Genomic DNA, 55,694 nt, shown 5'->3' with positions numbered 1-55,694 from the left:
CGCTTTTCTTTAATTGCAACTGTACATCTAGAAATGCAAATTAAATCATCATTTTCATCAATAATGCGCACGTCCCAAACCATCGTTGTTTGTCCTTTGTGGATTGGTATTCCGATTGCTGTGACAATTCCATCACGTTTAGAACGAATATGATTTGCATTGATTTCCAGTCCGAAGCAAATACACTTTTCTTGATCAATTAAGTTATAAGCCCCTACGCTCGCCACTGTTTCTGCTAAAGCAACTGATGCACCTCCATGCAAAAAGCCAAATGGCTGATGTGTGCGTCCATCTACTGGCATCGTAGCCACTACTTTCTCTTCTGTCATTTCTAATAATTCAATCCCCAATGCATCCATTAATGTTTTTGGCATTTCTATTCCTCCTCTATGAAATTCAAAAAAATGTATAATTTTCCCTATTTATTTTCAAACTATCCATAACACTTATATAGGGAGGGTTTATTTTATGAAAAAGATATATTTTATACTAACAATTGCATTCTCCTTGCTCACTATTGTACCAAATTGTACAAATGCAGCAAAAGGCTCTAACATGCCAATTGAAATTAAAACGATTACCCAAAAAGGGAAGAAGCCTTATATAGACTATCAAATAAGCAGACCTTCTTTTCATCACTTTCCAGATTTAACATTTCAAAATCAATTAAATGCATATTATAAAAACGCTACTAACCGCTTTAAAAAAAGAGTAACAAAAGAAGCGAAAAAATATTATGAAGAAACAAAGCATACGGAATCTTCTTTTCAGCCTTATGTTGCAAATGTTGACTATAAAATCACATTAAACAAACTACCTTTACTAAGTTTATATGTAAATTATTATCAATATACAGGCGGTGCACATGGATTATATACATGGAAAGCAAATACATTTGATGTAAATAAAAAGAAACTATTACACTTAGATGATTTATTCAAAAAAAATAGCGCCTATCAAGATATCATTCGTACAGAGATCGTAAGGCAAATCAAACAAAATGAAAGCATCTATTTTCCAGATGCAGCTGAAAAAGTGATTAACACAAAAAAATTCTATTACTTTTTAGATCCAGACTATCTTACCGTTTATTTTCCGTTATATGAAATCGCACCATATTCAAGTGGAATTCCGCAATTTCGTATTTCATACACCTTGCTTCAAAACTCCTTGAAGCCTTATTATCAGATTATTTTACTTGACAAGAAATAAATGCATCGATACGATAATGTTAACTATAAATCGATAGGAGTTAACATTATGAACAAATTACGTCCTTTAGATTTAGTACTATCTGCGATGTTCGTTGCACTTATGGCGATCGGTGCAAATATTGTATCATGGGCACCATTTTTACAGGTAGCTGGTGTCCCATTGACGATGCAACCATTTTTTTCAATTTTGGCAGGACTTCTCCTTGGTAGTAGACTTGGTGCCTTATCTATGACAATTTATATGCTTGTCGGAGTTGCTGGTGCACCGATTTTTGCAAACTTTAAAGCGGGCTTGGGAGCGCTTTTAGATCCTACAGGTGGATTTATTATTGCATTTATTATGGTTGCTTACATATCTGGAAAGCTTGTGGAACAAAGAAACAATCCAAAATTCGGTACATTTGCAATCTCAGCTTTTGTTGGCATTATTTTAACTTATATAATTGGTACAACTTATATGTATGTAATCGTAAACTTGTGGATGGGCGGAAACATGAGCTATAAAGCAGCTTGGATGATTATGATGTGGTTTGCTTTAAAAGATTTTATTCTTACGGTAATCGGCGCCGTTATTGCACCTCGTATATACTACGCAGTTCGTCGTTCTGCTTATCAACATTCTCATTCTACACAATCCTCATAAAAAAGAGCTACTTCATGTAGCCCTTTTTTATGAGGATTGATTTGTTTGTTCTTCAACAATCTTCTTCATAAGTTGTAAAAGATCTTCACGCAGTTCATCATACTGAAGCGCCATTTCAATTGTCGTTTGAACAAATCCTAATTTTTCTCCAACATCGTAACGCTTCCCTTCAAAGTCATAAGCAAATACGCGCTGAATTTCATTTAATTTTTGAATAGCATCCGTTAGTTGAATTTCACCACCAGCACCAATATGTTGTTCTTCTAGAAACATAAAAATTTCTGGTGTTAAAATGTAACGTCCCATAATTGCTAAGTTTGAAGGTGCTGTACCTTTCGCTGGTTTCTCCACAAAATTGCGAACTTGGTAACGACGTCCCTCTTGTTCTAATGGATCAATAATTCCATAACGATGCGTTTCTTCTTCTGGAACCGTTTGTACACCAATAACAGAAGAGAGTGTTTTATCATATTCATCCATTAATTGACGTAAACATGGTGTTTCAGCTTGTACAATATCATCGCCTAATAGCACCGCAAACGGCTCATCACCAATAAATTTCCTTGCACACCAAACAGCATGCCCTAGTCCTTTTGGTTCTTTTTGACGGATATAATGAATGTCTACCATTTTAGAAGAAGCCTGTACTTTCTCAAGCAATTCATATTTTTTCTTTTCCAATAAGTTTTGCTCTAATTCAAATGCATGATCAAAATGATCTTCAATAGAGCGCTTTCCTTTACCTGTAACAATAATAATATCCTCAATTCCAGAGGCTACCGCTTCTTCGATAATATATTGAATCGTTGGTTTATCCACAATTGGAAGCATCTCTTTTGGCATTGCTTTTGTCGCTGGCAAAAAGCGCGTTCCTAACCCTGCTGCTGGGATAATCGCTTTTCTTACTTTTTTCATAACAAATCCCCTCTTTTCTAATCCTTGTACTATATTTCCTTACTTATACACGAAAGTGATTACTCTGACATTCATAATTGCAACGTTACAGACAGTATATCATATCCATTCTGCTTACATATCTCATTTTTATATACAAGAAAAGAGGAGGTCACTCTCCCCTTTGCTCTCCTTTAATAAACATCATGGATCGGTTTCATTATAAACGATTCATAACATCTTCTTTAATAGTAAGTAACTTTTGTTCACTATTTTGTAAAGAATCAGCTTTCACACCAAAATAAAACTTAATCTTTGGCTCTGTGCCGGACGGACGTAAACAGAACCAAGAACCATCTGTTAGTTGATATTTTAGCACATTAGATTTTGGTAATTGAATTTCTTCTTGACTTCCATCTATTAGAGATGTAATCGTACTTGCCTTATAATCTTCTACTGTTTTTACTGTTAAACCAGCCACTTCTTTTGGTGGATTTTCACGGAATGCTGTCATCATTTCTTGAATTTTCTCCGCTCCATCTTTTCCTTTTAACGTTAAAGACACAAGATCTTCGCGGAAGAAACCATACTTTTCAAATATTTCTAGTAATCCATCATACAATGTTTTCCCTTGTGATTTATAGTATGCTGCTACTTCACATGCAAATAATACAGACTGAACTGCATCTTTATCACGACAGAATGGACGAATTAAATATCCATAACTTTCTTCATATCCAAATTGGAACTCATATTGTCCGCTTTCTTCATATTGTTTAATTTTCTCACCAATAAACTTAAATCCAGTTAATGTATCAACTGTATCTAAGCCATATGCTTTTGCAATTGTACGGCCAATTTCAGACGTTACGATTGTTTTTAGTACAACACCGTTCTTTGGAAGGGTACCATTTTGTTCCTTTTGTGATAATAAATACTCAAGCATTAATGCGCCTGTTTGGTTCCCTGTTAATACTTGGAATTCTCCGTTATGATTACGAACCGCTACACCTAGGCGATCCGCGTCTGGATCCGTTGCAATTAATACGTCCGCTCCTACTTTTTCACCATCACGAATTGCCAGTTCAAATGCAGCATGTTCCTCTGGATTTGGTGATTTAACCGTAGAAAAGTTTGGATCTGGTAACTCCTGCTCTTTTACGACTGTTACATCTGTAAATCCAACTGCTTCTAAGCCTTGGCGTACTGGAATATTAGATGTTCCATGCAGTGGTGTAAAGACGATTTTTAAATCTTTCCCAACTTTCTCAACCATTTCTTTATTTATGATAACTGTTTTTAACTGCTCTACATATGCCTCATCTACTTCTGTCCCGATGATATGTAATAATCCATCCGCTTTTAATTGCTCTACATTCGCAACTTCTACCGTTAATTCATCTTCCACTTGATTTACATAACGAATTAACTCATCTGCTTCTTTTGGTGGCAATTGTCCACCATCTTCACCGTATACTTTATATCCATTATATTCGGGTGGATTATGACTTGCTGTAAGAACGATTCCACTTATTGTATGTAAATGACGTACTGCGAAAGAAAGTACTGGTGTTGGACGTAAACTTTCGAATACATATGTTGTAATGCCATGCGCCCCTAATGTTGCAGCTACTTCCATTGCAAATTCGGGCGATTTATGACGAGAATCATACGCAACAACTACGCCGCGTTTCTTCGCTTCTTCACCTAAACTCTCAATAAAGTGTGCAAGTCCTTTTGTCGCTTTTCGAACAGTATATACATTTAAACGATTCGTACCAGCCCCCAGTTCACCGCGCATACCACCGGTACCGAATTCTAAATTTTTATAGAAGCTATCTTCTATTTTCTTCTCATCTTGTTTCATATCTTCTAGCTGCTGTTTTAATTCTGCATCTAAGTTTGCATAAGAAAGCCAGCGGCTATATTCTTTTTTCCACTCCATCCTCTTATCTCCTCTCGCTTGTCATAACTTTATTATATGAAAAAAACAGCAATTATCTCAATACATTTTAAAATCTAACAGGATTTTACTTTTATAATTTGTATACACTAATGGTATATACTTCAAACAAAAAGGTGAGGCATATGAAAGAATGGGGATTATCTGAAGAATTAAAAATAGAAACAAAACAAATGATTGAAATTGTAGAATTAGAATTAGCAAGCATGAAGCAAACCATTGATGAAGATGGTGAGTGCATTTTATGCAAAATGGAAGAAATTCATCATTTACTAAGTAACGTTCAAACAATTGCAGCTTCTTACTATTTAAAAGCTTATTTATCACCATTTACCTCAAGTTATGCTCCTATCACAACAGCCATCCAACATTTAGGTGAGCGAAAACATGGAGCATTAATTGTGGTCGAAAGGAATGATTCTCTTGCTCCCCTTATTCAAACAGGAACGAAACTAAATGCTTTTTTAACTGTTCCACTACTCGAATCCATTTTTTATCCTGGGAACCCGCTTCATGACGGAGCCGTTCTTATTAAAGACGACCATATTATATCAGCAGCTAATATTCTCCCTCTAACAAAAAATTTAGAAATTGACCCTAAGCTTGGAACACGTCACCGAGCAGCAATTGGTCTGTCAGAAAAAAGCGATGCTCTCATATTAGTCGCGTCGGAAGAAACAGGCCGGACATCTTTTGCATTAAACGGCTCTTTGTATACAATTTCTTTATAGTAAGTAAAACTTTAATCAGTGGAGAATGTTTCTTTACCCACCACTAATGATGCTCCTCACCAATCTTGCTTGCCCTAAAATAATAAGATAAAAAAGGGTAGCCATTTCGCCTACCCTTCTAAGCTTCTTATTCTTCTCCAAACCGTTCAACAAGTGTTGCAAGTGTACGAACCATTACACCTGTCGCTCCTGCTGGTCCTAAATCATGTGTACTCGTTGTATCAGAAGTTCCAGCAATATCTAAATGTACCCAGGGTGTGTCTTCCGCAAATTCACCAAGAAATGTGCCGGCCATTACCGCATGTCCATCACGCCCTGGTGAGTTGTTTAAATCTGCAAATTTACTGTTACGAACACGCTCTTTATCACGTTCAAAAATCGGTAATTGCCAAATTGGTTCATCTGTTTCCATTGACGCTTCTAATACTTGTTCAAATAATGTTTCATTATTTGTCATTGCACCTGTTGTATGGTTTCCTAGCGCAACGATAACCCCTCCTGTTAAGGTTGCCACATCAACAAGATAGTTTGCACCAAGCTTCTTCGCATATGTAATTCCATCAGCTAATGCAAGGCGACCTTCTGCATCTGTATTTAATACTTCAATCGTTTTCCCGCTCATAGATGTGATAACATCATCCGGTTTAAATGCAGTTCCACTCACTACATTGTCTGTTGATGGAATAATTGCAATTACATTTTGTTCAGGGCGAAGTTCTCCGATAATTTCCATTGCACCAAGAACTGCTGCCGCACCACCCATATCACCCTTCATACCAACCATGCCATCGCGTGGTTTTAAAGAGTAACCACCTGTATCATATGTAATTCCTTTTCCAATCAACCCAATGACATCTTTCCACTCTTCTTTTCCTTTATAAATGAGGGCAATCATTTTGGGCGGTTCTGTAGAGCCTTGATTAACTGCAAGTAAAGCACCCATACCTAGTTCTTCCATTTCCTCTTTCTCTAATACTTTATAATCCATATCATATTTTTCAGCTAATTCCACTGCATATTCTGCCAGTTTTGTTGCTGTTAGCATGTTCGGAGGCATATTTACAAGCGTACGAGCTGAATTTGTAGCACGTCCATGAACATATCCAACTGTTAACGCTGCTTCAATTTCTTTTGCATCCTCTGCTGTAATAACAACAAGTTTTTCTAATTCTACATGTTCTTTTTTATCTGTTTTATATGTTTGTAATCTGTATGTACCAAGGCAATATACTTCAGCTGCAATATGCGCCACATCAATGGCATCTAACTTCTCTGTGACAAATGAGTCAAGCAAGATCGCAGCGTCTTGTATCTTTTCCGCTTGTAATGTTTTAAATGTTTTACTCAGTGAAGCACGTAATGTTTCGGTTGTATATGCTTCTTTTTTTCCAAGGCCAACAAAGTAGTAACGTTTTACATTTGTTTTCCCTAAGCTATGTACTTTTGAAATAGACTTCTTCTTTGTACTCAGTTCTTTTTCATCTAATAAACCTTGCAATTGTCCCTCAAATGCCTTGTCTAATTCTTGGACAAAACGGCTCGTTTCTTCTTCAAATAAAGCAACAATGACTGCTCCATGGCTTGCTAATTCAGTTTGTACTTGAAACATATTCAGCCCCCCTTGGTTTCTCTATTTTTTATTATAACTTTATTTTTTTGAAAATGCGATAATTCTAACTTTTCTTCCGCTTCATATATACAATAAAGGTAATTCGTATATTCTTTCAGGTATAATACCTCTGCAATTCTGAATATACACTATCACCTTGTCTACATCTAAATCCCAATGAACTGGTCGGATGGCTGTAAATATTGCTCTGCTACTTCCATCATCAAACGTGCTCCTTTTACATTTCCGTAGCTAGAAGGATACTGAGCAACTATTAATTGTAATAATCCTTTAAGAAACAGATTACTGCGCTCTTCCAACCACATTTCTTCTAACCAATCATGACATGTATCATAATCTGCTGCATTATATTTCACAAAAACTTGTAATACGCTAAAGGATACTTCTTCACTTTTCCACCCTGTTTTCTTATATTGTGAAACAGGACAAAGAAAAAAGTCTAGTGTTCATTTCACTAGACTATCTCTGTTTCAAATATTGGCCACGAAATACTTGCATCGTTTCATCTTGATTCAACATCGTTAACTCATCTTCCGTTAATTTACCATTTCCCATTTTTACAACATATACATTTACCTTTTTCTTTCCCCATTGGCTGTATACATCCTGAACAGTTTCATAATATAAATCCAGCCTATTTCCCTTTATAGCGCCACCTTTATCCGCTACAACGCCGTATCCATACCCTGGAATAAATAAAATTGTTCCAATAGGAAATACTCGTAAATCTGCTGCGATTGTAGAATATAAATCCCTTTTCACTTTGACCCCTGAATATGTAATTCCATACTCTGGGTGTTTAGGGCTTTTTCCTGTTGATTCAGCACCTGACGTATATCCAGTTGCCGTTACTTCCATCATACGATATTTAGACCAGTCATTTGCCTGTTCTAAAGCATTTATTACTTCTTTACTTGGAACAACTTGCTCTTTTCTTTCTGCCGCATGCACTTCTTTTACATTGCTTTCTTGATATGTTTTGACAATGTCCATAAAAGAAATTCCTGTGAATGCCTTCCATGTTACACATAACGCTGTCACAAATAAACAAGTCATCATAATGCGAATAGCATATCGTTTTAACATTTTTATATTCCACACTCCTTCATCATTAGTCATTCCCGATACGATAAAGAAATATGCAAAAAAAAAATCTCCAAACAAATTGGAGATCAAAACATTTGATAGCCACTTTTTCGAAGCTTCTTAATTACAATGCCAGCCAAAATTGCTCCTATGAATCCTGTTGATAAAATAAATAGGTCTGCTTGTCCAAGATGAGATACCCTTGTTCCAACTGAAGAAAATGTTTCTGATGGCTTTGAAAAATAGTCCCAAATGCTTGCTTTATTAACGATGAACATGCAAATGATTGGATAAATCATAACCATTATCCACGTAGCACGTAAAATCATGTTAAGTAAAAATCCAATTCCAAAAAACAAAATAAAAAACAACATCATTGAAATAAGGAGTACTGGTATACTCAATTGTTCTCGCCCCCCTTTTCCCCCGCCGTAAATACATGATACGCTGTATATCCGAATTGCTTTCCTGGATTGAGTGTCATATCCATCTCAAGAATTGGTCCTATATTTCCCTCTAATAAATATCGAATTAATATGGAAGTATTTTGGTCATATGCGATATCTTTTGGGTGTAAAAATGCCACTTCCGACAATTCTTCTTCTTGAACCGTAATCTCTTCCCCTTCTGGTTCCAATAGAAAAATAATCATATTATCACTAATTTCATCATGAATAACACCGGAACGAATACCAATTACGCCTTTCACGTGTGCCGTAATACCTGTCTCTTCTAAAACTTCTCGTTTCACAGCTTCATCAATTGTTTCTCCTTCATTAACAAAGCCCGCTGGTAATGACCATTTCCCTTTTAATCCACTATATTTTTTCTTAACAAACAGCCATCTTCCATCATTTGTCACTACTAGTCCACTTACAGCTAACCAAACTTTCCCACGCTTCTCCATGATGTAAAACCCCTTCCGCTTAAACGAGCAGAATATTCATTCTTTTCTATTTATTATACTACATTTTTCAGTGAGAATAATATAAGTCTTCCTTTTCTTATTCAAATTTTCCATATATTTGATTTAATGTTAATATAGAGAAGTCCTTTCCTGAGGAAAGATCTTGAATCCCCTCAAAAATTCTTCCTTGTATACTACAACATACCTATTCATTTGGAAAAGGAGTAAAAAACAAATGAGAAATCGATCAAAAAAATCCAGTATTGTATTTGTTACACTCGTTTCTGCTTTCTTCTTCTGCTCTGTCCTAGTTGTTTCTTCTCTTTCGCCACTTGCTGATTTTGGACCGAATGCAAATCAGTTTAACTCTTTAGGCATGTGGAAATCCATCGGCACGATTTTACTATTTTATAGCGTACCTCTACTTCTTTATATAGCAGGAATACGTGCAATACGATTCATCATGGCTATTCTTTGTGGCATGGGAATATTCATCAATCTTGTAATACTTGCAGTCGTATATATGATCATACATACAAGTGACTATCATGCCTACTCTTTCTTAGGAGTCATCATCGCTTGCATGGCGTTAATCATCACAAATATCATTTGGTTTTTTGTTGCTTTTCGCTCAAAAAGAAATTCTACTTATACGCTAAATGCAAATTGAAATGGCAGTAAAAAAGCAGAAACGGCTAGCCGTTTCTGCTTTTTTACTATATATTAAAAGAACTTCAATTTCCCTTTTTTCAGAACTAATAAAGGTCCACCAAGTAGGAATAAGTAACGGTTATCAATTACTTTCTTCATGAAAGAAGCTTTCCAGCCCGTTAATTTTTTCCCCATCACGACACCCATTGCATCGTCATGTCCTAATGAACATACAGATCCTTTATTATCAAATACGAACTTTTTCATTTCGCCTTTTCCACGAATTAATACAGATAAATTGTGGGCAATATTGTAACCTTGTTGAATTGCAATTTGTGCTGTCGGTGGATATGGACGGTTAATTTCTTCATTGATGATTAATGCTGCGTCACCAACCATGAATACATTTTCTTGACCTGGAGCACGCATAAATTCATCGACCTTTACGCGACCGCGCATCGCTTCAAATCCAGACTCTTCTACAATACCATTACCACGAACACCTGCAGCCCAAACAACAGTTTCAGATTTAATTAATTCTACATCATCACCGTTTGCAACAAGAATACCTTCTTCAGTTGCTTCTTTAATTGCTGTACCGATGCGAAATTCTACGCCTTTTTTCTCTAGCTGTTTTACAGCGTATTCAACTAATTCTGGGTCAAAACCTGGAAGCGCTGTTGGAGCAGCTTCTACACAGATGATACGTACTTTCTCACGTGGAACATCATATTCTTTGCACAGTTCAGGAATTCGATTAGCCAGTTCTCCTACATACTCGATGCCTGTGAATCCTGCGCCACCTACAACGATTGTTACTAATTCATCGCGTTTTTCAGTCGCATATTGCGCGAATTTATATTCCATATGCTCACGAATTTGACGAGTGGTATTAATGTTAGTAATAGAGAATGCATGCTCTTTCAACCCTTTGATACCAAATGTTTCAGACTCGAAGCCTAGACCGATGACTAAGTAATCATACTTTAACTCGCTATTTTTTAAAATTACACGTTTTTCAGCCGCTTTAATTTCTACAACTGTATCTTGCACAAAGTTTACTTTATTTGTATCAATAACGTCTTGAATATCTAGACGGACTTTATCATGATGTAAAGTACCAGCTGCACTTTCATGTAACCAAGTTGTTTGGTAGTGATAGCTGTTGTTATTTACTAGCGTAATTTCAGCTTCACTTGCAGATAATGTTTTTTGTAGGCGAACAGTCGTAATCATCCCACCATAACCTGCGCCTAAAACTACGATTTTTGGAGTTTTCACTGAATCACAACCCTTTTCTTTTATATACTCGCAATAAGCGATAACACCTAATTTGTCAAGAATGTGGAATTTATCACATTCTCATTCATAACAAAACGTATTCAAAAATTCGTACGAAATTTGTCATAAAAAATTAACATAATACTTCCCTATATTATTCGGTTTTATTTCAGAATTCAAGCACCTAGAGAATTATCAATATTTTAAAATAACATAGCGTTTTCAAGGGTTTCTCCCCCTCTTTTTCATGTATTTTCCTATTTGTATATTTTATACATTTCTAATTAATCTATGCAGAAGCTTACAAACAATTCAGTCGCTTTCTTACGTATTAGGAACAAAAATATGCTATCATTTATGTTAACTTACAGTCCTTTGCAGGATTTCCGTATACATATGAACAATATATGGAATCAATATCCAAATTCCATCTATAGGGGGAATAAATAATGACAGAAAATCAAAATGTGTACGATATAACAATTATTGGTGGTGGTCCAACCGGACTATTTACAGCATTTTATGGCGGGATGCGACAGGCAAGTGTAAAAATTATTGAAAGCCTACCGCAACTTGGAGGACAATTGTCCGCACTATACCCTGAAAAATATATTTATGACGTTGCAGGATTCCCAAAAGTACGTGCGCAAGAGTTAGTGGACAATTTAAAAGAACAAATGAAAAAATTTGATCCTACCATTTGCTTAGAAGAAGCAGTGGAAACTCTTGAAAAGCAAGCTGATGGCGTGTTTAAACTCGTAACAAATAAACAAACACACTACTCTAAATCTGTCATTATTACAGCTGGTAATGGTGCTTTCCAACCACGCCGCTTAGAATTAGATGGTGCACAGAAATTTGAAAAGAAAAACTTGCACTATTTCGTTGATGACATGAATAAATTTGCCAGAAAACGCGTTGTTGTATTTGGCGGTGGTGACTCTGCAGTAGACTGGACATTAATGTTAGAACCAATCGCTGAGCAAGTAACCATTATTCATCGTCGTGATAAATTCCGTGCTCATGAACATAGTGTAGAAAACCTAATAAATTCTCGGGCAGATATAAAAACACCTTATGTTCCAGTAGAACTAATCGGTGAAGAGCAGATTGAACAAGTTGTTTTGCAACATGTCAAAACAGAAGAAAAAGTCGTCATTGATGTTGATGATGTCATCGTAAATTATGGTTTCGTCTCTTCCCTTGGTCCCATTAAAAACTGGGGCTTAAACATTCAAAAAAACAGCATCGTTGTAAATTCGAAAATGGAAACAAATATTCCAGGTATTTATGCAGCAGGAGATGTTTGTACATATGAAGGAAAAGTAAAACTAATTGCATGTGGTTTTGGCGAAGCACCAACAGCAGTAAATAATGCAAAAGCTTACTTTGACCCAAGTGCAAAATTACAACCAATGCATAGCTCTAGTATGTTTTAACGTATAAATAAAAAAGAGGTGCAATTTCTCGTGTAGAAATCGCACCTCTTTTTTATTACATGCAGATAAAATCCGAAAAATTCTGTTTTTTTAATAACATATTTTATTTTTAACCTCCAGCGTACATGCATAAGGTATAATTTATATAATCACTCAAATTGGGATGGGAGAGAGATCATATGGAAGTACAAACGGAAATATATTGAGCAGCTACGAAAGGAACGTTAGAACATCATTTTTCAGATATGATTGCCATTCCTCTTGTTTTAGTTGGAGGAATAGTACTTTCTATCCAATTGTGGTAGAAAACCAAATTAAAAGGGATGATAGTAATGGTCATCACTTTTGGGCTTATCACCTTCACATTGATATAATTGTTACCTGCCATATTTTTCCCTCGTATAAGGTTGCAAGGAAAATACATATTACTTTTCAGCATTTTTCACATACTAAAACTATTACAACCACATACATTTACGAGGTGAGATAGATGAATGGAAATAAAATATTAGCTGCGCTTTCGTATTGGAGCGTTTTCTTTGCTCCCATTATATTCCCTATCATTATTTGGATAATTGGTGAAAACGAAACGAAGATTCATGCAAAAAAAGCGCTTTGGACTCATATTATTCCAGGGATTACAGCTTTTTTAGGAATGATTATAATCGGGATGTTAGGAATTACTTCTAATCAACCTGACATAACACTTGGTATCGGTTCAATTATCATTATAGGAATTTGCGGAATCATTAGCATATATTTCTTTATTTGGAATATTGTAAAGGGAATTCAAGTGCTGAAATCTTGAAAAGAGAACCATCAGACACCTCATAATGAGAGTAGATCTGATGGTTCTTCCCCTTCTTATCTTTAAAAATATACTGGGCAAATCTGTTATTATTGTCTACAATGAAAAAGTGTAGTATGGAAATATTCAAAACTACATAAAGGAATATTCCCATAAAGGATTATTTTTTAATCAAAGGATGTTTTCTTCGTTTATTTTACTTTTTAGGTTTATTACCTAAACATAGCGGTTAAAACAAATGTTAATAGAAATTTTATACTGCTTCAAATTTGTGACATAGAAAGGATGCAATATGGAGGAATTACAACGAAACAAGTCTGTTTTAGAAGAAAATGGGAATCCATTATTAAAAAATACAAATTTCCTTTTCCTCTGGGCAGCTACTCTTTTTTCAAGTTTTGCATTAGCCTTTTTTACCTTTTCTCAAACATGGTACATCGCGAAAACATTAAATCTCGAAGCTTCCCTCGGTGTTGTCTTTGTTGCACTTAGCGTCCCAAGACTAATCTTTATGATTGTAGGAGGAGCTGTGGCAGACAAATTTCCGAAAAAAAATATTATGTTTTACTCCAATATCGTTCGTGCTATTATTGTAGCAACCATCTTAACTTGGTTTGTCATCGGTGACGTAACCTTATATACATTTGCTTTCTTCGCTTTATTCTTTGGACTAGCAGATGCTTTTTTCTGGTCCGCAGACGGATCCATTTTACCTGAACTTGTTGAAAAACAGCGCTTAACACAAGCAAACTCACTAACCCAAATGACAAACCAAGCATCTGTTATTTTAGGACCTGTACTCGGTGGCATCCTGATTAAATTTAGTAATTATGAAACGATTTTTACCATTACAATTCTTTTACTTATTATAGCCGCTATACTTGTCCAAAAAATACAATCTACCGTGCAAGAACAATCAGATTCAAATAAAGGGATGTTTACATCTATTAAAGAAGGAATTTTATATGTAAGAAAATCGCCATTTCTGTCCACATTCTTAATTTGTAGCGCCTTTTTAAATTTATTTTTAATCGGCCCTATGCAAGTTGGATTTCCATTGTTTATCAAAAATGTATTGCACGGCGATTCTCTTCAATTTAGTTATTTAGAAGCATCCGTTGGAGGCGGAATGGCAATTGGAGCTATTATCGTTGGCCTGAAAAATATTAGTCGAAGACGGGGCCTATTTTGTATTATCATGATGCTTTTATCTGGCGTATTCTTCTTATCGATTAACTTTAGTACAACACTGTGGCAAGCATTGTTAGCTGGCGCATTTTACGGAATTACGATTGCTATGGCAATTGTTCCTTTAATGGCAATGATTCAATCTACTGTTAAAGAAGAAATGATGGGGCGCGTAATGAGCTTACTCATGCTTTCATCAATGGGATTCATTCCAATTTCTTATGCTCTTACATCCCTTGCACTCGCTGCCGGTATTCCAATCGTTACCATTATGAAAAGCGGCGCGATTGCGGTCATTCTCTTTGTATTATTCGTTGCCATTCGCGTTCCCGTTGTACGAAAATTTGATTGATGAACAAAAGGGTCATGTATAATGCATGACTCTGTTGTTCGTTGTGTCGTACACTAAGCATTTATCCTTTTAAGAACTGAGGTAGAAAAACATGATTGTAATTAGCGCTTGTTTAGCTGGTATCGCTTGCCGTTACGACGGCAATGATAATCTTGTTTCTAAAATAGATGAGTTATTACAAAAAGAAGACACCGTTCTTGTCTGTCCAGAAGTACTAGGCGGATTACCAACTCCGCGCCCACCAGCAGAAATCATTGGTGGCAATGGAGATGACGTGCTAGATGGAAAGGCAAGAGTGCAAGATAAAAACGGAAACGATGTGACAGATGCCTTTATACAAGGCGCTTATAAAGCTTTAGAAACAATAAAAGATTTAAACCCCGCGTACATTATTTTAAAAGAGCGCAGCCCTTCTTGCGGTAGTTCTACAATTTATACAGGAGAATTTAATGGAAAGAAACAAGCTGGATATGGCGTTACAACAGCACTCTTTCGACGACATGGATTTACAGTTATTTCAGAAGAAGAATTTGCACACAAAAAAAGGAGTTGACCGAAAAAGCCAACTCCTTCTTTATTATTTTACACCTAATTTTTCTTTCACTTTTGCAGGAAGCTCATCCTTCTGTACTTCCTCCCAAGCTGTTACCCCTTTTTTATCGGAGTAATAAATGCGAAGAAATGCTTCTTTGCGAAGATTTTTCTGCGCAGTAAATTCCATTGTTTTTTCCTTTCCTTCTTCATCAAATCCTGCTAATTTATATTGATAATCTGTATATCTTGTACCATCATCCGCTTTTCCTTCATATACTTTTCCATCCACTGTAATTTGAACATAGTACGTATCTTTCCCCATACGATTCAAATCACAACCAACTAAAACACTAGCAAATACGATTAAAATACTAAAAAGTGCAATATATCGTTTCACGTGATTCACCTCATTTTTTATTATATCGATATCATAAACTTATATAATAAAAAAAGAAATTCATAAACGTGACATAAATATTACACTTTTGTAAGATATCAAAAAGAACCTTCTCTTTTTTTGGATGAGAAGGTTCTAATTTATTAGCATTCCTCCGGCGTACCAGCATTCGTCGCTGTACGGAAAGAAGACCCGCAGCCGCATGATGCGATTGCGTTTGGATTGTCGATTGTAAATCCGCCGCCAAGCATCGATTGCTTATAATCAATTTTTACTCCTTTTACAATCAGAGCACTTTCTTTATCAATAACAAATTCAACACCATGAAATTCAAGAACTGTGTCGTCTTCATTTGGTTCTCTTTCAAATCCTAAACCGTAAGAAAGACCGCTACATCCTCCGCCATGAACGGCAAAGCGAACATATCTTTCCCCATCTTCAGCATCTTTTAACATATCCTTAATTTGAAATGCTGCTTGTTGTGTTACAGTAATCATAAAATCCACCTTCCTTTCTTATTCTATTATACATCTTTATGCTTCTATCTTGTACTCATACACTCCGTGACAAATCACTTCTGCTGGTCCTTTCATCATTACAGTTCCTTCTTCTGTCCACGTAATCATTAAGTCACCGCCAGCTAAATGAACCGTAATTTCTTTACCGCGTTCCATTTTTCCATTTAAGATTGCTGCTACAACAGATGCACACGCTCCCGTTCCACATGCTTGCGTTACACCTGATCCACGTTCCCATACGCGGAAATTCATCTCTGTTTCATTCAAAATTTCAATGAACTCAACATTTACCCGTTCTGGAAACATTTCATGATTCTCAAGTACAGGTCCCAGTGTTGTAAGAGGTGCCTTTTCTACATCATCAACAAAAATTACAGCATGTGGATTTCCCATAGAAACTGCTGTAAATGCATAACGTTGATTATGAAATAGAAAGTCCTCACGAATAAACGGCGTTTCTCCTTCTCCAAGCATCGGTAACTCCGCACGTGTTAAACGAGGTGCCCCCATATCAATTTTAACGAGTGTAACAATATCATTCTCGACTGTTACCTCAGCTGTTACAATACCAGCTAATGTTTCAATCGTAAAAATCGTTTCTTCTACTAATTTATGCTCATATGCATATTTCGCTACACAGCGAAGCCCATTTCCACAACTCTTTCCCTCTGAGCCATCATTATTAAACATACGCATTTTTACTGGTGCTACTTCAGATGGACAAATTAAAATCATTCCATCAGCCCCAATGCCGGTATTTCTGTTCGAAACTTTTTCTGCTACAAGAGCTAGTTCTTCCTCTGGAATATGTTCTTCAAACATATTTACATATATATAGCTATTTCCAAGACCATGCATTTTTGTAAAAGAAAATTGGCTCATTCTGATTCACTCCAAAAATAATTTATTATTTTAAGTATAAAATGCATGCTTTTGGAACACAATATGAATGTCCCCCGTTTCTCATATTTGACAACGTTTTGGCGACTTCCTTATCGAAGTCGTTCTTACACGAATTGTGTAAGAAAAAGCCCTTCTTAAAAGGGCCTTTTTTATTTCATGCAAACATCCCTGCAATTGCAGCGCTCAATAAATTTGCTAATGTACCAGCTATGATAGACTTCACACCAAATTTAGCAATGTCGCCTCGCCGATTCGGTGCCATCCCACCAAGACCACCAAGTAAAATGGCTACGGAAGAAAGGTTGGCAAATCCGCACAATGCGAATGTAATCATCGCTGTTGTTTTCTCTGAAAGCTTTCCCATTTGCGGAGCAAAGTCCGTAAACGCCACAAACTCATTTAAAATTAATTTTTCCCCAATAAACCCTCCTGCGGTAATTGCTTCTGTCCACGGTACCCCAATAGCAAACGCAAGTGGCGAAAAAATATATCCCAATATAAGTTGTAATGATAAATTAGAATAACCGAACAGACCGCCGATTCCACCTACAATTCCATTTAAAAGAGCAATGACAGCAATAAAAGCAATCAGCATTGCGCCTACATTTAAAGCGAGTGATAATCCATCAGCTGCCCCGCGTGCTGCTGCATCAATTACGTTAGTTGGCTTTTTACGCTCATCTTTTTCATCCTCTTTCGAAATCGTGCACACTTCTTTCTTTTCTGTTTCGGGGAACAATAATTTTGCCATAATAAGCCCAGCTGGCGCTGCCATTACGCTTGCTGCTAATAAAAATTTAAGCGGCACACCTAGTGCAGCATATCCAAATAGAGTTGAGCCTGATACTGACGCTAATCCCCCAACCATTACAGCAAATAGTTCGGACTTCGTTAAATGCGGCATATACGGACGAATGACAAGCGGCGCTTCCGTCTGTCCTAAAAAAATATTTGCCGCTGCAGATAATGATTCTGATTGACTTGTTCCTAATAGCTTTGCTAAAGCTCCTCCAATACTCCGAACCATCCATTGCATAATTCCCAAGTGATATAAAATCGCAATAACTGAAGATAGAAAAATTAAAATTGGGAGTACACGAAACGCAAAAACAAATCCCGCCATTTTCGTTGGATCTCCTAAATTACCAAATAAAAATAATATTCCAGCATTCGCAAAATCCATGATTCTTTGAACAAACTGTGTTACTTTCTCTAATACACTTCGACCAAAGTCCCACTCTAGCACGATAAAACCAAACAATACTTGAATCGCAAGTCCACCAAATACAGTACGCAATGAGATTGCACGTTTGTTATTTGAAAGCAAATATCCAATAAAAAGAATAACGATAATGCCAATTACTCCCCAAATAATATTCATTTTGTCACCTCACAGCTTCAAATTCTTTGTTAGCATTTCCTCCAAATAAATTTTTACTCCTCATGAAATAAGTGACAAAACAAAAGGTGTTACATCGCTGTAACACCTTAAAACATTGGATTTTCTTCCAAATAATCATATATATTTTTCACAAGTTCTTCTACTGTAGTACCCTGTACAACTTCACCATTTACAAGCGCAAATGGTCCCTCAAAGCAAATACCACAATAGCCAAGGCAACCGTATTCCATAACATCTAAGTTTGGATCTTTTTCTAGCTCTTCAAACGCTGCTTGTGAACCACTCGCAAGGTTACCTACGCAAAATTCGATTAATGGTTTAACCAACAAACTCCCCCCTATAACTGTTCAAATCATTCTATCAGAAGAAAATGCTGCCATTTCTTGTTGTATTCATTACACTAACTAAACCATTGATTGGGTATACTGTTTTATTTCAAATCAATTGGTAAATCGCAACAGCTTATCCCACTTTTCTTCTTATTGTACAACAGAGTGCTCATTCATGCATTGTTATTTGTTCACAAATTCGATATAATTTGAGTGAGTAAAGTCAAAATATTTTTTCAATATACAATTTTATGATTAGGGGATATTTCAACAGAAAAGGGGTAATCCATCATGAAACACCTCGTGTTATTGGGTGGTGGCTACGGTGGAATGAGAATTCTACAGCGGCTTCTTCCAAACAATCAGCTTCCAGATGATGTCCAAGTGACATTAATCGACAAGGTACCATACCATTGTTTTAAGACAGAATACTATGCATTAGTGGCGGGGACAATTTCAGAAACTCATATTCGCATTCCGTTTCCAGAGCATCCACGCCTCAACATTCAATATGGAACTGTAACGAATGTTGACCTTGAAAACAAAAGCGTTCATCTCGATGGCGGTGAAGAAATTCAATATGATGATTTAATTATCGGGCTTGGCTGTGAAGACAAATATCACAATGTTCCAGGGGCAAAGGAATATACACACAGTCTACAATCCATTGAACAAACACGTAAAACGTACGAACAATTAAACAGCTTAGAACCAAATGCAACAGTAGCGGTTGTTGGTGCTGGATTAAGCGGTGTTGAAGTAGCAAGTGAACTCCGCGAAAGTCGTCCTGATTTAACAATTTACTTATTCGATCGAAAAGAACGCATTTTATTCCCGTTTCCAGAGAAATTAAGTAGATACGTAGAAAAATGGTTCATAAAACATAAAGTTACCATTATACGGAACTCTAATATTACGAAAGTAGAGCCCAACATTGTGTACAACCATGACGAACCGCTTCCTTGTGACGCAATTGTATGGACAGCTGGCATTCAAGCTAATGAAGTTGTTCGAAACCTTCCCGTCGAACATGATAGTAGCGGACGGGTTATATTAACAAAATATCACAATATTCCGAATAACGAGCATGTATATGTTGTAGGTGATTGTGCATCGCTTCCACATGCCCCTTCTGCACAATTAGCTGAAGGGCAAGGCGAACAGATTGTCCAAATATTGCTGAAACGTTGGAATAATGAGCCACTTCCTGACGAGCTACCTGTTATTAAATTAAAAGGAGTTCTCGGCTCTCTTGGTAAAAAACACGGTTTCGGCTTATTGGCAAATCAACCGCTAATGGGACGCGTGCCAAGACTACTAAAATCCGGTATTCTCTGGATGTATAAATATCATAACGGGTAAAGAGAAAAACAAGAGTTTTTAGCTCTTGTTTTTCTTCTTTCTTCACAATTATATTTTTTTAACAAATTGAGACTTTAATTTCATTGCTCCGAAACCATCAATTTTACAGTCAATATCATGATCACCATCAACAAGACGGATATTCTTTACTTTTGTACCAATTTTAATAACAGATGACGTTCCTTTCACCTTTAAATCTTTAATAACAGATACAGAATCACCATCTTGCAAAACATTTCCATTCGCATCTTTTACAACTTTCACATCTTCTGCTTCCGATTCTAAATTCCACTCATGTGTACATTCTGGGCATACAAAAAGAGCTCCATCTTCATATGTATACTCCGAATTACATTTTGGACAATTTGGTACATTAGACATAATTTTCTTTCCTCCAATTTATCATTCTCAATTCTTGTACAAAAATTCTTTTCCATTTCTTATGGATAACTGCGTGAGAATCGCTACTAAAAATTTGAAATGAATTGTATATAAGAATTTCCTATATTTTTATATACTGCCATAGTCTCCTCGTAATAACAACCCTTCCTTACCTTCTCATTTTTATCCTATTTTAAACAAACCTTGTGAAAATCTCTAAGTATCAATATCCAAATAATGGATAACATAATAGTGAATTATTACAATTGTATATAATGGAGGTCTATGTGATGTATTATGTAAAATTAATTAAAGGGCAATCCTTCTATGCTTTTAATCATCGTTTTTTATTAGATCAAGAGGAAAAAGTAACACAAAGAATTTTTAAATATCTATGTAAAAATGAATGTTTTGAAGTGCGTACAGAGGAAGAAGCTTCTTCTCCTTCCTGAAACAAGGATGACACGATTTTCAGTTATATAATTCGTACAAAAAAACGCTTGAGTTTTGCCAAGCGTTTTTTTGTTTTCATTACTAAAAAAAGATTATCATTCATCTATCGTTTCGATTCTATAATACGACAACGCTTATTCATTAAAAATCATTATTCATTGCGATTACTTTCATAACCTTCTTCCATTTTATATTCTAAAATATCTCCAGGTTGGCATTCTAATGCTTTGCAAATTGCCTCTAAAGTTGAAAACCGAATTGCTTTTGCTTTTCCATTTTTTAATATGGAAAGGTTAGCCATTGTAATCCCAACCTTCTCTGAAAGTTCTGTTACACTCATTTTTCTTTTAGCTAGCATCACATCAATATTGATTATAATTGCCATATTATTCACCTCAAACCGTTAAATCATTTTCTGTCTTTATATCTACAGCATTTTTTAATAGCTTTTGAAGAACAGCAGCAAAAACTGCGATAACCGTTGAAGTAAAAATAATGACCAATCCAATTAATATAATGCCAGGGGCATCATCTCTCTCCGCAATGAGATAGAAGAGTGGCAGACCTATCACATACAAGCTACTAATTGTAATAGCACAGTTCTTTATATTCTTTAAAGCTCTTACAGATAATTCCGAGAACGCTTCATTCCGATCAATATATTGCAAAAGTTTGAAAGCTTGATACAAAGCAAAGTAAAAAGGAATCGCCGCTGCATACAAATCAATTAGAACGAGATATTTCATATAAACAATATCTGGATACAATTCTGCTGCAAAATTCCCTATCTTAGGTACTAAAAATATACATAAAGCAAAAATTGGAATACCGATAAGAATAACAGCTATTTTTAAAAAGAATGTTTCTCGTTTCATAGACAGCACCTCTCTTATTGATTGCAAATTTGATTTTAACACATTTTTATCGTTTTACAATAAATTTTTATTTATTAACATTATTTTTTTATTATTATATAAAAAGAGCATTTCTTTATCATAAGAAATGCTCTTTGACTTTGAATCATTGAACCGGTACGAATTTAATAAAATCAATATCATCTCTCATATTGACAATAGCTGATTTCACTCTATTACTTAGAGTATGCAGAGAAACGAAACTACCTACTATTTGTATACATCTTTTTTCTCTTCCAATTTCTTTTTACATAGTTCAATCGTACTAACCAAATACTGCCGCGTCATCTTTGCTCTTCTCCATATGGAAATCATCCGCCTTTCTCCCGCATTCCTTCTTATACGTCCAACCTCCCAGAATAAGGGCTTCCATTTTTCAGAAGAAGACCTCATCATATATTGCAACCCTTCATCTTTTGAAACAATTCTTTTTTGCTCGAGAGTAACAACTATACGCCCCATTGTCACAATAGCTGATTCTACCCATTCCCCACTAAGAAATAAATAAGGACGCGATATTTTTTCACTCCAATATTTCTCTACATTATATTTCATCGTTCTTTGAACATCGCTCCATGATGGGTGAAAAGGAAGTTCCTTTGCCTCCAGTCCCGTAACAGTAATTCCTTGATTCTTTAACGTCCACCACGTCACTGCATTTATATCCCAGTGTCCTATGTTTATTTTTCCATTTGCGCAGTACATATACTCTTCTATCTCCTCATTTCTTTTTCCTAAATCAGCGACAGAAATATACATACCATCCATTCGTTTTCCAAGCTTATGCTTACTGAGGGTTTTATGCAATTTCTTTATTTGAAATTGCATATCTTCCTCCATCCTTTTGCTTGTTACTGTAATAAAATCAATATCACTTGTCGCATAGCAAAATGCACCTAACGCAACGGAACCGTACACATATACTCCTACCAGTTCTTCATCTAACAATATTTCTTGTAGCCTACTTACATATTGTGCCATTAACTCTTTTACTTCTTCTGGTACTTCTTGCTTCACGATATCTATTTCTCACACCGCCTTCAATATTTTTCCTTTTATAGTTATTAAAAAAACCTTTGCATTCACAAAGGCTTTTCAATTGATAAATATTTCTCAATCTCTTCATATACATCTTTCAAACGAGGATTTCCTTCTCCAACGATTTCTCCGTTGACAACAACAACTGGATAAAATAAATCTTCTTCAATAACGCGCTCTGCAAAAGCTTTCTTCTCTGCATCTTCTTGCTCTTCTTGAATATCGATGTATTCAAATTTAAATTGATCTTCTTTTCCTTCATACTTACGACCAATTGCTGCTTGCAACCACTCAAACGTTTCCGTTGAAGATGGCATTCCAACGCAGCTTGCACAAATCACTTTTGCACCATACACTTGAACATGAATCATTCTTTTTTCCCCCTAACTTCCTGTTCTAACAGTATATTCAGATGCCTTAACTACATAAGCGCATCACTTTACAAGTTCATACTATACCCCTATACTGAAAAAACACATTGTAAACATGATTACACATTTCGACAATAAAACAAGAACAGAAAAAATAGATTTTCCCCTGTATCTTGATTATAATAAAATGGATGAAAGGAGTCGATAAAAATGGAAAACCCAAACATGCAAGAACAAGTACTAGAAGTATTAGATAAATTACGTCCGTTCTTACTTCGCGATGGCGGTGACGTTGAATTAGTAGATATTGAAGATGGTATCGTAAAACTACGCCTTATGGGTGCATGCGGAAGCTGCCCAAGTTCTACAATTACATTAAAAGCTGGTATCGAACGCGCACTACTAGAAGAAGTACCAGGCGTAATCGAAGTAGAGCAAGTATTTTAATTGCAAAGCGAAGGCGGCTTGCTCAGAATCTCCTCAAAAAAGAGACCAAATCCGGTCTCTTTTTTGTATTTTTTCGGAAAAACAAATGGTAATTGAAATTATATCGACGATTCGACCTAAAATATCGGCGGTTCGACACAACTTATCGTCTGCTCGACAAATAATGACACCCTTTTCTCACCGTAATATGTAGAATCAAACAGAGGTCTCTGTTTGATTCTACGATAACCAATCTAATTTGCGAATCCCTAACTTATTAACAGGTAATCGAAAAAATTCATAAAAATGCTTCATAAATTGCTCTGAACGGTTCATATCGTGTAAAATGTCTTCTAAGCGATCTCTGTATACACTTTTATACTCTTCATTATCTGTTTGATAGTAACTTTCTACTGTTTCAAAGTATTGGAGCGGGAACAGTAAACGTGCAAATAATAAGCGCCAACCAAAAGAAGATAACGAATAATTTCGTTCATACTCGGAAATAAATTGAACAATTAGTCGTTCCGAATCTTTCTTTTTCTCTGTTATTATAGAGCGCATCCATTCTGCTATATCTCTAGTTGGATGATCATATACCCAATCAATAGGAATTTTTAATCGATTCGTTTGTTGCCATAATAAAGGTGTAAATCTTTCTTGGCAAATCGTTGCGGAATCAGAAAGCTGTGGTGTGTCATCTATCTCTGTATCAACAACATATTGAATAGCATTTTCAGCAATTCCTAAATAATAAGGGAATGATTCAATAAACAATTGATCAAATACATCTGAAGGATGATTCATCACCTGTGATTGCCAAAAACGCTCTAATTGATCAAGTCTCTTTTCCCATAGCGATTTCCATTCACCAATGCGGCTTAATTTATCAATTTCCTCTGGGAAAAAGGCACCGCGTTTATGAAATAATGAAAGTTCACTTCCTAATGGAGTAGCATGTCGTTCAAGCAAGCGTATCCCTTTTAATAAACAATAATTTTTCTCTTCTATTTCACTTACATAGTAACCGTGTATCGTTGGAACGAAAGTTGCAACAGTAATATCCCCTTGCTGGTTCATATAATCACTGAGCTTTTTCATTTCAACAAGTACTTCTTCTTCCATATTTCCAATCGGAAGAAGTACATAAATTTTATTGCGAATCCAAAAACTTTTATAGGGGCCAAGGGGAATTAATTCTTTGACATGCATTTGATAATGCTCATAAATATGCTGAATCATCATAGTCGCCACCTATGTTTTTTCTATATATATATGAGCTTGTGCTCGCCTTTCATGCCTATGCACATGATAAAGCTAAGAAACGTATACAAATAATAAAAAGAAAAAAAGGTGATAAACATGAAAGAATCAAATCAACTACAAGAAAAAGCATTACAACTTTTACAAGAGCGCGGTGTAACAATCGATGACATTGCTGAACTCGTTCATTTTCTTCAAAAAAAGTACCATCCTAATTTAGAGATGGAAGAATGTCGTTACAATGTAGAACGTGTATTATCAAAACGTGAAGTTCAAAATGCCCTTATTACAGGAATTGAATTAGATATCCTTGCTGAAAAAGGTCTATTAAGTGAACCGTTGCAAGATATTGTAAAGCGCGATGAAGGATTATACGGAATTGATGAGGTGATCGCACTTTCTATCGTGAACGTCTATGGCTCTATTGGCTTCACAAATTTTGGATATATCGATAAATTAAAACCAGGTATTTTAGAATACTTAAATGATAAATCAACTGGAAAAGTTAATACATTTCTTGATGATATCGTTGGAGGTATTGCTGCGGCTGCTTCTAGTCGTTTGGCACACCGAGCTGAGCATGCTGAGTAAAGGGAAAGAACCTCTCTTCTAGTTCAAAACAGAAGGAGGTTCCTTTTTAAATTTACATATATTACAAGTTGTTATATACTCCTTGTAAAAAGGGGTGGGGTGAAATGACTCGTAAACAAGCCTTTTCTTTATTTTCCCTACCGCTTGCATTCATTAGTAGCACTTATTTTTATGGACATGCATCTCACTCCATCATTAGAAGCGACTCTAATTATATGTAGCTTTTTATCCATTATTTTAACATTCATTGGTGAAAAAGGATTTGTTCGTACAGTAGCTAGAGTATGGTCTATCGCAATACTATCTTACATTATTTTCTTCGGTTATATTATCCGGCTGATTTGGAATGGACCATAAGCAGGAGCTTCTTTTCTCTACTCATCAATACAGCTTGCTGTTTAAATTCAGTATTTTTATATAATAGCCCTTTAACACTTAACTGTATTCCAGCCTGAAAAAAATTTTTTCCTCGTAAAACCGAAAATAATCCATGACATTGCATACATTTCCTATCACCAGCCTCATTCTTATATCATTACATTTTACTTTTATTTTTAGATACATGTATCATATATGTAATTGTGCATAAAAAACAGGCAACCATTTAGTTACCTGTCTCTCATTACATTTTCTCAATCCACTCCGTCAAGTTATGCACAACATGCGTTGGTTGCACTTCATAATCTTTTAATTTTTCCACAGTTGTGACTCCAGTGTGGACAAGAAGCGTATCCATATCAGCATTTATCCCTGCTAATATGTCGGTATCGTAGTTATCCCCAACCATGATTGCCTCTTCTTTCGTCACATCAAGTACTTTCAAGGCTTGTTCCATAATAATGGATTCTGGTTTCCCAATAAAGATTGGATCTACACCTGTGGATACTGCTACAACAGATGTTAGTGAACCGTTCCCGGGTAGTAACCCTCGCTCAGTCGGAATAGCAATGTCTCCGTTTGTAGAAATAAACGTTGCGCCATTACGCACAGCAAGACAAGCTTTTGCTAATTTTTCATATGTGATGTCGCGGTCTAAACCAACAACGACGAAATCAGGATTTTCATCCACAAGTTCAAATCCTTTTTCCACAAGAGCATCGTGTAAACCTTCTTCACCAATCATGTATACAGTTGCATCTTGTTTCCGTTCATAAATGAAGTTCGCTGTTGCCATACTCGTTGTAAATACTTGTTCTGGTTCAGCTGGAATATCGAAACGAACCAGTTTTTCAGCAACTTGTGCCGGTTTTCGCGTTGAATTATTCGTTACAAATAAATATGGGATGCCATGCTCTTGTAATGCTTTTACAAAATCACTTGCTTCTTCAATTTGTTCTTCACCGCGATACATCGTACCATCTAAGTCAATTAAATAGCCTTTGTACATCTATTCTGTCTCTCCTTTTATAATAGCGTCCATACCTTTCCTATATTACCCTCTTTTCCAAAAGAAAAAAACGCTTTACCCTAAAGCGTCTCATAACATTTATTTTTTCTCTTGAATTTGATAGGAGCAATTGCAGTCCCCATCACACATATTGGTTAATATCCTTACATCCGCTTCAGAAAACAATTGTTTGTACATATCTTTTTCATCTTCACATAACTGCGGAAATTTTTCTGCAATGGCCATTAATGGACAATTTTGTTTTTTCAAGATAAACGATTGTTCATCTTCTTGTTCCACTTGTACCATATAACCATTTTTCTCTTGAATTGCAGCTACCTCTTGCAATTTATATGCCAAATTCCCTTTTCCATTCACTCGTTTTTGAAGATGCTCTTTCATTCTGTTTGTTCGTGCTTTCAATATTTGCCGAAGTAGCTCTTCATTACCACTGCTCGCTAAATCTTTCAGCATATCGATTGCAAATTGCTTATATTCTTTCGGAAATGTATCTTCTCCTTTTTGACTAAGACCGTATAAATATGTCGGTCGTCCAACATGTTGTCTTACCATTTTGGAATCAATCAGTTGCTCTTTCTCGAGTTTACTTAAATGGCGACGTACTGCCATTTCCGTAATGTCCAATGATTTTGCTAACTCCGCAACAGTGTGCTCCCCATTGATTTTTAAAAGCTGTACAATTTCTTCTTTTGTTGTACGCGTTTCCCCCATTTCTTTTTCTCACCCTTCTCCCTTTTTCTCACTATTATCTACTCATTTATTCTGCAACAAATGCAGATACAGGTCCTAATTCCTTTTCTAAATAACGACGAATATTCGCAGGATATGTTTGTACGAATGGAATCTGTCTTTGAATTGTTTCATATATTTTTTCATGATTCGTTTCAATATAATCTTGCATAAGCATTTTTCGAAGAAGAATCACTTCTTTCAGTCCTTCTCCTTCCGCTCCGCTGATTACTTTTTCATCCATTAAAATATCAATAATATCTTCATAACTTCCTGGATCCCGCATAATAAATCCATCAATCATTGCATTACCAACATCTAATATACAGTCAATGATAAGATGGGACATGCGTTCTAACGCATAATATTCAAAATTTGTTTCATATATTTTTTTCTCTTGAAATGTATCTACAACTTGTTCTAGACACGTTAACATTTTCTCAATCTTTTTTCTATCTACAAAGTACATAAAAGGTCACCTACCTGGAAATTAAAGCATTTACATTTCAATTGTAACCTTTTCTTTTGAAAAAATCGACAATTTTTCGAATTCACCTTTTCCCTGTAATTTGTTATAGTTATAACTGTATGATTTTTGAAATTGGAGGAATGTCACCTTGGAACGTGAACTCGCATTAGAAATTGTCCGTGTAACAGAAGCCGCGGCATTAGCATCCGCACAATGGATGGGGCGCGGAAAAAAAAATGAAGCAGATGATGCAGCAACTACTGCTATGCGCAATATGTTTGATTCAGTAAATATGGCAGGTACTGTTGTAATTGGTGAAGGAGAGCTTGATGAAGCACCAATGTTATATATTGGTGAACAATTAGGGACAGGAAACGGTCCAGAAGTAGATATTGCCGTTGACCCATTAGAAGGTACAAATATCGTTGCAAAAGGCCTTGCAAATGCAATGGCAGTTATCGCAATTGCAGATAAAGGAAATCTTCTTCATGCTCCAGATATGTACATGGAAAAGATTGCGGTTGGTCCAAACGCAGCTGGTAAAATTAGCTTAGATGATCCAATTGAAAAAACAATTGAAATTGTAGCAGAAGCAAATAATAAAAAGATTCGTGACCTAACGGTTATCGTCCAAGAACGTGAACGTCATCAAGATATTATTGATCGTGTGCGTGCAAAAGGAGCACGTGTAAAATTATTTGGTGATGGTGACGTTGGTGCCTCTATCGCTACCGCTTTGCCAGGAACAGGAATCGACTTATTTGTCGGTATTGGAGGTGCTCCAGAAGGTGTTATCTCTGCAGCAGCATTAAAGTGTCTTGGCGGAGAAATGCAAGCGCGCTTAGTTCCAATGAATGAGGAAGAAGAGGCGCGTTGCCGTAAAATGGGACTAGAAGACCCTCGTCAACTTCTTATGTTAGAAGACTTAGTATCTGGCGAAGATGCAATCTTCTCAGCAACAGGGGTATCTGCTGGCGAGTTATTAGATGGTGTGAAATTCCTCGGCGGTGATTTAGCAGAAACATATTCTATCGTTATGCGTTATAAAACAAGAACGGTACGCTTTATTAAAACACATCACCATTTAGACCATAAGCCCCATTTAAACTTAGATATTTAAAAAGGAGCGTGCATGCAAGGTATGGAAGAACGTTTCTTTCTGTACGACGATACAGTCGCTACAAAAACTCGTTTCGTTAGCTTTATGGGAGAAAATGAACGCCATGATTTAGCGCTTTTATACTCCGATCGTCATTATGGCAAAACAATTGTCCTTGATATGCAGCGTAATAAATTCGCTATCATTGGAACTGACGATTTAAACGAACCAGGCTACTTAGAGCATGCTTTTTCTGTCTCTGAAGAAATTGCCGAAGAACTGCGCTCATTCTTATTTGAATTGATTTAATTTGAATAAAGAACCCCTCTTACTATATGTGTAAGAGGGGTTCTTTTATTTCTTTACTTTTCGTAATACAAAGTATGCACAACCAAAGTTACAATATTCGTATAGATACTCCGATACTGTGCTAATTTTCGTATCATATGTCGCACGTTGGTTACTATCATCAAAAAAGCCGCGCAATCTCAGTTGATCGTACCCCCAGTCACCAACGATATAATCATATTTATTTAAAATTTCTGCATAGCGCTCTTTAAATGCTTCTTCACGAAAACCGTCACGATAGTCTTGAATTACTTCGTATTGAACATTATTAATGCTCACCGTAGCATGAATCTCTTGCTTTTGCTCCATCATTAACTCCCTTTCTAAGCATTCTTCTTTTTATCGTATCACAAAGGCTTACAACCAACAATTTCAAATACAAAAAATTGAAAAGTAGTAAATGCTATAAAGAAGGAGGTGATACATCATGAAAAGACAAATGTTTCTTTCGTTTCTCACCCTTTCTTTATTTGCAGGATGCCAAGTAGCAAATAAAGCTGAAATGGAACGTGAGGAGGGAAGCCGTATTCTTGTTTCCGATAAAAATGACATGTATCATTCAGAAAATACAAATACAAAACTTACAAGAGTTGGCTATTCTTCTAAACAAAAGCATGAAGTATCCAACAATCAGGTAGGTAGTATAAATCGGGAGAAAGTCGCTGAAATGATTACAAGTATGGCTGTGAAACTTCCCGACGTAACAAATGCTGCTACACTTGTAACTGACGATGAAGTATTCGTTGTATATCGTGCAAACACAACTAATCATAAGCTTGTGACAGATCAAGTATACCGAACAGCTTTGTCCGTCGTTCCTCGCTATTATAAAGCATATGTCTCAACAGACCAAAAGTTGATTTCTCAAATTCAAGGACTTCAATCTGGTCAATTAAACGATACTGAATATGAACAAAGTATTACTATGTTAAAGCGTGAAATGAGCAAAAATCCACATTTAAACAATACACAAAATGAGACATTAAATGATATGATTAAAAAATAAAAATAGAGGATGCCTATCTTTAGGCATCCTCTATTTTTATTTTTTCGGATGACGATTTGCATATATTGCCATAGCATCGCACATAAACTGAGCCAACCCTTTTCCAAATTGATCAATGTTTTTCGTAAAACGTTCATCATCTACATACATTTTCCCTAAACCTTTAAACGCCTCTAATGAATAATGGCCAAAGCTTTGTAAATAATCATACCACTCTTGAATTGCTTCTTGTGCTTCTTTTGAATCGGGTGCATGATGCCGAAGAGTAGCAAGCTTTCGGTATATATGATTCAACTCTTCCTGCTTTTCTTTAGACATACTAGCAGCCGCTTTATTCGCCTTATCAACCGCTTCATCTCCCCATCGTTCTCGTGCTTCTTGTTCATATGGGTTATGACTGAAATCAAATCCTTCAAATTTCTCTTTATTCGTCATTTGAATCTCTCCTTTTTCATGCTTTATTGTTTTCTCAATCGTCGCAATCATCTTATCTAACCGCTTACGTTTTTCAAGCAGCATTTTCCGATGCAACTGAAGCGCTTCCTCTCGGTCAAATGACGGACTCATGATAATTTCCTTAATCTTCTTTAAAGGGAAGCCAAGCTCTTTAAAAAATAAAATTTGCTGGAGTGTTTCTAAGTTTTTGTTGGAATATAGGCGATATCCTGATTCTGTTACCTCATCTGGAATTAATAGTCCAATTTCATCATAATGATGAAGTGTGCGCACACTAATACCTACTAAATCAGCTACTTCTTTTACTCTCATTGTCATTGATCTTGCCTCCCTTAGCTTCTACAATAAAGTATCACGCAACGTGAGAGTCAACCAAAAATTCATCTTTTTTATGTTAAAAATGGAGACTACTCCACATTCCAGAAAAATTCAGGCATAATATAAGTGTATATATATTAGAAAGCGGTGAAATTTATGGTTTCAAATACTGTCATTACCAGCATCATTATTCAACTTGTTCTTTCGATTTTCGTGCCTATTATTGTTTTTATCTATTTGCGAAAAAAATATCGTATAAACTGGAAAGTAGTTGGGGTAGGTATTCTCGTCTTTATCGGATTCGCTCAAATTCTTGAAACACCTCTTCATGTATTCATGCTAGGAAATCCGACAACCTCTAAAATATTAGAAAATCCATTTCTATATGCACTCTATGGTGGATTTGCCGCTGGTATCTTTGAGGAAGTAGGACGCTTTATCGCCTTCTTTTTCCTATTAAAGAAATACCAAGAATATAAAGACGGCTTTGCCTACGGAATCGGTCATGGAGGGATTGAATCCATCTTAATTGGAGGACTTGCTGGGCTTCAAGCTCTTATTTTTGCTACTTCTATTAATAATGGTAGCTTTGCACAACTCATTGAAAAAACACCTCAACTGAGTCAAGTACAGGATGCCTTACTTTCTGCTCCTTCGTATCTATATTTACTCGGCGGGGTAGAAAGAATGATGGCACTCGTTCTACAAATTTCCTTTACAATGCTTGTGTTGTATGGTGTAAAACAGAAAAAATATATTTTCGTCATATATGCTGTACTGTTTCATGCACTCGTTGATTTCTTTGCAGCTCTTTATCAAAAACAAGTGCTGAATATATTTGTTACAGAAAGTATCTTCTTTATTTTTACTATTTTTGCATTCATTCTAATTCGAAACATGAGAGAAAAACTAACAACGGAACCTTCCAAAAGCTAAGCGAAAATGCTTAGCTTTTTTTGAATAGAGGAATTTTTCTTCTTTTTGTCGAAGTTATGTAGGGTCAACTTGAAAAGTGAGGGATGAAATTTGAAGAAGTTAATTGTAATCCGGCACTGCTCTGCAACAGGAAAAAGTCGTGATGCAATGCTCACAATTGAAGGCGAAAAGCAAGCATCTGCCCTTGCTGAATTTCTTATGACAAGTCGCTTACAAATCGATTCCATTATTTCGAGCCCTTTTAAGAGAGCAATTCAGTCCATTACACCATTTGCATCACTAGTGAACCTACAAATGAGCAAGATGAACGCTTAGCCGAACGTATACTGAGTAATAGGCCCATGAAAGATTGGCTACAGAAATTAGAATATACTTTTACAAATATAGATATCGCCTTCTCAGGCGGAGAGTCAACAAAACAAGCGATGGAACGTGTAGCTTCATTAATCAAGCATGTTTTAGAAAAAGAGCATCAAGTAACGTTACTTGTTACACATGGAAATCTGCTAACGCTGATTCTAAAGTACTTTAATCAGATTGGCTTTCAAGAATGGAAAAACGTAAGTAACCCTGATGTTTATGAAATTACAATTTCTGAACAACCGATAATCCACAGACTGTGGAAACAATAGTATATAACATCATACTCACAAAGAACATCCCTTTCAAATTCATTCAGTTGACATCACGAGAAGATGCCTAAACATGCTCATTATTGTTTTACAACATGCATGAAAAATGAGATAAATCTGTAACAAACTTAGGAAGGGGTATCACAAAGTATGTATGAAGAAGTAATATCTTTACTACATAAAACAAACGCTTCTTACGAAAAATTTGAACATGAGCCAGTTCTTGATTATGAAACAGATCGAGTTGTTCGCGAACGCCTTGGTTTACAAGGTGTTCCAAGTAAAAGCTTATTTTTAAAATCAAAATCTAATTCTTATTATGTATTCTTCACAATAGAAGGAACTCGTCTGGATCAAAGCAAAATAAAAGCAATAACTGGACAACATCTCTCTCTTTGTTCACCAGATGAACTAAGAGAACAAACTGGATGTATTCCTGGATGCGTGGCTCCTTTTGGCTATTCGGCGGATGTAACAATTATTGTGGATAGCTCTGTCTATAACTATGATAAAATTTTAATATCACCAGGTGTTCCAGACTTTACAATCGAATTATCCACAGAAGAATTAAAGAAAATTTTATCCACATGTCAAAATCCCGTTTTGGAATACAAAAAAGAGAGCTAGTCATTTGCTCTCTTTTTTGTATTATTTTGCTTCTACTGTATTCTCTTTTGCAGAACGAACTTGCTCATCTGCATGGTAAGAAGAGCGCACAAGTGGACCCGCTTCACAGTGACTGAATCCTTTGCTAAGCGCAATTTCTTTCAGCTCTGCAAATTCAGCAGGTGTGTAATATCGAATAACTGGTAAGTGTTTCTTAGATGGTTGTAGATATTGTCCAAGCGTTAAAATATCCACATTGTTCGCACGTAAATCGTCCATTGCTTCAAGTAAATCTTCTCTTGTTTCTCCTAATCCCACCATAATGCTAGATTTAGTTGGAATATCAGGTTGCATTTCTTTTGCACGACGTAAAAATTCTAAGGAACGATCATATTTTGCTCTTGCGCGAACTCGGTCAGATAATCGACGTACCGTTTCAATGTTATGGTTTAAAATATCTGGTTTTGCATCCATTAATATTCTTAAATTCTCTTCTACCCCACCCATATCAGATGGTAACACTTCAATAGATGTAAATGGATTTTTGCGGCGAACTGCGCGCACTGTTTCAGCAAAAACCGCAGCTCCTCCGTCCTTTAAATCATCGCGTGCAACCGCTGTTATAACAACGTGTTTTAATCCCATTTGTACAACAGAATCCGCTACGCGTTCTGGCTCTTGTAAATCAAGCTCTGTTGGTAAGCCTGTTTTAACCGCACAGAAGCGGCAAGCACGTGTACAAATTGCACCTAAAATCATAAATGTTGCTGTTTTTCTTACTGCCCAACATTCATGAATGTTCGGACATTTTGCTTCTTCACAAACTGTATGAAGCTGCTTAGAACGCATCATTTTCTTTAAGCCTGTATAGTTTTCATTTGTATTTAACTTAATTTTCAACCATTCGGGCTTGCGCTTATATTCTGTTTGTTTTGTCATGTTATCAACTCCGCACAATATGAAATAGTTTACCGTGTTCGCTTCTTTCAATGTAACATATCTATTTTAACGTATGAAAGCGATTTGCTCAAATGAAGATTGTAAGATTTTTTACCAATGATTTACTATAATGAAATATTCCGTATATCTAACACTAAGGAGAGTGATGTTGTGAAAGGAGTTTATTTCATGCTTCGAAAAATTTCTCTCTTACTTTCGATTTTCTTTCTTCTTCAGCAAGGCATTGCTTATGGTGAAGAGAAACAAAGCATATATGATAAACGGATGGAACTCTACAAAGAGACTGAGAAATCTTTGGATGTTCCTTGGTACTATCTAGCTGCCATCGATCAATATGAACGTAATATACGAAGTGTTAGGCGTGATATTCCGAAAAAACCTGATGCGATTATTTCCATTTATTTCAAACCAGAAATATGGTCGGGGCCTGCTAATCCTGATCCTCATGATACTCTACCTTATACTATTTCTTTATTTGCTGGAATCGGTTTAGATGGCAATCAAGATGGACGAGCAGATGCAAATAATGACCGTGATTTGTTGCACACAATGGCAACAATTATAAAAAAACAAGGAACTTCCGAAGACCGTATAAAAATTATGCTTTGGGAATATTATAGACGTGCCAAGACCGTGGAGTTAATTACCGAATATGCTCGAATTTATAAACATTATGGACGCATAAATTTAGAAGGAAATGCCTTCCCACTTCCAATTCACAGCGATCATAGCTACCGCAGTACTTTTGGTGCGGGACGAAGTTTTGGCGGAAGACGGATTCATGAAGGAACTGATATTTTTGCAAGACATGGTGTCCCAGTGCGGTCTACTTGTTACGGCATCATTGAAACAAAAGGATGGAATCGCCTTGGTGGATGGCGCATTGGAATACGAGACCTGTATAATAACTATCATTATTACGCCCATTTAGGTGGATTTTCAAAAGAAATACAGCTTGGTCAAATTGTAGAACCTGGCACAGTTCTTGGCTTCGTTGGAAATACAGGATATGGGCCACCCGGTACAACTGGTAAATTTCCTCCTCATTTACACTTTGGTCTATATAAAGATAATGGTTACACGGAATGGGCTTTTGATCCATACATGCACTTAAGCTTATGGGAACGAAAAGAACGCGCTAGCTTAAAGAAATAACCGTGGCGGATTGCCACGGTTATTTCTATCCCACAGATGATTGAATCAAAATGATATTCATCCATTAATCGTCCGTTTTCTTTTTATCAGGTATTACAATCCCGCCATTTCCATAATACGCTGGTACTTCTCCTTGAACAATTCGCGTTGCAATAGGAATATCTTGCTTCACTGTAATATCTTTCGTTCGAAATGGGATAATAACTTGTAACGTTACCTCTACCTCCATCATAATTTTAATAGCTGTATTATTAATTCCTTGCGGTTCAATTTTTTGCTTAATATCTGTGCTAACATGCCCAATCGTTGTAAAGTCAATTGGAATATCTGGTCCTATATTTCCAAGAAGTGCATTATCTGTTATGCGTCCGAGCGGAACGGACATCGACACCCCGCTTTCTTCTGGAAGGCCGAGCGCTTTCATATTCCCATTTTCCACCTGATGTAAATACTTTTCTATGTATGTCGTTGTGGATGTTAAAATCTCGTTTACTTGTTTCGTATTTAAATCAATTGTGGATACTTTTCCATTCTTATCATTTTGCACCTTCATTAATGAATCCACATCAAAGCCTTCCTTTATACGATCTTTTACCGCCTTTGTCATTACTACTGTTGCCATTTTATGCGTTTGTGTTTCTCCATATTTTATAAGTGTTGGCTGTATACTTTTATTCACAATCCACAATCCTTGTAATGTCAACAATAAAAAAATAATAAATGAGATGAGTAGGACATGGCGAAAGGGAAGCGGGCCACGTCTAAACCGCGAAGTCTTCGGACGAAATGTGCGCATAAGAAACCCTCCTTCTTATATCATTTCTATGCAAGAAAGAGGGACGATATATACTTATATCATTTTTAATAGTGCATCTTTTCCAATTGTTCCTGCTGTAATGCCTAATTTCTCTGCCTCAGTTGTTACCGATTCCAGTGGGGCTTCAAGCAGTTGTTCAATTGTTCTAACACCAACTGCACGACCAGCAACAACCCCGCGATCTTTTAATTTCTCATTTAATAAACCGACATCTAATGCTCCGCACATAATATATCCTTTATCACTCATAATAGCTAGCAAATTTGTCTTTGGAAGCTTTACACTAACTCCTATAAACGTATAGTGATCAATAATAATAGGCTCTATACTCACCATTATTCACCCACTCCTCTCTTTCTTATCTGTATGAGGAGAGAGAAATGAGTGTTACAGGTTAACTAGCCTATAGTTTGATTAAACGATGTAGAAGTTGTCAACATATTAGTTAACACATCTCTAAGCAATTCTGGCATGTAGTACTGTTTATGAGAAAGTGTGGATAGTTCTGGGTATAAGTAACCAAATGTGTACATATCAATTGTCCCTACTGTATAGATACGATCTAATTCGATTGATTCACCGTTAATTAGTATATCCTCAATCAAAATTTTATTCCCAGGAACCGTATCAAATATCACCTCTAGTCCATCATAAACCATCTTACCCATCACTTTACCGCGAAAACCAAATCCTTTTACTTCAAGCTGTTCCATATTCGGACGACGCGCTTTTAAAATAACTTCCTTTAATGTTTTCCCTGGCACTTGTAATGCACATGGATTAATCGGATGTGGACAAATTCGGTGAATATCTCCGCGTGTTACAATTCCTGCTTCTAGTCCTTCCAATAGTACTCCTGCATTTACCATTCCAATTTCTGCCCCGCACCATTTTCGTAACGCATTTGCTAACATATGAGAAAATGCTGTTTCTTTAAACCAGTCTATTGGCAGCGCTTCTTTTAATTGGACAACAGGCTCTTCCATAATATGTGTACATTCTGCCTGCAACAGCTCGATTGTGGATAACGGTTTACTATACGCGCTTAAACGCTCTGTTTTAATCGCTCTACCGTCTTTTTTCAATAATCGTTTTGTTTGCTTATCTACAATAAGTTCCACATGCCCAACATAATGTCCCCACTTCTCACAACAACAAAGCAATGTTCCATTTACGAGCATGCCACGCTCAAATAAGTGATGTGTATGCGCTCCTAAAATAACATCTATATCATAATTCTTTGCCATATATTCATCAGCATGTTTCCCAAGATGTGAAAGGACAACCGTAATATGTGCTTGATCTTTCACTTCATCTAAGATGGCCTCTAAATGTATCATCGGCTCTTCAATATACCATCCTAACCTGTTATAAAACTCTGGATAGGCTACCGTTAAACCGATAAAAGCAATAGTAATGCCATCTGTCGTCGTATGAAGTTTATACGGCTCTGCCCAATTAGGACGTACACCCTCTTTTTCAAATAAATTCGCTACAAGCACTTCAAATTCAGCATCATCGTATAAATCGTCTAAATGCTCCTTCGCTAGTGTAATTCCTTCATTATTTCCAATCGTGACATAATCATATAGCGCTTCATTTAATAACTGCGTATTCCCGCGCCCATTTGTCGCTTCTGTAATACTATGAAAACGATCCACATGATCGCCAATATCTAACGTAAAAACAGACTCTCCTGCTTCTTGTCTTCGCTTTTTCTCTTCTAATACAAACCGAGAAATTTGCGGCCAATTTTCAAAATGGCTATGTATATCGTTTGTATGATAAAGGTGGATACTTGTTTCTTTCTTTCTATTCAGAGAAAAAACCTCCTCTCAAATCCTTATTGCCTTTTACGCTATGCACGTACAATAATCCTGTAAATACTTTTCGCCCTTTCTTGCTATTTTACATTGTACTCTCATTAAAGGAAAAAGCAAAAAATTCCCCTTTTCATATAAAATTTATTTTCAAACCGAAATGATTATAAATGACTCCGCACCGAAAAATCAGAAAAAGCGTTGCGTTTTTAATAAAAAAAATTTACGGGACAGCCCTGGTTATTTTTTCGTTATTTTCCATATAGGCCCCTCAATCTGCAAATCGTTTTCGTACTCCTATTACAACGAAAAGAGCGTATGAAGAGTTAGAAAAAGCAGGCTTTATTTATTCAATTGTGGGGAAAGGAGCTTTTGTTACTGAACAAAATTTAGACGTAGTACGTGAGAAAAAATGAAAAGTGATTGAAGAACAATTATTAGCTGTTGTTGCGAATAGTAAAGAAATTGGTGTACCTTTAGCCGAGCTTCATGAATGATTAACTATTTTATATGAGGAGTAAAAAAGATGGAAAATATAGTAGAACTACGGGATGTTCATAAAACTTTTCAATCAAACAATTAAATTTACAAATCAAAAAGGGGGGTGTAACAGGTTTCATCGGTTCAAATGGTGCAGGAAAATCAACAGTCATTAAAATGATGATGAACTTATTAAAGCCAGATGCAGGTGAAGTGAAAGTATATGTTTTTAATAGTTTTATGTTCATTTTTAGCATTATCTTCCTTTGGTCCAAATGCTGTACAACTTCTTGCAATCAAGTTTAGCACCATTACCGATACAATTTTCAGCTTTCCTGCACCTGCTTTGTATAGCATATAGCTATAGCGATCAGCGCATTTGCTTATATTGTTTCATAGAGCGTATCGTTATTTATTTATCAACGTAAAGTGTTTTAATTCAAAATTTCCCGCATTATATAACGAAGTAAAAATTGAATATATGAGTAAATTTATAAAAAGGTTCTCTACATAGGGAGAACCTTTTTTCTTATCGCTTATTCGGTTTAATAAAACGCATAAAAATTTCCATATACAGGACTGCTAGACTGATTTGTAACCTTCATGACATAGATTCCACGCGAAATATTATAAAAATATAGCTTTCCTTGTTCTTTCGTATACGTACCCGTTAATGTTTTTGCATGAGATGTTCCGAGCGGACTAAGTGGAACTAATTCATATGTCACTTTAGCCTCACTTCCATCCACAGTATATTGCATTGCTCCAATAGTTACATCATTTACTGGATGGTCGAACAAAAATAAATCGTTCATCCCAGGCATCCATTGATACGATTTTCCCTGTTCAAGAGAAAAACTAAAATTCTCTGATGTTTCTTTTGCGAACGTCGTATTCCCTCCCATGAACATAAAAACAAATAGAAAACTCATAATAACTCCTAAAACTTTTTTCATAGCTACTCATTTCCCCTTTCTTCTTGTTTTATTGATAGTTACCTACAATACATTCTATCTTTCGCTCTAAATCGCCTTCTTCTTTTTACATTTGTTAACAATTTATACAAATAATAACTTTTTATAAAATGTAGTAAAAATTCAGATATTAACACTTTGAATAGAAATATCCTTATAAGAGACGAAAAAACTCGAAATCCCAACCCGAGTTTCCATGCTGAAATCGCCAATATTTTCTTACTGCACATAAAAAAGCACCCTGCCAAGCAGGGCGCTTCTATTTTTAAATTAACCGATAGAACCTTCCATTTCAAATTTGATAAGACGGTTCATTTCTACTGCGTATTCCATTGGAAGTTCGCGAGTGAATGGCTCGATGAAGCCCATTACAATCATTTCTGTTGCTTCTTGCTCAGAAATACCGCGGCTCATTAGATAGAATAATTGTTCTTCTGATACTTTTGATACTTTCGCTTCGTGCTCAAGTGAAACGTAATCGTTTTTGATTTCGTTATAAGGAATTGTATCAGATGTAGATTGGTTATCCATAATTAATGTATCACACTCGATGTTAGAGCGAGAGTTTTTCGCTTTTGGTCCGAAATGTACGATACCACGGTATGTTACTTTACCACCATGTTTTGCAATCGATTTAGATACGATTGTTGAAGATGTATTTGGTGCTAAGTGAATCATTTTCGCACCAGCATCTTGATGTTGGCCTTTACCAGCAATCGCGATAGATAATGTTAAACCGCGTGCACCTTCACCTTTTAAAATAACAGCTGGGTATTTCATCGTTAATTTAGAACCGATGTTACCGTCAATCCATTCCATCGTTGCGTTTTCTTCACAAACCGCACGTTTTGTAACGAGATTGTATACGTTATTTGCCCAGTTTTGGATTGTTGTATAACGGCAATATGCATCTTTCTTAATGATGATTTCTACTACCGCACTGTGAAGTGAGTTAGTAGTGTAAACAGGAGCTGTACATCCTTCAACGTAGTGTACGTGCGCACCTTCATCTACGATAATAAGCGTACGCTCGAATTGTCCCATATTTTCAGAGTTAATACGGAAATACGCTTGAAGTGGTGTATCTACTTTTACACCTTTTGGAACGTAGATAAATGATCCACCAGACCAAACTGCAGAGTTTAATGCTGCAAACTTGTTGTCAGTTGGCGGGATTACTTTTCCGAAATGCTCACGGAAAATATCTTCGTTTTCTTTTAATGCGCTATCTGTATCTTTGAAGACAATTCCTAGCGCTTCTAGGTCTTCTTTCATGTTGTGATATACAACTTCAGATTCATACTGCGCTGATACACCCGCTAAATATTTTTGCTCAGCTTCTGGAATACCTAATTTATCAAATGTTGCTTTAATTTCATCAGGTACTTCATCCCAAGACTTCTCAGATTTCTCAGATGGTTTTACGTAGTACGTAATTTCATCGAAATCTAAATCGTTTAAATCGCCGCCCCATTGTGGCATTGGCATTTCATAGAACTTATCCAGTGCTTTCAAGCGGAAGTCTAACATCCACTTTGGTTCTTCTTTCATATGTGAAATCTCTTCTACGATTTCTTTTGTTAAACCGCGACCTGCACGGAAAATCGAAACGTCTTTATCCTTGAAACCATATTTGTAATCGCCGATATCTGGCATTTGTTTCGCCATGTTGGTATGTCCCTCCTTAGATAACTCCGTCTTTAGGAACTTCTCACATTACTTTTCTTCGTTTAAGCCTTTTTCTAACGCTTTCCAAGCTAATGTTGCACATTTAATACGCGCTGGAAACTTGCATACACCTTGTAATGCTTCAATATCTCCTAAATCTACGCTGTCATCATACTCTTTTCCTAGCATCATGTCAGAGAAAATTTTCGAAAGCTTAAGTGCATCTTCAATTTTCTTTCCTTTTACCGCTTGCGTCATCATCGAAGCTGAAGACATTGAAATGGAACATCCTTCTCCCTCAAACTTCGCTTCTTTTACGATTCCCTCTTCTACTTTCATCGTAAGCTGAATACAATCGCCGCAAGTTGGGTTGTTTAAGTTAACTGTAACACTATCTTCTAACACGCCATGGTTACGTGGATTCTTATAATGATCCATAATAACTTGACGATATAACGTATCTAAATTATTAAAAGACATTTGTGAAATACTCCTTTGTTTTCGTTAGCGCTTCAACAAATGTATCAATTTCTTCTTTTGTATTATATAAATAGAAGCTTGCACGTGCTGTAGAAGAAGCTTTTAGCCACTTCATAAGCGGTTGTGCACAGTGATGTCCTGCGCGAACCGCAATGCCTTCTACATCTAGTACTGTCGCAACATCGTGTGGATGTACTTCATCAATATTAAATGTAACAAGACCAGCGCGATGCTTTGGACCATAAATTGTAACGCCATCTACTTCCGATAGTCTTTCTAAAGCGTACTGCGCTAATTCATGTTCATGCTTTTCAATATTATCAAGACCGATTTCTTCTAGGAAATCAATTGCTGCTCCAAGTCCGATTGCATTACCGATAATCGGTGTACCGGCTTCAAACTTCCACGGAAGCTCTTTCCATGTAGAATCTTGTAAATCTACAAAATCAATCATTTCACCGCCAAATTCAATTGGCTCCATATTTTCTAGCAATTCCTTCTTACCGTATAATACACCGATACCTGTAGGCCCGCACATTTTATGAGCGGATAACGCATAGAAATCGCAGTTTAAATCTTGTACATCTACTTTCATATGAGGTGTACTTTGTGCACCGTCAACGACCATAATGGCACCGTTTTGATGAGCGATTTCTGCAATTTCTTTTACAGGGTTAATCGTTCCAAGTACGTTTGATACATACATGATAGAAACAATTTTCGTATTTGGTGTAATGGTTTGACGGGCATCTTCAATAGAGATTGTTCCATCTGGCTGAAGCGGAAGATATTTTAACGTTGCCCCTGTTTTCTTTGCAACTTGTTGCCACGGAATAATGTTACTATGGTGCTCCATGTAAGAGATAACAATTTCATCGCCTTCTTTTACATTTTCACGGCCATAACTTGCTGCTACTGTATTTAATGCAGTTGTCGTTCCGCGTGTGAAAATAATTTCTTCCATTGATTTCGCATTAATAAACTTGCGAACTTTCTCACGTGCACCTTCATACGCATCGGTAGCTTTTGTACCGAGCGTATGAACACCGCGATGCACGTTAGAATTATATTCTTTATAATAACGTTCTAACGTTTCAATCACTTGAATTGGTTTTTGAGAAGTTGCTGCACTATCGAAATAAACAAGTTGTTTGCCGTTCACTTTTTGATCAAGAATTGGAAACTGTTTGCGTATTTCATGAATATTCATTAGCGAACTTTCCTTTCAATTACCTCAACAAGCTGTGTTTTTACTCCTTCAATTGGAAGCTCATTTACTACAGGTGCTAAGAATCCATGGATGACTAAGCGTTCCGCTTCTTTCTTCGGAATACCACGACTCATTAAGTAGTATAGTTGTACTGGATCTACGCGGCCAACAGAAGCTGCGTGACCTGCCATTACATCATCTTCATCAATTAGAAGAATTGGATTTGCATCACCGCGTGCTTTTTCACTTAACATAAGAACGCGAGAAGATTGTTGTGCATTTGATTTAGATGCACCGTGTTCAATCTTACCAATTCCGTTAAAGATAGAAGTTGCGCTATCTTTTTGTACACCGTGTTTTAAAATATAACCTTCAGAGTGTTTACCAAAATGAACAACTTTTGTTGTAAAGTTTTGTGTTTGATTGCCGCGACCGATTGTTACTGTTTTTGTATCAGCAAATGATCCGTCACCCATTAAGTTCGTTACGTTCTCTGAAATTGTATCACCGTCGTTCATAAGACCTAATGCCCATTCAATACGAGCATCACGTCCTACAACACCGCGACGATTTACATACGTTGTTACACCTTTCGCTAATAGATCCACTGCACCAAATTTCACCTGTGCACCTTGTTCTACGATTACTTCTGCTACGATATTTGCAATACCAGTAACATTTTCATCTGCTACATAGTTTTCCACGTAAGTTGCAGAACTGTTTTCATCAGCTACGAATAATACATGGTTATATAAGTTTGCTTCTTCGCCATCTACTAAGAATACCGCTTGAAGTGGTGTTTCAAGTACAACGTTTTTTGGAACATATACAAATGCCCCGCCATTGATTAATGCTGCGTGAAGTGCTGTTAAACGATGCTCATCCACTTTCACGCCATCTTTCATTAAGTACTTTTGTACTAATTCAGCATGCTCAGTTGCAGCCGTTACAATATCTGTGAAAATAACACCTTTTTCTTTTGCTTCGTCCGCTAAAGAAACAAATGCTTTTGTGCCAGTGCGTCCGACTAGTACGTTATTATTTTCATCAATTAAGTTTTTCACTGCTTCTGGAAGTTCCGCTAAAGAACTTACAGACTCTTGCTTAAGAGTAGTGCCTTTTCCGATAAAGTCCCATTTATCGATTTTTGTTTTATCAGGCGTTGGCATTGGAAGTTCAGTTGCTTGTGCAAGAGCTTGTAAGCGGAACTCAGTCAACCAAGCAGCTTCGTTTACTTCGCTTGCGCGCTGACGGATTGTTTCTTGATCGAAAGGTAATGTACCGATTGTCATATTTATGCTCCTCTCTTACGCTTCTTGCTCTGCTGTTTCGTCTTCAATACCTAATTCTTTTTTGATCCAGTCATAACCTTCAGCTTCTAGACGTTGAGCAAGCTCAGGACCACCAGATTTTACAATACGACCGTTCATCATAACGTGAACGAAATCTGGAGTAATGTAGTTTAATAAACGTTGGTAATGCGTAATCATTAAGCAACCAAACTCTTCACCGCGCATTGCGTTAATACCTTTAGATACAACTTTTAATGCATCGATATCAAGACCAGAGTCGATTTCATCTAAGATTGCAATTTTTGGCTCAATCATCATTAATTGAAGAATTTCGTTACGTTTTTTCTCACCGCCAGAGAAACCTTCATTTAAGTAACGTTGTGCCATTTCTGGATCCATTTCTAGAAATTCCATGTTTTTATCTAGTTTGCGGATAAATTTCATAAGAGAAATTTCATCGCCTTCCTCGCGGCGTGCATTAATTGCTGAACGTAAGAAGTCAGCGTTTGTTACTCCGCTAATTTCGCTTGGATATTGCATTGCTAGGAATAGACCTGCTTGTGCACGCTCATCTACTTCCATTTCTAGTACATCTTCACCGTCGATGATGATGCTTCCTTCTGTTACTTCATATTTTGGGTGACCCATAATTGCAGAAGATAAAGTTGATTTACCCGTTCCGTTAGGTCCCATAATTGCGTGGATTTCTCCACCTTTTACTTCCAGGTTTACACCTTTTAAAATTTCTTTGCCATCGATTGATACATGTAAGTCTTTAACCGTTAATGTAGAACCAGCCATCTCAATACCTCCAATAATCCTCTATATACATTTTAAAAATTCCTAAAACATTCACATTCTCATTTTATTCTCATTCTAATTTTATATCAAATAAAATGATATCGCAAACGCTGAAAAAAAGTAATAATTTTTTCACAAATGTGTATAGATTTTCCCTCACATTCTATTATGATACACCTTTCTTCTTATATATATAAAGAAAAAAGACTGAGAATTTCTCAGCCTTTTTTCCTGCCATTATTCTTTTACAGGAACAACCGCCCCTTTATATTCTTTCTTGATGAAATCTTCAATTTCTTTCGAATGCAATACTTCTACAAGCGCTTTAATCTCTTTTTTATCTTTATCCCCTTTACGAACTGCCACTACGTTTGTATATGGAGAATCATTACTTTCAATCGCAATTGCATCTTTTCCTGGATCTAATTTTGCATCAATTGCATAGTTTGAGTTAATTAAAACCGCATCGCCTTCCTTGTTGTTATACACTTGTGGCAATAGACCTGGTTCGATATCTGTTTTAAACTTCAAGTTCTTTGGATTTTCCGCAATATCTTTTGTTGTTGCTTTCACAGGATCTACACCATCTTTAATTTTTAAAATGCCCTCTTTTTGTAAGATTGCTAATCCGCGGCCATGATCAGCCACAGAGTTACTCATAATTACTGTCGCTCCATCTGGAAGCTCTTTTAAGCTTTTATATTTTTGAGAGTATACTCCAATCGGTTCTAAATGAATTTTGCCTGCTATTTCAAACTTATACCCTTTATCCTTTATTTCTTTCTCTAAATACGGAATATGCTGGAAATAGTTTGCATCTAATTCTTTATCTGCTAATGATTTATTCGGTAATACATAGTCCTGAAATTTTTCAATTTTTAACACAACGCCCTTTTTCTCAAGCAATGGTTTTGCCTTCTCTAAAATCTCAGCGTGCGGTACATTAGAAGCACCGACAACAAGCTTATCTTCACTTTTCCCACCGCAAGCTGTTAATCCAAAAATTGATGTCGTAATAAGTGCTGAAAGTAATAATTTTTTCATGTTGTTAACATCCTTCCTAATTTTTAATCGATTTATCGTTTATCAATCCGAGTTGTCGCAAAATCTCCAATAAATTGAATGAAAAACACAACCAGCAATACACAAATTGTCGCAACAATTGTCACATCGTTGTTTCCCCGCTGGAACCCTTCTAAATATGCTAGTGTACCGAGTCCGCCAGCGCCAACAACGCCTGCCATTGCTGTATAACCAACAAGTGCAATTGTCGTTACGGTAATACCAGATACAAGTGCTGGCAAAGATTCTGGAATTAATACTTTCCAAATAATTGTGCTTGTTTTCGCTCCCATTGCCTTTGAAGCTTCAATCACACCTTTATCAATTTCACGAAGCGCGATTTCAACCATTCTCGCATAAAATGGGGCCGCTCCAATAATCAAAGCAGGCAATGCTGCACTTGCTCCAAGAATTGTTCCAAGAAGAATCTTTGTAAACGGAATAAGTAGAATGATTAAAATGATGAACGGGATTGATCTAAAAATATTTACGAATGCCCCGATTCCTGTATGAATCACTTTGTTTTCCCACAAATTATCCTTCGCTGTCATAAAGAGCAGTAATCCTAACATAAGTCCTAAAATAAATGTGGCAATTGCTGCGATTGCCGTCATGTATAATGTTTCTCCTGTTGCTTCTAGCATTTGATTCCAATCGACATTTGTGAGCAATTTATCCATGTGCAACCACCTCCAGCTCTACTTTCTCTTGATGGATTCCTGCTATTGCCTGCTGAATGGCTGCTTCTTCACCATTTAAATGAACAATTAAGCTTCCGTATGCTCCATTATTTGTCTGCGCGATATTTCCTTGAAGCACGCTAACTTCTACATCCTCTCTCCTCATTAACCCTTGTAACACTGGGCGCTCTACAGAATCTCCAATAAATTGCAAACGAATGACTTTACCATCTGGGTATTTCTCTAATAAGTTTTCAATCGTTTCATTCGTATCTTCAGAATCTGTTAATTGCTGAACAAATCGCTTTGTAATCTCTTGCTGCGGATTACGAAATACCTCTAGTACAGAACCTGTCTCTACAATTTTCCCTTTTTCCATCACTGCAACACGATTACAAATCTTTTGAATCACATGCATTTCATGAGTAATAAGCACAATGGTTAAGTTAAGGCGTTTATTAATATCTAGTAGTAAATCTAAAATTTGATCTGTTGTTTCCGGATCAAGCGCCGATGTTGCTTCATCACATAAAAGTACTTTCGGATTGTTAGCCAACGCTCTTGCAATCCCGACGCGTTGTTTTTGTCCACCGCTCAGTTGAGATGGATAAGCATCTCCTCTCCCTTCTAATCCGACAAGACGAATAAGCTCATCTACACGTTTCTTTCGCTCCTTTTTATCCACACCAGCAATCTCGAGAGGAAAAGCAATATTCTCACGAACAGTTCTTGACCAAAGTAAATTGAAATGTTGAAAGATCATCCCAATTTCTTGTCTTGCCTTTCGAAGTTCATTACCGGTAATGGCTGAAATCAAACGATTAGCAACTGTAATTTGACCAGAAGTTGGTTTCTCCAACTGATTAAACAAGCGAATTAACGAACTCTTACCTGCACCGCTATATCCGATAACCCCAAAAATTTCGCCTTCCTCTATTTTTAAATTGGCCCGATCTACAGCAATCACATCACCGTTTTTTGACTGATATATCTTTTTCACATTTTCTAATAGAATCATGATGTTCACCCCTTTAATTAAAAAGCGTAAGTAGCTCGTTCAGAATGTAAGGGGGATGGAGCTTCTGACGTAGAGGCGCCTTTTTGCCTCGTAGAAAGAAGCGAAGCCACCGAACATTCTAGCTACTGAAGCTGGATTTCATAAAAAGCGTAAGTAGCTCGTTCAGAATGACTCTCACATTTTTTATTTTTGGTGTAAGAATACTGAACTGTCGCCATCTGCTCAATTTCTTATCGATTTTTCCTGTTGTTTAAATGTCCTCCTCATTCAAACAACAAAAAAACCTTTCTGCTTTACAATGAGCAGAAAGGTTTTTATGCGTATATCAACATAATCCTTTCTCTCATCTCTCAAAGCATTTGCTTTGCAGGAATTGGCACCATTTCAACAAAATCGTTGACGGTTGCCGGGCTTCATAGGGCACAGTCCCTCCACCTCTCTTGATAAGAGAAATCAGATCTAATTTTCTTCTGATTCAAAATTTATGAAATTATCTATATTTTATGACTTGAATTTTATCAATATACATTCACTCTGTCAACAAAAAATTTCTTAAAAAGAAAATTTTAAGAATATTAAGCGCCCACTGGCATTGGTTTACAAATATGAAACATGGACTCCAATAATAGCATCGTGCGATATGTCCCCGCATAATGTACACGACCTTCATGAATTAGCTTTTGCAAACGAACATTCCCTGTAACTAATTGTTGTAAATCTTCTTCTTTAAAACAGTGGATTTGTTCGGTTCCCCTATCTCCTTTTACAAGCTGTATATAATCCCTTGAAATTTGGAGGGAATGGCACTCATCTCCAAAATGAATACTAATGACTTTTCCTGCTTGACGCAAAAGAGGTTCTAAATGATATTGTTTATTAGCATGTGTTACAAATGATTGAAGCATTGAATATAATTTCATTCTCATCACATCCTTCATATCACTTTCTACTAATACCTTTCCATTCCCTAAGCATCAATCCTCTTCCTTTTGCTCGACAAATACTGTATTACCTCTGCCATTTCAACATATTTCCCAAGAAATGTGTCGAGGCGGCAAATTTTTTGCCGCCTACTGTAGTTCCTTATATAAATATTCAACTGAATGAAATGCATATATTTTCTTCTTCAACGTTCCATTTTCAAATATGAGTAAACAAGGAACACTTTCTATCTCATATTCACGTGCTAAATGCGGAGCATAATTTAAATCTAACATGCCAACTTCTAAGTCAACAATCGTTGCTTCTACAACAGTTAACATTTTTTTCGCCAATTGGCATGTACCACACATTGGAGTATATACATATAACACTGTTTTTTCTTGATTCACTATTAGATTTGTGGCTTCAGCACCTGTCCAGTCAATCACTTCTATCATCATTCCTTACCGTAAATATTCTGTATAAACATCAATGTCAGCTCCCCATAATACATTTGCTAAATGTGAAGACGGTGCAGTTGCTACTTCACGATATGAACGATCAATATAAATATGTTCAGCCTGCGGAAATTCCTTACGAAATTGCTTGCGAAGCTTTTCTCCTGCATCATCAGCATCCACTAGCACATATACTTCTTTATCAAAAAACTGATCAATGAGCTCATCCATTTTCGACAAACCAATTGTACCATTTGTACAAACAATTTCCACCGGTTCTCGAATAATAGATTCAATCTTTCTTCTATCTGATTTACCTTCTACAATAATGACCTTTTCTACATAAACCATGTGTCATCACCCGATCACCATATACTATAAAACAACCTTACTTTCGTATATAGTATATTCGATATTCCCATCTTGTTTCCTGTTTATTTTTACAAAGAAAAGCACAAGCGGCTCGTTCAGAATGTAAGGGGGATATGGTTTCTCATTCCTTTTGATAACAATGTACTATAAAAATTAAAAAAGACAGCACATAGGCTGCCTCTTTTATCTAGAATCAAATTAGTCTTGGTTTGTCATTTCTGCGTATTTTTCTGCAGTTAATAGTTTTTCAACTTCACTTGCATCAGAAAGTTCAACTTTCACCATCCATGCACCTTCGTATGGAGACTCGTTAACAAGTTCTGGTTGATCACTTAATTCTTCGTTTACTGCTACAACTTTACCACTTACAGGTGCATATAATTCAGAAACTGTTTTAACAGATTCTACGCTTCCGAATGGCTCATTAGCTTCAAGTGTTGCACCTACTTCAGGAAGTTCAACGAATACGATATCGCCTAGCTCACTTTGTGCGAAATGAGTAATACCGATAACAACTTGATTCCCTTCAGTTTTTACCCATTCGTGTTCTTCAGAGTAACGTAAATGATTTGGAATGCTCATGACTGTACCTCCAGTGAATGTATTAATTATGTAAAAATACCTTATTGGTACTTTTTCCACATACTTTCAAACTGCTCTTCATTAAAGCCAAGTGTTACATTTGTTCCATCTGTTACAATCGGACGTTTAATTAACATACCATCGGACGCTAAAAGTTCAAACATTTCGTCTTCACTTGCAACCTTTAACTTATCTTTTAAACCAAGCTCACGATAACGCATACCGCTTGTATTAAAAAATTTCTTTAACGGCAATTCACTTTTCATATGCAAATTGCGTAATTCTTCTTGTGACGGTGGATTTTCAACAATATGAATCATCTCATATGCTACATCGTTTGCCTCAAACCATTTCTTTGCTTTTTGACATGTGCCACATTTTGGGTATGAATAAAATGTTACTGTCATAAATTCACCTACTTTTTTACTAACCTTTACCTTTATCATATAGAAAACGTTTTATTATTTCAAACCATTATTTCTTCAAACTTTAATTTATTTCGTGATAATTTTTAATAATCCTGCAAATTTCTTTATTTGTTCCACTATCAAAAGAAAACAATATAACAAAAAATACATATTTTTATCATATTTAGGGCGAACATATATATTAAACAAACGTTTATTTAAACAATAAGAAGCCTTATTTAAAGGCTCCTCTCATTGTCTATTTAAATAATCCGCAATCGCCTGAAACACAATAATATACATATTATGAACACTTTCCTCTGCAGCGCCACCGTTTGTTAAACCGATCCCCCACTGCTGTCCTTCACCGCTTCCGATATTTACAAACCCTTGCGTATACATTGCATTTTCATCCTTCGGTGCATGGTTATAATCTAGCTTCTTCTTTATAAAAAGCGAATAAGATTTATCTTGTAAGCCAATAAAAAATACTGGTTTCTTTATTGATAAAAACAATTCTTTATACCGTTCGTTTGATGCTTCTTGAAACTTCTCCTTCATCACAAGAAAGCCATCTACTTCCGCTAATTTTTGTTCCATTTCGTTTAATGCTATATTTTCAAACTTCACATTTCTGAATGTATCTTTTGGTTTCTCACCAATAACACCAATGACAAGCGCTCTGCCATTATACTCTAATGCTCCTCCCGCTTCTCCCTTTGTACATCCAGTTCCTACTAAACATAAAAGTATAAAAAAGAACAAGAAAGACAAACGTTTCATCCCGCACCCCTCCATTTTTTAGGTCAAATGACAAAAATGTAAGTAAAATCAATGGCTCATTTGAAGTTTCTATATTATAATCAACAAGGTTTACTTACATTACAAAATAATAGGAGATCATCATGAGAAAATATAAACTTTCATCGTTTCTTCCATTAACTTATATACTTCTACTTGTACTCGTAAGTCCCCTTTACGATGTACTGAATAAATCGAGTGCCCATGCTGTCGATGTTACAACTATCGTTGATGATTGGATTCCATTTGTAAAAGTATTTATTATCCCCTATTTAATTTGGTTTCCATATTTATATGGCGCACTGATCTACTATTGCTTTGCCGACAGAAAACAATATTATGTAACATTAAGTGGCATTATTCTTGGAAAGTTAACTTGTTTTTCCATTTATTACTTTTGGCAAACAACTGTACCGCGTCCGGCAGTCGTTGGCACTGATCTATTTTCTAACTTAGTTCGCTACATTTATAGCATTGATCAGCCTGTCAACTGTTTTCCTAGCATTCATGTTCTCACAACATTTGTGATTATGTTAGCTGCCTTTAAGCGAAGAGAGCAACATAAATGGGAATATTACTTGCTTACTTTCTTTGGCATGCTCATCATTTTATCAACACTATTTACAAAACAACATGCCTTTATCGACGCTGTATCTGGCATAACACTAGCAAGCATACTCTATTTCAGTATCCAACTCTTATTAGTAAACAGATATAGCGGAATAACGATTTCAGTCAAGCAATCTTATAAAGTAAATCAATAGAGGTTTTCTCCTACCTACCTCACTCCCACCTATTTGGCATCTTGAGGTAAGAGTTTTACTGCCTATAACATATAAATGAAAAGCAGACTGTGGCTTCTTCAGTCTGCTTTTCTCTCTATATAAAGGAGATTTTTAATCTTCATTTAAGATTGTGGCACAGTCATATCTCCAGAATGAATACGACCTGCTTTTCGTAATGCGATATAAATGATATATGAAACAGCTACTGGAATTACGATATAAGTGATTACCATCGCTGGTACAACACCTAATCCTTGGTTAGAAATTAAATTAATAGGTGCGATGAAAGAACTTAATCCAAGACCAGCAATTTCTTTTCCTGCTTCCAGTTGGAAAATGAGTGCAGAAACAGGACCGACAATTGCGCTCGCAACGACAGTTGGGAGAAGAATGATTGGATTTTTAGTGATATTGGGAAGTTGTACTTTCGGAGTACAAAGTGCTTGTGCTAAAATGCCACCTAAATTATTTTCCTTTGCTGAGATCACGGAAAATCCAATAAATTGAGCAACACACCCTGCCAGCGCTGCACCGCCTGCTACTCCATCTAAGCTAAGCGCAATTGCTAAAGCTGCCGATGAAGCTGGAGAAATAAGTAATAATCCCCAAGCAACTGCTAGTACGACAGAAGCAAGAAATGGGCTACCAGCTGAACTTTCTTTAATAAATGCACCAACTGCATTTAAGACTGGGCTAATATTTTGAGATAACCAAATCCCAACAATACCAGAACCTAATATTGCAGCAGAAGGAACAAGCATCATATCTAAAGCCGTTTTTCCACTTAATCGTTTTCCGATATAAACCGCTAAAGTTGCTGTTAATAGCGCACCAATCGGTTCACCAGTTTTAATCATTAGACCAGCTGCAGTGATGGAAATCGCCCCAGCTCCAATGGCTCCAGCAATCATCGCCGAGAAAATAACAAGCCCATTCGCCCCTAACATGAAGGCAATTCCGGCTCCAATCGCTGGTGCCATAAGTGATTTTGCAACAACTCCAATTGTAATTAACATCGGTATATCAAAGATTCGTCCAATATTTTCAATCAGCAAACCAATTCCGAGAGATACAAAAATACCTTGTGCAATTCCGGCAGAACCTTTAAAAACACGAGACATAATATATTCCTTCATCTGTTTCACCTTCTCCTAGTTTAGTAACCAATTGTTTTCATATAATCACGTAAAATATCATTTGACTTTGCAAATCGACTTTCTTCAGTTTCTGTTAAGTTTAGTTCAACAACTTCTTTCACACCATCTCTTGTAATAATTGCTGGTACCCCTGTACAAATATCATACTCACCATATTCACCATCTAAAATAGCTGAAACGGCGATTACACGATAATCATCATTAAAGATAGATTTTGCAATATATGCGAGTGAGTTGCCAATACCATAATAAGTAGTTCCTTTTCGTTTATAAATTTCCCAACCAGCTTTTAGAGTTTTTTCCACAATTGCATCTAAGTCAATTTCACCAAAACGATCTTTCCCTTCCTCTAAAATTTGTAAAATAGGTTTCCCTCCCACTGTTACATGAGACCAAGCAACCATTTGAGAATCACCATGTTCCCCTAATGAATAACCGTGAATACTACGAGGGTCCACTTCTAACATTTCAGATAAAATCGTTCTTAATCGAGAGGAATCTAACGATGTTCCAGTACCAATCACACGATTTCTTGGTAAACCAGATAATTTCCAAACTTGATACGTAATAATATCAACTGGGTTTGAAGCAATTAAGAAAATGCCATCAAATCCACTTTTCATTACACAAGCTACAACACTTTCCATAATTTTTGCACTTGCCCCTAAAGTATCTAATCGACTTTGCCCAGGCTTTGGCGCTGGACCTGCTGTAATAATAACAATGTCCATGTCTTTGCAGTTTTCATACGTACCTGCATATACTTTTGTTCTTGTATTTGTAAAGTTAATACAGTGTGATAAATCCATCGCTTCACCAACTGCACGTTCATGGTCTATATCAATTAATGCTAATTCTTCACAGATGCCTTGATTCACAATTGAATACGCACAGCTTGACCCAACTAATCCAGTTCCAATAATTGCGATTTTTCTTGTGTTTCTATTCATAATAATCTCTCCTAATTGAATCGGTAATCTAATTTCACTTATTATTATAAAGATTTCAAATATAGAAAACATGGATACATTGTGAAATTTTGAGCATTCTTTATGTATATTTCGTGAAACATCTACCTTTGTTTTGTCATATTTGTTACATATAAAAAAATATTTTCTACGTATTTATTGACTTATCCAAATGCAAAAAAAAACCGGGTAAATGTTACCCGATTTTTTTCGCTCTATTGTGCACTTAATTCATTTTTCAATTGCTGAACAATCATTGGATTTGCAGGGGCTGCTGGTTTATAGTAATTTTTTTGCTTTGCATATTCAAATACCTTGCGTTGTCTTAATTCATCTTGATTTCGAATATGAATTAACGTTTGGCGTAACTGTTCATTATTGGACTCCGCTATGTAATGAGCATAACTCGCTAAGCTTGCATTTAATCCTGCTAAATAATCATTTACCATATCTTTTTCATTCATCTTTCATTTCCTCCTATCCTAAAAAAGACATTAATTGTTGCTTTGTATTTCTTGCCGCTTGCGCATCTTGTTGCAGTATTTGCTTTAATTGAGGATCTGTGCATTGTTGCGCGTACTGATCTAACTTGTTTGCAATTGTTGTGTGTCCTCCAATAATATGGCGTAAATTTTCTAACTCAAGCTCTGTTAAATTTGGCATAACTAAGACCTTCCTTTCATTGCTCATTCTTCATTTAGTATTTATTTATTTTTAGATTGTATACATATAAAGTTACGACATGAGATAATGATTCACGAAAAAAAGATGAATCGTTACATTCATCTTTTTTCAAAATTGACATATTGATTTTTAAACGCATTTCCTAAATCCCGAGCACGATTGATAAAACTATACTCCTTCTCTAAAACCCTATTTGAACTACTCCCACTTGCTCATTGGACTACACCCTACACATTCTTTGAAGTGGAAGTATTCTGTCGGAAACTGATAAAGAAATTCTTCTTTTATTAGAGTAATAATAGCTACATTTACAATCTTATTTTTCTTTCAAGATGCAAATCCAAATATATCCGTATTGAACTACCCCCACTTAACACTCTTACGAGCTGTTTGAAGTGGGAGATTCCTAAGAACACCAACCTAACGGTTAGTTATTGATTAGGCTATCCCCGTAGTCCCTACGGTT

Annotated in this window: 68 protein-coding genes, 3 pseudogenes and 1 riboswitch (1 of these 72 running past the window's edge); of the genes and pseudogenes, 23 read left to right on the top strand and 48 right to left on the bottom strand. The window is 36.2% G+C overall.

Features of this window, described 5'->3' with window-relative positions; genetic code table 11:
* Positions 1-374 carry the 5' portion of a hotdog fold thioesterase gene (locus MR059_RS18025; RefSeq protein ID WP_012095980.1) on the bottom strand. It extends 10 nt beyond the left edge of the window, so the window shows 374 of its 384 coding nt (coding positions 1-374); its start codon is at positions 372-374; the stop codon falls past the left edge of the window.
* A gap of 94 nt (positions 375-468) precedes the next feature.
* Here MR059_RS18025 and MR059_RS18020 point away from each other — a divergent pair, with 94 nt between their 5' ends.
* Positions 469-1,212, top strand: coding sequence for a DUF3298 and DUF4163 domain-containing protein (locus tag MR059_RS18020; RefSeq protein ID WP_012095981.1), 744 nt, complete (start codon positions 469-471; stop codon positions 1,210-1,212).
* A gap of 48 nt (positions 1,213-1,260) precedes the next feature.
* Entirely contained in the window at positions 1,261-1,857 is a 597-nt protein-coding gene (locus MR059_RS18015; protein WP_012095982.1) for a biotin transporter BioY, read from the top strand.
* 27 nt (positions 1,858-1,884) lie between these two features.
* On the opposite strand, the gene galU is transcribed toward MR059_RS18015, so the two are convergent.
* The gene (galU, locus tag MR059_RS18010; RefSeq protein WP_012095983.1) at positions 1,885-2,772 is read right to left on the bottom strand and encodes a UTP--glucose-1-phosphate uridylyltransferase GalU; all 888 of its coding nucleotides are present in this window, start codon (positions 2,770-2,772) and stop codon (positions 1,885-1,887) included.
* Between the two features lie 199 nt (positions 2,773-2,971).
* A complete protein-coding gene (locus MR059_RS18005; protein ID WP_012095984.1) occupies positions 2,972-4,696 on the bottom strand; it encodes a phospho-sugar mutase in 1,725 nt (574 codons plus the stop codon).
* Positions 4,697-4,839: 143 nt separating this feature from the next.
* Between MR059_RS18005 and cdaS the strand changes: the two genes are divergently transcribed.
* Positions 4,840-5,445: a sporulation-specific diadenylate cyclase CdaS gene (cdaS, locus tag MR059_RS18000; RefSeq protein WP_087095497.1), complete on the top strand. Its 606-nt coding sequence runs from the start codon at positions 4,840-4,842 to the stop codon at positions 5,443-5,445.
* A 127-nt stretch (positions 5,446-5,572) separates the two neighbouring features.
* On the opposite strand, the gene MR059_RS17995 is transcribed toward cdaS, so the two are convergent.
* From MR059_RS17995 to MR059_RS17975, 5 genes are all read right to left on the bottom strand, one after another.
* Positions 5,573-7,054 (bottom strand): leucyl aminopeptidase, encoded by a 1,482-nt coding sequence (locus MR059_RS17995; RefSeq protein ID WP_087095498.1) that lies wholly within the window; start codon positions 7,052-7,054, stop codon positions 5,573-5,575.
* Positions 7,055-7,221: 167 nt separating this feature from the next.
* The gene (locus tag MR059_RS17990; RefSeq protein ID WP_239430991.1) at positions 7,222-7,431 is read right to left on the bottom strand and encodes a DUF309 domain-containing protein; all 210 of its coding nucleotides are present in this window, start codon (positions 7,429-7,431) and stop codon (positions 7,222-7,224) included.
* Between the two features lie 103 nt (positions 7,432-7,534).
* On the bottom strand, positions 7,535-8,161 hold the full coding sequence (locus MR059_RS17985; RefSeq protein ID WP_142288789.1) for a 3D domain-containing protein: 627 nt from the start codon (positions 8,159-8,161) through the stop codon (positions 7,535-7,537).
* Positions 8,162-8,247: 86 nt separating this feature from the next.
* Positions 8,248-8,565 (bottom strand): YuiB family protein, encoded by a 318-nt coding sequence (locus MR059_RS17980; RefSeq protein ID WP_087095500.1) that lies wholly within the window; start codon positions 8,563-8,565, stop codon positions 8,248-8,250.
* Complete coding sequence (locus tag MR059_RS17975) at positions 8,562-9,068, bottom strand: NUDIX hydrolase (protein ID WP_012095990.1); 507 nt, start codon at positions 9,066-9,068, stop codon at positions 8,562-8,564. Before MR059_RS17975 ends, MR059_RS17980 begins: the two co-directional genes overlap by 4 nt.
* 235 nt (positions 9,069-9,303) lie before the next feature.
* Between MR059_RS17975 and MR059_RS17970 the strand changes: the two genes are divergently transcribed.
* Complete coding sequence (locus MR059_RS17970; protein ID WP_087095501.1) at positions 9,304-9,738, top strand: DUF5391 family protein; 435 nt, start codon at positions 9,304-9,306, stop codon at positions 9,736-9,738.
* 53 nt (positions 9,739-9,791) lie between these two features.
* Here MR059_RS17970 and MR059_RS17965 read toward each other — a convergent pair whose 3' ends face one another.
* Positions 9,792-11,000, bottom strand: a complete 1,209-nt coding sequence (locus MR059_RS17965) for an NAD(P)/FAD-dependent oxidoreductase (protein ID WP_012095992.1) — start codon at positions 10,998-11,000, stop codon at positions 9,792-9,794.
* Between the two features lie 449 nt (positions 11,001-11,449).
* Between MR059_RS17965 and MR059_RS17960 the strand changes: the two genes are divergently transcribed.
* The 4 genes from MR059_RS17960 (at position 11,450) to MR059_RS17945 (ending at position 15,340) form a co-directional block, all read left to right on the top strand.
* Entirely contained in the window at positions 11,450-12,439 is a 990-nt protein-coding gene (locus tag MR059_RS17960) for an NAD(P)/FAD-dependent oxidoreductase (RefSeq protein ID WP_012095993.1), read from the top strand.
* A 490-nt stretch (positions 12,440-12,929) separates the two neighbouring features.
* Entirely contained in the window at positions 12,930-13,247 is a 318-nt protein-coding gene (locus MR059_RS17955; protein ID WP_012095994.1) for a magnetosome magnetite crystal formation protein family, read from the top strand.
* Between the two features lie 292 nt (positions 13,248-13,539).
* The gene (locus MR059_RS17950; RefSeq protein WP_012095995.1) at positions 13,540-14,787 is read left to right on the top strand and encodes an MFS transporter; all 1,248 of its coding nucleotides are present in this window, start codon (positions 13,540-13,542) and stop codon (positions 14,785-14,787) included.
* Between the two features lie 91 nt (positions 14,788-14,878).
* Entirely contained in the window at positions 14,879-15,340 is a 462-nt protein-coding gene (locus MR059_RS17945) for a 2-thiouracil desulfurase family protein (RefSeq protein WP_242161925.1), read from the top strand.
* A 24-nt stretch (positions 15,341-15,364) separates the two neighbouring features.
* Here MR059_RS17945 and MR059_RS17940 read toward each other — a convergent pair whose 3' ends face one another.
* The 5 genes from MR059_RS17940 to MR059_RS17920 form a co-directional block, all read right to left on the bottom strand.
* Entirely contained in the window at positions 15,365-15,718 is a 354-nt protein-coding gene (locus MR059_RS17940; RefSeq protein ID WP_012095997.1) for a YxeA family protein, read from the bottom strand.
* Positions 15,719-15,861: 143 nt separating this feature from the next.
* A complete protein-coding gene (locus MR059_RS17935; protein ID WP_087099304.1) occupies positions 15,862-16,215 on the bottom strand; it encodes a HesB/IscA family protein in 354 nt (117 codons plus the stop codon).
* 36 nt (positions 16,216-16,251) lie between these two features.
* Entirely contained in the window at positions 16,252-17,118 is an 867-nt protein-coding gene (gene dapF / locus MR059_RS17930; RefSeq protein WP_012095999.1) for a diaminopimelate epimerase, read from the bottom strand.
* 175 nt (positions 17,119-17,293) lie between these two features.
* Positions 17,294-18,520, bottom strand: a complete 1,227-nt coding sequence (locus tag MR059_RS17925; RefSeq protein WP_012096000.1) for a NupC/NupG family nucleoside CNT transporter — start codon at positions 18,518-18,520, stop codon at positions 17,294-17,296.
* Positions 18,521-18,627: 107 nt separating this feature from the next.
* Entirely contained in the window at positions 18,628-18,870 is a 243-nt protein-coding gene (locus MR059_RS17920) for a YuzB family protein (RefSeq protein WP_012096001.1), read from the bottom strand.
* 291 nt (positions 18,871-19,161) lie between these two features.
* On the opposite strand from MR059_RS17920, the gene MR059_RS17915 reads away from it, so the two are divergent.
* Positions 19,162-20,232: an NAD(P)/FAD-dependent oxidoreductase gene (locus tag MR059_RS17915; RefSeq protein WP_012096002.1), complete on the top strand. Its 1,071-nt coding sequence runs from the start codon at positions 19,162-19,164 to the stop codon at positions 20,230-20,232.
* Between the two features lie 48 nt (positions 20,233-20,280).
* On the opposite strand, the gene MR059_RS17910 is transcribed toward MR059_RS17915, so the two are convergent.
* Positions 20,281-20,613 carry a zinc ribbon domain-containing protein YjdM gene (locus tag MR059_RS17910; RefSeq protein WP_012096003.1) on the bottom strand — a complete coding sequence of 111 codons (333 nt, stop codon included), beginning with the start codon at positions 20,611-20,613 and terminating at the stop codon, positions 20,281-20,283.
* 290 nt (positions 20,614-20,903) lie between these two features.
* On the opposite strand from MR059_RS17910, the gene MR059_RS17905 reads away from it, so the two are divergent.
* Positions 20,904-21,065 (top strand): YqbF domain-containing protein, encoded by a 162-nt coding sequence (locus tag MR059_RS17905; protein ID WP_081428410.1) that lies wholly within the window; start codon positions 20,904-20,906, stop codon positions 21,063-21,065.
* A gap of 152 nt (positions 21,066-21,217) precedes the next feature.
* On the opposite strand, the gene MR059_RS17900 is transcribed toward MR059_RS17905, so the two are convergent.
* The 4 genes from MR059_RS17900 to MR059_RS17885 all read right to left on the bottom strand — a co-directional run bounded on the left by MR059_RS17900 (position 21,218) and on the right by MR059_RS17885 (position 23,389).
* The gene (locus tag MR059_RS17900) at positions 21,218-21,451 is read right to left on the bottom strand and encodes a helix-turn-helix domain-containing protein (RefSeq protein ID WP_012096004.1); all 234 of its coding nucleotides are present in this window, start codon (positions 21,449-21,451) and stop codon (positions 21,218-21,220) included.
* A 10-nt stretch (positions 21,452-21,461) separates the two neighbouring features.
* A complete protein-coding gene (locus MR059_RS17895; RefSeq protein WP_012096005.1) occupies positions 21,462-21,941 on the bottom strand; it encodes a DUF2975 domain-containing protein in 480 nt (159 codons plus the stop codon).
* A 249-nt stretch (positions 21,942-22,190) separates the two neighbouring features.
* Positions 22,191-22,961: a nucleotidyltransferase family protein gene (locus MR059_RS17890; protein ID WP_048723211.1), complete on the bottom strand. Its 771-nt coding sequence runs from the start codon at positions 22,959-22,961 to the stop codon at positions 22,191-22,193.
* Between the two features lie 101 nt (positions 22,962-23,062).
* Complete coding sequence (locus MR059_RS17885) at positions 23,063-23,389, bottom strand: YuzD family protein (RefSeq protein ID WP_087095518.1); 327 nt, start codon at positions 23,387-23,389, stop codon at positions 23,063-23,065.
* Between the two features lie 210 nt (positions 23,390-23,599).
* Between MR059_RS17885 and MR059_RS17880 the strand changes: the two genes are divergently transcribed.
* Positions 23,600-23,836 carry a NifU family protein gene (locus MR059_RS17880; protein ID WP_012096008.1) on the top strand — a complete coding sequence of 79 codons (237 nt, stop codon included), beginning with the start codon at positions 23,600-23,602 and terminating at the stop codon, positions 23,834-23,836.
* A gap of 219 nt (positions 23,837-24,055) precedes the next feature.
* Here the strand turns inward: MR059_RS17880 and yutH are convergent, their stop codons facing one another.
* Entirely contained in the window at positions 24,056-25,057 is a 1,002-nt protein-coding gene (yutH, locus tag MR059_RS17875; RefSeq protein WP_041810105.1) for a spore coat putative kinase YutH, read from the bottom strand.
* Positions 25,058-25,177: 120 nt separating this feature from the next.
* Here yutH and MR059_RS17870 point away from each other — a divergent pair, with 120 nt between their 5' ends.
* Positions 25,178-25,669, top strand: a complete 492-nt coding sequence (locus MR059_RS17870) for a phosphatidylglycerophosphatase A family protein (protein ID WP_012096010.1) — start codon at positions 25,178-25,180, stop codon at positions 25,667-25,669.
* A 171-nt stretch (positions 25,670-25,840) separates the two neighbouring features.
* The gene (locus MR059_RS17865; protein ID WP_142288791.1) at positions 25,841-26,026 is read left to right on the top strand and encodes a hypothetical protein; all 186 of its coding nucleotides are present in this window, start codon (positions 25,841-25,843) and stop codon (positions 26,024-26,026) included.
* Positions 26,027-26,291: 265 nt separating this feature from the next.
* Here MR059_RS17865 and MR059_RS17860 read toward each other — a convergent pair whose 3' ends face one another.
* The 3 genes from MR059_RS17860 to MR059_RS17850 form a co-directional block, all read right to left on the bottom strand.
* Positions 26,292-27,056: a TIGR01457 family HAD-type hydrolase gene (locus tag MR059_RS17860; RefSeq protein ID WP_087095519.1), complete on the bottom strand. Its 765-nt coding sequence runs from the start codon at positions 27,054-27,056 to the stop codon at positions 26,292-26,294.
* A 99-nt stretch (positions 27,057-27,155) separates the two neighbouring features.
* Entirely contained in the window at positions 27,156-27,788 is a 633-nt protein-coding gene (locus MR059_RS17855; RefSeq protein WP_012096013.1) for a helix-turn-helix transcriptional regulator, read from the bottom strand.
* 46 nt (positions 27,789-27,834) lie between these two features.
* Positions 27,835-28,275 carry a DUF86 domain-containing protein gene (locus MR059_RS17850; RefSeq protein WP_087095520.1) on the bottom strand — a complete coding sequence of 147 codons (441 nt, stop codon included), beginning with the start codon at positions 28,273-28,275 and terminating at the stop codon, positions 27,835-27,837.
* A 148-nt stretch (positions 28,276-28,423) separates the two neighbouring features.
* Here MR059_RS17850 and glpX point away from each other — a divergent pair, with 148 nt between their 5' ends.
* A complete protein-coding gene (gene glpX, locus MR059_RS17845; protein ID WP_012096015.1) occupies positions 28,424-29,395 on the top strand; it encodes a class II fructose-bisphosphatase in 972 nt (323 codons plus the stop codon).
* Positions 29,396-29,416: 21 nt separating this feature from the next.
* Entirely contained in the window at positions 29,417-29,683 is a 267-nt protein-coding gene (locus MR059_RS17840; RefSeq protein WP_041810600.1) for a DUF3055 domain-containing protein, read from the top strand.
* A gap of 45 nt (positions 29,684-29,728) precedes the next feature.
* On the opposite strand, the gene MR059_RS17835 is transcribed toward MR059_RS17840, so the two are convergent.
* Positions 29,729-30,031, bottom strand: coding sequence for a YutD family protein (locus tag MR059_RS17835; RefSeq protein WP_012096017.1), 303 nt, complete (start codon positions 30,029-30,031; stop codon positions 29,729-29,731).
* A gap of 118 nt (positions 30,032-30,149) precedes the next feature.
* Here MR059_RS17835 and MR059_RS17830 point away from each other — a divergent pair, with 118 nt between their 5' ends.
* Positions 30,150-30,728, top strand: coding sequence for a YhcN/YlaJ family sporulation lipoprotein (locus MR059_RS17830; RefSeq protein ID WP_012096018.1), 579 nt, complete (start codon positions 30,150-30,152; stop codon positions 30,726-30,728).
* 36 nt (positions 30,729-30,764) lie between these two features.
* On the opposite strand, the gene MR059_RS17825 is transcribed toward MR059_RS17830, so the two are convergent.
* Positions 30,765-31,502, bottom strand: coding sequence for a MerR family transcriptional regulator (locus MR059_RS17825; protein ID WP_012096019.1), 738 nt, complete (start codon positions 31,500-31,502; stop codon positions 30,765-30,767).
* 156 nt (positions 31,503-31,658) lie between these two features.
* On the opposite strand from MR059_RS17825, the gene MR059_RS17820 reads away from it, so the two are divergent.
* From MR059_RS17820 to MR059_RS17810, 3 genes and pseudogenes are all read left to right on the top strand, one after another.
* Positions 31,659-32,438, top strand: coding sequence for a YhfC family intramembrane metalloprotease (locus MR059_RS17820; RefSeq protein ID WP_048723179.1), 780 nt, complete (start codon positions 31,659-31,661; stop codon positions 32,436-32,438).
* Positions 32,439-32,528: 90 nt separating this feature from the next.
* Positions 32,529-33,070 (top strand): annotated as a pseudogene (locus tag MR059_RS17815) (histidine phosphatase family protein).
* A gap of 150 nt (positions 33,071-33,220) precedes the next feature.
* Positions 33,221-33,697 (top strand): YbaK/EbsC family protein, encoded by a 477-nt coding sequence (locus tag MR059_RS17810; RefSeq protein WP_012096021.1) that lies wholly within the window; start codon positions 33,221-33,223, stop codon positions 33,695-33,697.
* Positions 33,698-33,718: 21 nt separating this feature from the next.
* Here the strand turns inward: MR059_RS17810 and lipA are convergent, their stop codons facing one another.
* Positions 33,719-34,615: a lipoyl synthase gene (lipA, locus tag MR059_RS17805; RefSeq protein WP_012096022.1), complete on the bottom strand. Its 897-nt coding sequence runs from the start codon at positions 34,613-34,615 to the stop codon at positions 33,719-33,721.
* A 189-nt stretch (positions 34,616-34,804) separates the two neighbouring features.
* On the opposite strand from lipA, the gene MR059_RS17800 reads away from it, so the two are divergent.
* Positions 34,805-35,791, top strand: a complete 987-nt coding sequence (locus tag MR059_RS17800; protein WP_012096023.1) for a M23 family metallopeptidase — start codon at positions 34,805-34,807, stop codon at positions 35,789-35,791.
* Positions 35,792-35,855: 64 nt separating this feature from the next.
* On the opposite strand, the gene yunB is transcribed toward MR059_RS17800, so the two are convergent.
* From yunB to MR059_RS17785, 3 genes are all read right to left on the bottom strand, one after another.
* On the bottom strand, positions 35,856-36,587 hold the full coding sequence (yunB, locus tag MR059_RS17795; protein WP_012096024.1) for a sporulation protein YunB: 732 nt from the start codon (positions 36,585-36,587) through the stop codon (positions 35,856-35,858).
* Positions 36,588-36,641: 54 nt separating this feature from the next.
* Positions 36,642-36,944: a YunC family protein gene (locus MR059_RS17790; protein WP_012096025.1), complete on the bottom strand. Its 303-nt coding sequence runs from the start codon at positions 36,942-36,944 to the stop codon at positions 36,642-36,644.
* A gap of 62 nt (positions 36,945-37,006) precedes the next feature.
* On the bottom strand, positions 37,007-38,404 hold the full coding sequence (locus tag MR059_RS17785; protein ID WP_081428411.1) for a bifunctional metallophosphatase/5'-nucleotidase: 1,398 nt from the start codon (positions 38,402-38,404) through the stop codon (positions 37,007-37,009).
* 323 nt (positions 38,405-38,727) lie between these two features.
* Here MR059_RS17785 and MR059_RS17780 point away from each other — a divergent pair.
* Together MR059_RS17780 and MR059_RS17775 are read left to right on the top strand one after the other, a co-directional pair.
* Positions 38,728-38,925: pseudogene (locus MR059_RS17780) on the top strand (GntR family transcriptional regulator); the annotation flags it as partial.
* Positions 38,926-38,954: 29 nt separating this feature from the next.
* Positions 38,955-39,133 (top strand): annotated as a pseudogene (locus tag MR059_RS17775) (ATP-binding cassette domain-containing protein); the annotation flags it as partial.
* 320 nt (positions 39,134-39,453) lie between these two features.
* Here the strand turns inward: MR059_RS17775 and MR059_RS17770 are convergent.
* The 15 genes from MR059_RS17770 to MR059_RS17700 form a co-directional block, all read right to left on the bottom strand.
* A complete protein-coding gene (locus MR059_RS17770; RefSeq protein ID WP_012096026.1) occupies positions 39,454-39,864 on the bottom strand; it encodes a hypothetical protein in 411 nt (136 codons plus the stop codon).
* A gap of 288 nt (positions 39,865-40,152) precedes the next feature.
* Positions 40,153-41,550: a Fe-S cluster assembly protein SufB gene (gene sufB / locus MR059_RS17765; RefSeq protein ID WP_012096027.1), complete on the bottom strand. Its 1,398-nt coding sequence runs from the start codon at positions 41,548-41,550 to the stop codon at positions 40,153-40,155.
* Positions 41,551-41,598: 48 nt separating this feature from the next.
* Complete coding sequence (gene sufU, locus MR059_RS17760; RefSeq protein ID WP_012096028.1) at positions 41,599-42,030, bottom strand: Fe-S cluster assembly sulfur transfer protein SufU; 432 nt, start codon at positions 42,028-42,030, stop codon at positions 41,599-41,601.
* Positions 42,020-43,240: a cysteine desulfurase SufS gene (gene sufS, locus MR059_RS17755; protein ID WP_012096029.1), complete on the bottom strand. Its 1,221-nt coding sequence runs from the start codon at positions 43,238-43,240 to the stop codon at positions 42,020-42,022. Before sufS ends, sufU begins: the two co-directional genes overlap by 11 nt.
* Positions 43,240-44,532 (bottom strand): Fe-S cluster assembly protein SufD, encoded by a 1,293-nt coding sequence (gene sufD / locus MR059_RS17750; protein WP_012096030.1) that lies wholly within the window; start codon positions 44,530-44,532, stop codon positions 43,240-43,242. Before sufD ends, sufS begins: the two co-directional genes overlap by 1 nt.
* 15 nt (positions 44,533-44,547) lie before the next feature.
* Positions 44,548-45,333, bottom strand: coding sequence for a Fe-S cluster assembly ATPase SufC (gene sufC, locus MR059_RS17745; protein WP_012096031.1), 786 nt, complete (start codon positions 45,331-45,333; stop codon positions 44,548-44,550).
* A 237-nt stretch (positions 45,334-45,570) separates the two neighbouring features.
* Positions 45,571-46,377 (bottom strand): methionine ABC transporter substrate-binding lipoprotein MetQ, encoded by an 807-nt coding sequence (metQ, locus tag MR059_RS17740; RefSeq protein WP_012096032.1) that lies wholly within the window; start codon positions 46,375-46,377, stop codon positions 45,571-45,573.
* 32 nt (positions 46,378-46,409) lie between these two features.
* The gene (locus MR059_RS17735; RefSeq protein ID WP_012096033.1) at positions 46,410-47,075 is read right to left on the bottom strand and encodes a methionine ABC transporter permease; all 666 of its coding nucleotides are present in this window, start codon (positions 47,073-47,075) and stop codon (positions 46,410-46,412) included.
* Positions 47,068-48,093: a methionine ABC transporter ATP-binding protein gene (locus tag MR059_RS17730; protein WP_048723183.1), complete on the bottom strand. Its 1,026-nt coding sequence runs from the start codon at positions 48,091-48,093 to the stop codon at positions 47,068-47,070. Before MR059_RS17730 ends, MR059_RS17735 begins: the two co-directional genes overlap by 8 nt.
* A gap of 340 nt (positions 48,094-48,433) precedes the next feature.
* Positions 48,434-48,543: riboswitch (SAM riboswitch) on the bottom strand.
* A gap of 125 nt (positions 48,544-48,668) precedes the next feature.
* Positions 48,669-49,013 carry a hypothetical protein gene (locus MR059_RS17725; RefSeq protein ID WP_041810111.1) on the bottom strand — a complete coding sequence of 115 codons (345 nt, stop codon included), beginning with the start codon at positions 49,011-49,013 and terminating at the stop codon, positions 48,669-48,671.
* 150 nt (positions 49,014-49,163) lie between these two features.
* Entirely contained in the window at positions 49,164-49,472 is a 309-nt protein-coding gene (locus MR059_RS17720; RefSeq protein ID WP_087099319.1) for a thioredoxin family protein, read from the bottom strand.
* A 6-nt stretch (positions 49,473-49,478) separates the two neighbouring features.
* Positions 49,479-49,823, bottom strand: coding sequence for a toprim domain-containing protein (locus tag MR059_RS17715; protein WP_012096037.1), 345 nt, complete (start codon positions 49,821-49,823; stop codon positions 49,479-49,481).
* 219 nt (positions 49,824-50,042) lie between these two features.
* Entirely contained in the window at positions 50,043-50,426 is a 384-nt protein-coding gene (gene gcvH / locus MR059_RS17710) for a glycine cleavage system protein GcvH (protein WP_012096038.1), read from the bottom strand.
* Positions 50,427-50,467: 41 nt separating this feature from the next.
* On the bottom strand, positions 50,468-50,833 hold the full coding sequence (locus MR059_RS17705; RefSeq protein WP_012096039.1) for an arsenate reductase family protein: 366 nt from the start codon (positions 50,831-50,833) through the stop codon (positions 50,468-50,470).
* A 252-nt stretch (positions 50,834-51,085) separates the two neighbouring features.
* Positions 51,086-51,616, bottom strand: a complete 531-nt coding sequence (locus tag MR059_RS17700) for a hypothetical protein (protein WP_048723186.1) — start codon at positions 51,614-51,616, stop codon at positions 51,086-51,088.
* A 122-nt stretch (positions 51,617-51,738) separates the two neighbouring features.
* Between MR059_RS17700 and MR059_RS17695 the strand changes: the two genes are divergently transcribed.
* On the top strand, positions 51,739-52,398 hold the full coding sequence (locus tag MR059_RS17695; protein ID WP_012096041.1) for a phosphatase PAP2 family protein: 660 nt from the start codon (positions 51,739-51,741) through the stop codon (positions 52,396-52,398).
* A gap of 143 nt (positions 52,399-52,541) precedes the next feature.
* Here the strand turns inward: MR059_RS17695 and MR059_RS17690 are convergent, their stop codons facing one another.
* The 4 genes from MR059_RS17690 to MR059_RS17675 form a co-directional block, all read right to left on the bottom strand.
* Complete coding sequence (locus tag MR059_RS17690) at positions 52,542-53,555, bottom strand: PTS sugar transporter subunit IIC (protein ID WP_012096042.1); 1,014 nt, start codon at positions 53,553-53,555, stop codon at positions 52,542-52,544.
* Positions 53,556-53,575: 20 nt separating this feature from the next.
* The gene (locus MR059_RS17685) at positions 53,576-54,526 is read right to left on the bottom strand and encodes an L-lactate dehydrogenase (RefSeq protein WP_048723188.1); all 951 of its coding nucleotides are present in this window, start codon (positions 54,524-54,526) and stop codon (positions 53,576-53,578) included.
* A 233-nt stretch (positions 54,527-54,759) separates the two neighbouring features.
* A complete protein-coding gene (locus tag MR059_RS17680; protein WP_012096044.1) occupies positions 54,760-55,008 on the bottom strand; it encodes a spore coat protein in 249 nt (82 codons plus the stop codon).
* Between the two features lie 13 nt (positions 55,009-55,021).
* A complete protein-coding gene (locus MR059_RS17675; protein ID WP_012096045.1) occupies positions 55,022-55,207 on the bottom strand; it encodes a hypothetical protein in 186 nt (61 codons plus the stop codon).
* Between the last annotated feature and the right edge of the window lie 487 nt (positions 55,208-55,694).

Source organism: Bacillus cereus group sp. BfR-BA-01522, assembly GCF_022662635.1.
GTDB classification, from domain to species: Bacteria; Bacillota; Bacilli; order Bacillales; family Bacillaceae_G; genus Bacillus_A; species Bacillus_A cytotoxicus.
Note: the sequence above shows the minus strand (reverse complement) of the source record. Positions and strands in the feature narration are given on the sequence as shown.

What these genes read in the sequence shown, in the direction of transcription:
- MR059_RS18020 (WP_012095981.1), top strand. Translation starts at nt 469, where the DNA reads ATGAAAAAGATATATTTTATACTAACAATTGCATTCTCCTTGCTCACT.
- MR059_RS18015 (WP_012095982.1), top strand. Translation starts at nt 1,261, where the DNA reads ATGAACAAATTACGTCCTTTAGATTTAGTACTATCTGCGATGTTCGTT.
- galU (WP_012095983.1), bottom strand. Translation starts at nt 2,772, where the DNA reads ATGAAAAAAGTAAGAAAAGCGATTATCCCAGCAGCAGGGTTAGGAACG.
- MR059_RS18005 (WP_012095984.1), bottom strand. Translation starts at nt 4,696, where the DNA reads ATGGAGTGGAAAAAAGAATATAGCCGCTGGCTTTCTTATGCAAACTTA.
- cdaS (WP_087095497.1), top strand. Translation starts at nt 4,840, where the DNA reads ATGAAAGAATGGGGATTATCTGAAGAATTAAAAATAGAAACAAAACAA.
- MR059_RS17995 (WP_087095498.1), bottom strand. Translation starts at nt 7,054, where the DNA reads ATGTTTCAAGTACAAACTGAATTAGCAAGCCATGGAGCAGTCATTGTT.
- MR059_RS17985 (WP_142288789.1), bottom strand. Translation starts at nt 8,161, where the DNA reads ATGTTAAAACGATATGCTATTCGCATTATGATGACTTGTTTATTTGTG.
- MR059_RS17975 (WP_012095990.1), bottom strand. Translation starts at nt 9,068, where the DNA reads ATGGAGAAGCGTGGGAAAGTTTGGTTAGCTGTAAGTGGACTAGTAGTG.
- MR059_RS17970 (WP_087095501.1), top strand. Translation starts at nt 9,304, where the DNA reads ATGAGAAATCGATCAAAAAAATCCAGTATTGTATTTGTTACACTCGTT.
- MR059_RS17960 (WP_012095993.1), top strand. Translation starts at nt 11,450, where the DNA reads ATGACAGAAAATCAAAATGTGTACGATATAACAATTATTGGTGGTGGT.
- MR059_RS17955 (WP_012095994.1), top strand. Translation starts at nt 12,930, where the DNA reads ATGAATGGAAATAAAATATTAGCTGCGCTTTCGTATTGGAGCGTTTTC.
- MR059_RS17950 (WP_012095995.1), top strand. Translation starts at nt 13,540, where the DNA reads ATGGAGGAATTACAACGAAACAAGTCTGTTTTAGAAGAAAATGGGAAT.
- MR059_RS17945 (WP_242161925.1), top strand. Translation starts at nt 14,879, where the DNA reads ATGATTGTAATTAGCGCTTGTTTAGCTGGTATCGCTTGCCGTTACGAC.
- MR059_RS17935 (WP_087099304.1), bottom strand. Translation starts at nt 16,215, where the DNA reads ATGATTACTGTAACACAACAAGCAGCATTTCAAATTAAGGATATGTTA.
- dapF (WP_012095999.1), bottom strand. Translation starts at nt 17,118, where the DNA reads ATGAGCCAATTTTCTTTTACAAAAATGCATGGTCTTGGAAATAGCTAT.
- MR059_RS17925 (WP_012096000.1), bottom strand. Translation starts at nt 18,520, where the DNA reads ATGAATATTATTTGGGGAGTAATTGGCATTATCGTTATTCTTTTTATT.
- MR059_RS17915 (WP_012096002.1), top strand. Translation starts at nt 19,162, where the DNA reads ATGAAACACCTCGTGTTATTGGGTGGTGGCTACGGTGGAATGAGAATT.
- MR059_RS17910 (WP_012096003.1), bottom strand. Translation starts at nt 20,613, where the DNA reads ATGTCTAATGTACCAAATTGTCCAAAATGTAATTCGGAGTATACATAT.
- MR059_RS17905 (WP_081428410.1), top strand. Translation starts at nt 20,904, where the DNA reads ATGTATTATGTAAAATTAATTAAAGGGCAATCCTTCTATGCTTTTAAT.
- MR059_RS17900 (WP_012096004.1), bottom strand. Translation starts at nt 21,451, where the DNA reads ATGGCAATTATAATCAATATTGATGTGATGCTAGCTAAAAGAAAAATG.
- MR059_RS17895 (WP_012096005.1), bottom strand. Translation starts at nt 21,941, where the DNA reads ATGAAACGAGAAACATTCTTTTTAAAAATAGCTGTTATTCTTATCGGT.
- MR059_RS17890 (WP_048723211.1), bottom strand. Translation starts at nt 22,961, where the DNA reads ATGGCACAATATGTAAGTAGGCTACAAGAAATATTGTTAGATGAAGAA.
- MR059_RS17885 (WP_087095518.1), bottom strand. Translation starts at nt 23,389, where the DNA reads ATGATTCATGTTCAAGTGTATGGTGCAAAAGTGATTTGTGCAAGCTGC.
- MR059_RS17880 (WP_012096008.1), top strand. Translation starts at nt 23,600, where the DNA reads ATGGAAAACCCAAACATGCAAGAACAAGTACTAGAAGTATTAGATAAA.
- yutH (WP_041810105.1), bottom strand. Translation starts at nt 25,057, where the DNA reads ATGATTCAGCATATTTATGAGCATTATCAAATGCATGTCAAAGAATTA.
- MR059_RS17870 (WP_012096010.1), top strand. Translation starts at nt 25,178, where the DNA reads ATGAAAGAATCAAATCAACTACAAGAAAAAGCATTACAACTTTTACAA.
- MR059_RS17865 (WP_142288791.1), top strand. Translation starts at nt 25,841, where the DNA reads ATGGACATGCATCTCACTCCATCATTAGAAGCGACTCTAATTATATGT.
- MR059_RS17860 (WP_087095519.1), bottom strand. Translation starts at nt 27,056, where the DNA reads ATGTACAAAGGCTATTTAATTGACTTAGATGGTACGATGTATCGCGGT.
- MR059_RS17855 (WP_012096013.1), bottom strand. Translation starts at nt 27,788, where the DNA reads ATGGGGGAAACGCGTACAACAAAAGAAGAAATTGTACAGCTTTTAAAA.
- MR059_RS17850 (WP_087095520.1), bottom strand. Translation starts at nt 28,275, where the DNA reads ATGTACTTTGTAGATAGAAAAAAGATTGAGAAAATGTTAACGTGTCTA.
- MR059_RS17840 (WP_041810600.1), top strand. Translation starts at nt 29,417, where the DNA reads ATGGAAGAACGTTTCTTTCTGTACGACGATACAGTCGCTACAAAAACT.
- MR059_RS17835 (WP_012096017.1), bottom strand. Translation starts at nt 30,031, where the DNA reads ATGGAGCAAAAGCAAGAGATTCATGCTACGGTGAGCATTAATAATGTT.
- MR059_RS17830 (WP_012096018.1), top strand. Translation starts at nt 30,150, where the DNA reads ATGAAAAGACAAATGTTTCTTTCGTTTCTCACCCTTTCTTTATTTGCA.
- MR059_RS17825 (WP_012096019.1), bottom strand. Translation starts at nt 31,502, where the DNA reads ATGACAATGAGAGTAAAAGAAGTAGCTGATTTAGTAGGTATTAGTGTG.
- MR059_RS17820 (WP_048723179.1), top strand. Translation starts at nt 31,659, where the DNA reads ATGGTTTCAAATACTGTCATTACCAGCATCATTATTCAACTTGTTCTT.
- MR059_RS17810 (WP_012096021.1), top strand. Translation starts at nt 33,221, where the DNA reads ATGTATGAAGAAGTAATATCTTTACTACATAAAACAAACGCTTCTTAC.
- lipA (WP_012096022.1), bottom strand. Translation starts at nt 34,615, where the DNA reads ATGACAAAACAAACAGAATATAAGCGCAAGCCCGAATGGTTGAAAATT.
- MR059_RS17800 (WP_012096023.1), top strand. Translation starts at nt 34,805, where the DNA reads ATGCTTCGAAAAATTTCTCTCTTACTTTCGATTTTCTTTCTTCTTCAG.
- yunB (WP_012096024.1), bottom strand. Translation starts at nt 36,587, where the DNA reads ATGCGCACATTTCGTCCGAAGACTTCGCGGTTTAGACGTGGCCCGCTT.
- MR059_RS17790 (WP_012096025.1), bottom strand. Translation starts at nt 36,944, where the DNA reads ATGGTGAGTATAGAGCCTATTATTATTGATCACTATACGTTTATAGGA.
- MR059_RS17770 (WP_012096026.1), bottom strand. Translation starts at nt 39,864, where the DNA reads ATGAAAAAAGTTTTAGGAGTTATTATGAGTTTTCTATTTGTTTTTATG.
- sufB (WP_012096027.1), bottom strand. Translation starts at nt 41,550, where the DNA reads ATGGCGAAACAAATGCCAGATATCGGCGATTACAAATATGGTTTCAAG.
- sufU (WP_012096028.1), bottom strand. Translation starts at nt 42,030, where the DNA reads ATGTCTTTTAATAATTTAGATACGTTATATCGTCAAGTTATTATGGAT.
- sufS (WP_012096029.1), bottom strand. Translation starts at nt 43,240, where the DNA reads ATGAATATTCATGAAATACGCAAACAGTTTCCAATTCTTGATCAAAAA.
- sufD (WP_012096030.1), bottom strand. Translation starts at nt 44,532, where the DNA reads ATGACAATCGGTACATTACCTTTCGATCAAGAAACAATCCGTCAGCGC.
- sufC (WP_012096031.1), bottom strand. Translation starts at nt 45,333, where the DNA reads ATGGCTGGTTCTACATTAACGGTTAAAGACTTACATGTATCAATCGAT.
- metQ (WP_012096032.1), bottom strand. Translation starts at nt 46,377, where the DNA reads ATGAAAAAATTATTACTTTCAGCACTTATTACGACATCAATTTTTGGA.
- MR059_RS17735 (WP_012096033.1), bottom strand. Translation starts at nt 47,075, where the DNA reads ATGGATAAATTGCTCACAAATGTCGATTGGAATCAAATGCTAGAAGCA.
- MR059_RS17730 (WP_048723183.1), bottom strand. Translation starts at nt 48,093, where the DNA reads ATGATTCTATTAGAAAATGTGAAAAAGATATATCAGTCAAAAAACGGT.
- MR059_RS17725 (WP_041810111.1), bottom strand. Translation starts at nt 49,013, where the DNA reads ATGAAATTATATTCAATGCTTCAATCATTTGTAACACATGCTAATAAA.
- MR059_RS17720 (WP_087099319.1), bottom strand. Translation starts at nt 49,472, where the DNA reads ATGATAGAAGTGATTGACTGGACAGGTGCTGAAGCCACAAATCTAATA.
- MR059_RS17715 (WP_012096037.1), bottom strand. Translation starts at nt 49,823, where the DNA reads ATGGTTTATGTAGAAAAGGTCATTATTGTAGAAGGTAAATCAGATAGA.
- gcvH (WP_012096038.1), bottom strand. Translation starts at nt 50,426, where the DNA reads ATGAGCATTCCAAATCATTTACGTTACTCTGAAGAACACGAATGGGTA.
- MR059_RS17705 (WP_012096039.1), bottom strand. Translation starts at nt 50,833, where the DNA reads ATGACAGTAACATTTTATTCATACCCAAAATGTGGCACATGTCAAAAA.
- MR059_RS17700 (WP_048723186.1), bottom strand. Translation starts at nt 51,616, where the DNA reads ATGAAACGTTTGTCTTTCTTGTTCTTTTTTATACTTTTATGTTTAGTA.
- MR059_RS17695 (WP_012096041.1), top strand. Translation starts at nt 51,739, where the DNA reads ATGAGAAAATATAAACTTTCATCGTTTCTTCCATTAACTTATATACTT.
- MR059_RS17690 (WP_012096042.1), bottom strand. Translation starts at nt 53,555, where the DNA reads ATGAAGGAATATATTATGTCTCGTGTTTTTAAAGGTTCTGCCGGAATT.
- MR059_RS17685 (WP_048723188.1), bottom strand. Translation starts at nt 54,526, where the DNA reads ATGAATAGAAACACAAGAAAAATCGCAATTATTGGAACTGGATTAGTT.
- MR059_RS17680 (WP_012096044.1), bottom strand. Translation starts at nt 55,008, where the DNA reads ATGAATGAAAAAGATATGGTAAATGATTATTTAGCAGGATTAAATGCA.
- MR059_RS17675 (WP_012096045.1), bottom strand. Translation starts at nt 55,207, where the DNA reads ATGCCAAATTTAACAGAGCTTGAGTTAGAAAATTTACGCCATATTATT.